The sequence below is a fragment of the Salinadaptatus halalkaliphilus genome (genome assembly GCF_006543045.1).
Classification (GTDB): Archaea; Halobacteriota; Halobacteria; order Halobacteriales; family Natrialbaceae; genus Salinadaptatus; species Salinadaptatus halalkaliphilus.
In genome coordinates, this window is record NZ_RBZW01000011.1 from 111,537 (window position 1) to 163,218 (window position 51,682).

Annotated in this window: 44 protein-coding genes and 1 pseudogene (1 of these 45 running past the window's edge); 25 read left to right on the forward strand and 20 right to left on the reverse strand. The window is 63.7% G+C overall.

Annotated features, from left to right (window positions below):
• Both D8Y22_RS03340 and D8Y22_RS03345 read left to right on the forward strand, forming a co-directional pair.
• Positions 1–1,101: the 3' portion of a TRAP transporter permease gene (locus tag D8Y22_RS03340; protein WP_174811739.1), read on the forward strand. It extends 936 nt beyond the left edge of the window; 1,101 of the gene's 2,037 nt are visible here — the last part of the coding sequence; its start codon lies off the left edge, out of view; it ends in the stop codon at positions 1,099–1,101.
• An 80-nt stretch (positions 1,102–1,181) separates the two neighbouring features.
• Entirely contained in the window at positions 1,182–1,952 is a 771-nt protein-coding gene (locus tag D8Y22_RS03345; RefSeq protein ID WP_141463301.1) for an SDR family NAD(P)-dependent oxidoreductase, read from the forward strand.
• A 111-nt stretch (positions 1,953–2,063) separates the two neighbouring features.
• Here the strand turns inward: D8Y22_RS03345 and D8Y22_RS03350 are convergent, their stop codons facing one another.
• Positions 2,064–3,071, reverse strand: coding sequence for a TAXI family TRAP transporter solute-binding subunit (locus D8Y22_RS03350; protein WP_141463302.1), 1,008 nt, complete (start codon positions 3,069–3,071; stop codon positions 2,064–2,066).
• A 98-nt stretch (positions 3,072–3,169) separates the two neighbouring features.
• Positions 3,170–4,375 (reverse strand): CaiB/BaiF CoA transferase family protein, encoded by a 1,206-nt coding sequence (locus tag D8Y22_RS03355; protein WP_141463303.1) that lies wholly within the window; start codon positions 4,373–4,375, stop codon positions 3,170–3,172.
• A gap of 122 nt (positions 4,376–4,497) precedes the next feature.
• Between D8Y22_RS03355 and D8Y22_RS03360 the strand changes: the two genes are divergently transcribed.
• Positions 4,498–5,280, forward strand: a complete 783-nt coding sequence (locus tag D8Y22_RS03360; RefSeq protein WP_141463304.1) for an enoyl-CoA hydratase/isomerase family protein — start codon at positions 4,498–4,500, stop codon at positions 5,278–5,280.
• Between the two features lie 68 nt (positions 5,281–5,348).
• On the opposite strand, the gene D8Y22_RS03365 is transcribed toward D8Y22_RS03360, so the two are convergent.
• Positions 5,349–6,482: an acyl-CoA dehydrogenase family protein gene (locus D8Y22_RS03365; RefSeq protein WP_141463305.1), complete on the reverse strand. Its 1,134-nt coding sequence runs from the start codon at positions 6,480–6,482 to the stop codon at positions 5,349–5,351.
• 110 nt (positions 6,483–6,592) lie between these two features.
• Between D8Y22_RS03365 and D8Y22_RS03370 the strand changes: the two genes are divergently transcribed.
• Positions 6,593–7,753 (forward strand): thiolase domain-containing protein, encoded by a 1,161-nt coding sequence (locus D8Y22_RS03370; protein ID WP_141463306.1) that lies wholly within the window; start codon positions 6,593–6,595, stop codon positions 7,751–7,753.
• Positions 7,750–8,169 carry a Zn-ribbon domain-containing OB-fold protein gene (locus D8Y22_RS03375; RefSeq protein WP_246084343.1) on the forward strand — a complete coding sequence of 140 codons (420 nt, stop codon included), beginning with the start codon at positions 7,750–7,752 and terminating at the stop codon, positions 8,167–8,169. Before D8Y22_RS03370 ends, D8Y22_RS03375 begins: the two co-directional genes overlap by 4 nt.
• Before the next feature lie 679 nt (positions 8,170–8,848).
• Here D8Y22_RS03375 and D8Y22_RS03380 read toward each other — a convergent pair.
• Positions 8,849–10,570: an AMP-binding protein gene (locus D8Y22_RS03380; protein ID WP_141463307.1), complete on the reverse strand. Its 1,722-nt coding sequence runs from the start codon at positions 10,568–10,570 to the stop codon at positions 8,849–8,851.
• Positions 10,567–11,232, reverse strand: a complete 666-nt coding sequence (locus D8Y22_RS03385) for an enoyl-CoA hydratase/isomerase family protein (protein ID WP_141463308.1) — start codon at positions 11,230–11,232, stop codon at positions 10,567–10,569. Before D8Y22_RS03385 ends, D8Y22_RS03380 begins: the two co-directional genes overlap by 4 nt.
• Positions 11,233–11,393: 161 nt before the next feature.
• Between D8Y22_RS03385 and D8Y22_RS03390 the strand changes: the two are divergent.
• The 3 genes and pseudogenes from D8Y22_RS03390 to D8Y22_RS03400 form a co-directional block, all read left to right on the forward strand.
• Positions 11,394–12,563, forward strand: a pseudogene (locus D8Y22_RS03390) (3-hydroxyacyl-CoA dehydrogenase); the annotation flags it as partial.
• A gap of 117 nt (positions 12,564–12,680) precedes the next feature.
• Positions 12,681–13,895, forward strand: a complete 1,215-nt coding sequence (locus tag D8Y22_RS03395) for a CaiB/BaiF CoA transferase family protein (RefSeq protein WP_141463310.1) — start codon at positions 12,681–12,683, stop codon at positions 13,893–13,895.
• Positions 13,896–14,070: 175 nt separating this feature from the next.
• Positions 14,071–14,565, forward strand: a complete 495-nt coding sequence (locus D8Y22_RS03400; RefSeq protein ID WP_141463311.1) for an Lrp/AsnC family transcriptional regulator — start codon at positions 14,071–14,073, stop codon at positions 14,563–14,565.
• A 22-nt stretch (positions 14,566–14,587) separates the two neighbouring features.
• Here the strand turns inward: D8Y22_RS03400 and D8Y22_RS03405 are convergent, their stop codons facing one another.
• The gene (locus D8Y22_RS03405; RefSeq protein WP_174811740.1) at positions 14,588–15,355 is read right to left on the reverse strand and encodes an enoyl-CoA hydratase/isomerase family protein; all 768 of its coding nucleotides are present in this window, start codon (positions 15,353–15,355) and stop codon (positions 14,588–14,590) included.
• A gap of 51 nt (positions 15,356–15,406) precedes the next feature.
• Entirely contained in the window at positions 15,407–16,564 is a 1,158-nt protein-coding gene (locus D8Y22_RS03410) for an MFS transporter (RefSeq protein ID WP_246084344.1), read from the reverse strand.
• Positions 16,565–16,726: 162 nt separating this feature from the next.
• On the opposite strand from D8Y22_RS03410, the gene D8Y22_RS03415 reads away from it, so the two are divergent.
• Together D8Y22_RS03415 and D8Y22_RS03420 are read left to right on the forward strand one after the other, a co-directional pair.
• Positions 16,727–18,415, forward strand: coding sequence for an AMP-binding protein (locus D8Y22_RS03415; RefSeq protein WP_141463312.1), 1,689 nt, complete (start codon positions 16,727–16,729; stop codon positions 18,413–18,415).
• An 82-nt stretch (positions 18,416–18,497) separates the two neighbouring features.
• Positions 18,498–19,289: an enoyl-CoA hydratase/isomerase family protein gene (locus D8Y22_RS03420; protein WP_141463313.1), complete on the forward strand. Its 792-nt coding sequence runs from the start codon at positions 18,498–18,500 to the stop codon at positions 19,287–19,289.
• 24 nt (positions 19,290–19,313) lie between these two features.
• Here D8Y22_RS03420 and D8Y22_RS03425 read toward each other — a convergent pair whose 3' ends face one another.
• The 3 genes from D8Y22_RS03425 to D8Y22_RS03435 form a co-directional block, all read right to left on the reverse strand.
• Positions 19,314–20,111: an enoyl-CoA hydratase/isomerase family protein gene (locus tag D8Y22_RS03425; RefSeq protein WP_141463314.1), complete on the reverse strand. Its 798-nt coding sequence runs from the start codon at positions 20,109–20,111 to the stop codon at positions 19,314–19,316.
• A 63-nt stretch (positions 20,112–20,174) separates the two neighbouring features.
• On the reverse strand, positions 20,175–20,945 hold the full coding sequence (locus tag D8Y22_RS03430) for an IclR family transcriptional regulator (protein ID WP_141463315.1): 771 nt from the start codon (positions 20,943–20,945) through the stop codon (positions 20,175–20,177).
• Positions 20,946–21,266: 321 nt separating this feature from the next.
• Entirely contained in the window at positions 21,267–22,061 is a 795-nt protein-coding gene (locus D8Y22_RS03435) for an enoyl-CoA hydratase/isomerase family protein (RefSeq protein WP_141463316.1), read from the reverse strand.
• A gap of 579 nt (positions 22,062–22,640) precedes the next feature.
• Between D8Y22_RS03435 and D8Y22_RS03440 the strand changes: the two genes are divergently transcribed.
• Together D8Y22_RS03440 and D8Y22_RS03445 are read left to right on the forward strand one after the other, a co-directional pair.
• Entirely contained in the window at positions 22,641–23,450 is an 810-nt protein-coding gene (locus D8Y22_RS03440; protein ID WP_141463317.1) for a DUF7847 domain-containing protein, read from the forward strand.
• A gap of 209 nt (positions 23,451–23,659) precedes the next feature.
• A complete protein-coding gene (locus D8Y22_RS03445) occupies positions 23,660–24,370 on the forward strand; it encodes a DUF5806 family protein (RefSeq protein WP_141463318.1) in 711 nt (236 codons plus the stop codon).
• Between the two features lie 97 nt (positions 24,371–24,467).
• Here the strand turns inward: D8Y22_RS03445 and D8Y22_RS03450 are convergent, their stop codons facing one another.
• On the reverse strand, positions 24,468–24,737 hold the full coding sequence (locus D8Y22_RS03450; RefSeq protein ID WP_174811741.1) for a HalOD1 output domain-containing protein: 270 nt from the start codon (positions 24,735–24,737) through the stop codon (positions 24,468–24,470).
• Between the two features lie 156 nt (positions 24,738–24,893).
• Complete coding sequence (locus D8Y22_RS03455) at positions 24,894–25,457, reverse strand: hypothetical protein (RefSeq protein ID WP_141463319.1); 564 nt, start codon at positions 25,455–25,457, stop codon at positions 24,894–24,896.
• A 133-nt stretch (positions 25,458–25,590) separates the two neighbouring features.
• Between D8Y22_RS03455 and D8Y22_RS03460 the strand changes: the two genes are divergently transcribed.
• Complete coding sequence (locus D8Y22_RS03460; protein ID WP_246084345.1) at positions 25,591–26,196, forward strand: GNAT family N-acetyltransferase; 606 nt, start codon at positions 25,591–25,593, stop codon at positions 26,194–26,196.
• 13 nt (positions 26,197–26,209) lie between these two features.
• On the opposite strand, the gene D8Y22_RS03465 is transcribed toward D8Y22_RS03460, so the two are convergent.
• Together D8Y22_RS03465 and D8Y22_RS03470 are read right to left on the reverse strand one after the other, a co-directional pair.
• The gene (locus tag D8Y22_RS03465; RefSeq protein WP_141463321.1) at positions 26,210–27,043 is read right to left on the reverse strand and encodes a hypothetical protein; all 834 of its coding nucleotides are present in this window, start codon (positions 27,041–27,043) and stop codon (positions 26,210–26,212) included.
• A gap of 2 nt (positions 27,044–27,045) precedes the next feature.
• On the reverse strand, positions 27,046–28,455 hold the full coding sequence (locus D8Y22_RS03470; protein WP_141463322.1) for an outer membrane protein assembly factor BamB family protein: 1,410 nt from the start codon (positions 28,453–28,455) through the stop codon (positions 27,046–27,048).
• A 147-nt stretch (positions 28,456–28,602) separates the two neighbouring features.
• On the opposite strand from D8Y22_RS03470, the gene fen reads away from it, so the two are divergent.
• From fen to D8Y22_RS03495, 5 genes are all read left to right on the forward strand, one after another.
• Positions 28,603–29,580, forward strand: a complete 978-nt coding sequence (gene fen, locus D8Y22_RS03475; protein ID WP_141463323.1) for a flap endonuclease-1 — start codon at positions 28,603–28,605, stop codon at positions 29,578–29,580.
• Positions 29,581–29,676: 96 nt separating this feature from the next.
• Positions 29,677–30,231: a DUF1802 family protein gene (locus D8Y22_RS03480; RefSeq protein WP_141463324.1), complete on the forward strand. Its 555-nt coding sequence runs from the start codon at positions 29,677–29,679 to the stop codon at positions 30,229–30,231.
• Positions 30,232–30,335: 104 nt separating this feature from the next.
• Positions 30,336–32,606, forward strand: a complete 2,271-nt coding sequence (locus tag D8Y22_RS03485) for a catalase (RefSeq protein WP_141463325.1) — start codon at positions 30,336–30,338, stop codon at positions 32,604–32,606.
• 448 nt (positions 32,607–33,054) lie between these two features.
• Positions 33,055–33,510 (forward strand): response regulator, encoded by a 456-nt coding sequence (locus D8Y22_RS03490; RefSeq protein ID WP_141463326.1) that lies wholly within the window; start codon positions 33,055–33,057, stop codon positions 33,508–33,510.
• A complete protein-coding gene (locus D8Y22_RS03495; RefSeq protein ID WP_141463327.1) occupies positions 33,507–35,204 on the forward strand; it encodes a bacterio-opsin activator domain-containing protein in 1,698 nt (565 codons plus the stop codon). Before D8Y22_RS03490 ends, D8Y22_RS03495 begins: the two co-directional genes overlap by 4 nt.
• Before the next feature lie 54 nt (positions 35,205–35,258).
• On the opposite strand, the gene D8Y22_RS03500 is transcribed toward D8Y22_RS03495, so the two are convergent.
• The gene (locus D8Y22_RS03500; RefSeq protein WP_141463328.1) at positions 35,259–35,855 is read right to left on the reverse strand and encodes an HdeD family acid-resistance protein; all 597 of its coding nucleotides are present in this window, start codon (positions 35,853–35,855) and stop codon (positions 35,259–35,261) included.
• Between the two features lie 137 nt (positions 35,856–35,992).
• Here D8Y22_RS03500 and D8Y22_RS22780 point away from each other — a divergent pair, with 137 nt between their 5' ends.
• Entirely contained in the window at positions 35,993–36,175 is a 183-nt protein-coding gene (locus D8Y22_RS22780) for a hypothetical protein (protein WP_141463329.1), read from the forward strand.
• Between the two features lie 181 nt (positions 36,176–36,356).
• On the opposite strand, the gene arcS is transcribed toward D8Y22_RS22780, so the two are convergent.
• Positions 36,357–38,114: an archaeosine synthase subunit alpha gene (gene arcS, locus D8Y22_RS03510; RefSeq protein ID WP_141463330.1), complete on the reverse strand. Its 1,758-nt coding sequence runs from the start codon at positions 38,112–38,114 to the stop codon at positions 36,357–36,359.
• Positions 38,115–38,217: 103 nt separating this feature from the next.
• Between arcS and D8Y22_RS03515 the strand changes: the two genes are divergently transcribed.
• Together D8Y22_RS03515 and D8Y22_RS03520 are read left to right on the forward strand one after the other, a co-directional pair.
• On the forward strand, positions 38,218–39,354 hold the full coding sequence (locus D8Y22_RS03515) for a thiolase family protein (protein WP_141463331.1): 1,137 nt from the start codon (positions 38,218–38,220) through the stop codon (positions 39,352–39,354).
• 71 nt (positions 39,355–39,425) lie between these two features.
• Complete coding sequence (locus tag D8Y22_RS03520) at positions 39,426–39,809, forward strand: hypothetical protein (protein WP_141463332.1); 384 nt, start codon at positions 39,426–39,428, stop codon at positions 39,807–39,809.
• Between the two features lie 14 nt (positions 39,810–39,823).
• Here the strand turns inward: D8Y22_RS03520 and D8Y22_RS03525 are convergent, their stop codons facing one another.
• On the reverse strand, positions 39,824–40,156 hold the full coding sequence (locus D8Y22_RS03525; RefSeq protein ID WP_217350856.1) for a DUF7521 family protein: 333 nt from the start codon (positions 40,154–40,156) through the stop codon (positions 39,824–39,826).
• Position 40,157: 1 nt separating this feature from the next.
• Positions 40,158–40,502, reverse strand: a complete 345-nt coding sequence (locus D8Y22_RS03530) for a winged helix-turn-helix domain-containing protein (protein WP_141463333.1) — start codon at positions 40,500–40,502, stop codon at positions 40,158–40,160.
• Between the two features lie 105 nt (positions 40,503–40,607).
• On the opposite strand from D8Y22_RS03530, the gene D8Y22_RS03535 reads away from it, so the two are divergent.
• Entirely contained in the window at positions 40,608–42,722 is a 2,115-nt protein-coding gene (locus D8Y22_RS03535) for a serine hydrolase domain-containing protein (protein ID WP_141463334.1), read from the forward strand.
• Between the two features lie 32 nt (positions 42,723–42,754).
• Here the strand turns inward: D8Y22_RS03535 and D8Y22_RS03540 are convergent, their stop codons facing one another.
• Complete coding sequence (locus D8Y22_RS03540; protein WP_141463335.1) at positions 42,755–44,437, reverse strand: aldehyde ferredoxin oxidoreductase family protein; 1,683 nt, start codon at positions 44,435–44,437, stop codon at positions 42,755–42,757.
• Between the two features lie 177 nt (positions 44,438–44,614).
• On the opposite strand from D8Y22_RS03540, the gene D8Y22_RS03545 reads away from it, so the two are divergent.
• From D8Y22_RS03545 to D8Y22_RS03555, 3 genes are all read left to right on the forward strand, one after another.
• Positions 44,615–45,037, forward strand: a complete 423-nt coding sequence (locus D8Y22_RS03545) for a universal stress protein (RefSeq protein WP_141463336.1) — start codon at positions 44,615–44,617, stop codon at positions 45,035–45,037.
• 144 nt (positions 45,038–45,181) lie between these two features.
• Complete coding sequence (locus D8Y22_RS03550; RefSeq protein WP_141463337.1) at positions 45,182–48,412, forward strand: bacterio-opsin activator domain-containing protein; 3,231 nt, start codon at positions 45,182–45,184, stop codon at positions 48,410–48,412.
• Between the two features lie 231 nt (positions 48,413–48,643).
• Positions 48,644–49,339, forward strand: coding sequence for a helix-turn-helix domain-containing protein (locus D8Y22_RS03555; protein WP_141463338.1), 696 nt, complete (start codon positions 48,644–48,646; stop codon positions 49,337–49,339).
• A 16-nt stretch (positions 49,340–49,355) separates the two neighbouring features.
• Here the strand turns inward: D8Y22_RS03555 and D8Y22_RS03560 are convergent, their stop codons facing one another.
• Positions 49,356–51,437, reverse strand: coding sequence for a cation:proton antiporter (locus D8Y22_RS03560; protein ID WP_246084346.1), 2,082 nt, complete (start codon positions 51,435–51,437; stop codon positions 49,356–49,358).
• Between the last annotated feature and the right edge of the window lie 245 nt (positions 51,438–51,682).

Sequence of the window (51,682 nt, forward strand, 5' to 3'; positions counted from 1 at the left end):
TTCCTGATGGCCGACATCATCGGCGTCGCCTTCGCCGACATCATCGTCGCTGCGTTACTCCCTGCCCTCCTGTTCTACGTCGGGATGGCCTTTATCGTCCACCTCTCGGCCCACCGATACGGGTGGCTGATGGACGAGGACGAGTTCGACGCGATTCCCGAAGAGGAGCGGATGGGCGTCCTCGAGACCCTCATCAGCACCGCGCCGTACACGATCCCGCTGGTGATCTTGATCTACACGCTGGTCGCACTCCGGTGGGACCCGATGACCGCCGGGATGTGGGCGATCCTCTCGCTGATCCCAGCCGCGCTGGTTCGAGATCTGATCCTCGATCGGCCGTCGACACACACCGTCAAAATCTGGGGGCGGCGGACGATCGAGGGCTGTAAGATCGGCGTCGTCAATATGGCACCGCTGACGGCCGTGCTGGCGTCACTCGGTATCGTCATCCAGATCATCACCCAGACCGGCTTCGCGCTCGACTTCTCACTGCGGATGGTTTCGATCGCCGGCGGCGTCTTCATCGCCGTCCTCTTTCTGGCGATGGTCGCGAGCATCCTCTTCGGACTCGGGATGCCAACGCCGGCGGCCTACGTCGTGGTCGCCGTGTTGACCGCACCCGGGTTGATCCAACTCGGCGTCGGCGAGATCACGGCGCATATGTTCGTGTTCTACTTCGCGTTGCTCTCGACGATTACGCCGCCGGTCGCACTCTCGTGTGCGGTTGCCTGTGGGATCGCCGGAGCATCGTTCTGGGACGTCTGTAAGGAGACGGTTCGGCTGGGGCTGTTTGCCTTCCTGATCCCGTGGGTCTTCATCATCAACGAACCGCTGATCTACTGGGAGGGGACGACAACCGCACTGTTGTTCGTGACCACGTCGGTCGGTATGCTCGCCGTCGTCATCGCACTCGTCGGCTACGACCTCCAGGCGAAACTCAACGCCATCTCTCGAGGGTTATACATGGTTGTCGGACTCGGCATCTGGTTCGTGCCGAACATGGCAGCCAAGATCGGTCTTAGCGTCTTCCTCGTCGTCTGGGTGATCGCCGTCTTCAGCGAGACGATTCCGAGTATCGAGCAGTTCATGGCCTCTCGGTAACCGGGCCGCTGCCCACCTGGTCGCTCCAGCGATCTCTGGTATCGGAACGTCTTTACCCCTCGTTTGTGAACTTGTGACGTATGCTAGACGGCAAAACAGCGTTCGTCACTGGCGCCAGTCAGGGGATCGGCAAACACATCGCACTCGAGTTGGCTGACCGCGGCGCATCGGTCGCCCTCGCTGCCCGAGGCGACGGGATCTACGATACGGCCGACCAGATCGACGACGACCGGGCGCTCCCGGTCGAAACGGACGTCACCGAGGTCGATTCGATCGTCGACTCGCTCGAGCGAACGGCCGAGGAGTTCGGTGGCATCGACTGCGTCGTCAACAACGCCGGTATCGGCGGCCCCCACAAAACCCTCGCGGAGATGCCACTCGAGGAGTGGGAGCACACGCTCGACGTCAACCTCACCGGTGCTTTCCTCGTCTGTAAACACGCATTTCCCTACCTCGAGGAGAGCGAGCAGGCGAGTCTGATCAACATCTCCTCGATCGCCGCCAAGGACCCGTACCCGACGCGAACACCGTACTCCGCGTCGAAGGCCGGCATGATCGGCTTTTCGCGCGACCTGGCCTACGAGTGGGGCGAACACGACATCACGGTAAACACGATCTGTCCCGGTGCGGTCGAAGGAGAGCGCATCGAGCGAATGATCGAAAAGCAAGCCGAGAAACGCGGCGTCTCCTACGAGGAAGCCAAGGCGGCCCGAATCACGGACAAACTGCCCCTCGATAGCATCGTCAGCCCCGAAGATATCGGTGCGTACGTCGCCTTCCTGGCGAGCGAACACGCACGAAACATCACCGCACAGGATATTAACATCGACTCCGGCGCGAGACAGGATTAGGCCCGGCAGTGCAGGGGTCGACCGGTACTCGAGCGGGTGACACCGCTCGAGTCGGCGCGACCGCCATCTTTGTCAGAATATCGATAAAAACAGTTGTGCGAGCGGGCTGCGTTACAGAACGCCCTGGTCCTCGAAGAAGTTCTGTGCACCCGCGTGCATCTCGACGTCCGGAATGTTGGCCGCCGGGGTAGCGAGGTTGTCCATGTCAGCCCAGTCTCCGGCCAGGGCCTGGTAGTCGGCGAGTTCCCCGCTGTTGTCGTTGATCAGTTCGAGGATCGAGTACATCAGATCGTCGTCGAAGTCGGGGGTGACGAACACGTTGTAGATCGTCGAGACCCACCACTCTTCGTCGCGGTCGCCGACCTCGGGACCGGGCGTGTCCTCGGTCGGGATGTATTCGCCGGTGACCGGCGCCTCCTCGCTCTCGATGCTCTCGACGACCTCGTCGGGCCAGTGGACGAGCCACGCGTCCTCGTTGATCGAGTACTGCTCCTCGACGTAGCTTGGTTGGAGATCGACGTTGATCCGAATGTCACTGACGACGTCTGCAGTGCCGTCGTTGAGCGCTGCACCCTCCTCGCCGTAGCTGACCGCCAGTTCGTCGATCTCGTCTAGATCGACGGCGTGTTCCATGTGGCGTTCGGTCATCGTCCGCATCGCCGTCCCGACCGGGTTCGCGTTGACCGACAGCCCCTCGAGATCTTCGGCCGTTTCACAGGTCTCCTGATCGACGGCGGCGAGCCCGCCCTGGATGTCGTAGTACCAGAACGCCGACTGAATCTCGTTGTCGAAGGGTTCGTTCTCGTACTCGCCGATTTCGTTAGCGATTTCGTAGGCGTTTAGCGAGTCGGTGTACGCCATATCGGTCTGCCCTGAGTCTAGCTGGCGCATGCTCTGTAGCGCGCCGTCGGACGGCCGCGCGTCGATCGAGAAGTCCGCCTCCTCGTCCGCGACTGCGGCCAGTCCGGCCGAGAGCTGATACGCGGACGTATCCTCGGTCGAGGTACGCATCTGAATCTCTTCCCCACCGTTGTCTCCCATACAGCCGGCAATTCCCACAGCGCTTGCCGCACCGATCGCTGCAAGTGCTTGCCGTCGGGTGGTCTTCTGGCAACCCATACCATACCACAGTGATTAATAGGGTAAATATGTGTCGGTGAGCGTCGGTTCGACGCGGTTTCGCCCCGTCCGACGCCTCGGGTTCCCAGTCGGGGAGCTTATTCGACGATATCGTCGTTTCGCAACCGTTCGATTTCGTCGTCGTCGTAGCCGTATTCGCTCAAAACGTCGTCCGTACTCCCGCCGAGACGCTGTGGCGGGACCTCGAGGGTCGTCGTTAGTTCCGAGAAGTGCACCGGACTGTCGACGACCTCGGCATCCTGGCGATTCTCCCGTGGCATCGACTGACGAAGTTGTCGGTGCTCGACGTGTTCGTCGTCCCAGACCGACCGCGTGTCGTTGATCGGCCCGGCCGGCACGCCCTCGTCCCGGAGTCGCTCGAGCCATTCGGCTGCGGGTCGGCTATCGAAGATCGGCTCGACTTCGGCGAGGAGCGCCTCGCGATTCGCGACGCGGTCGTCGAGCGTCTCGAAACGCTCGTCGGCGAGCAGTTCCGGCGCCTCGAGCGCACGGCAAAATCCGTTCCACAGGGAGTCGGTCCCCGCGGGGACGACGATGCTGTCGTCGGCACACTCGAAGACGCCGAAGGGGGCGATCGAGGGATGGCGAGTCCCCAATCGCGGGAACGGTTCGTCGGTACCGAAACTGTGGCCCGCGCGGGCGGTGAGCCACGAAATCGCCGCGTCGAACATCGGGACCTCGACCCACTCGCCGTCGATCTCCCCGTTTTCTCGAGCGTAGAGCGCGGCCAGGACGCTCTGGACGGCGTACGAGCCGGCGATGAGGTCACCGACCGGAAGCCCGGACCACAGCGGCGGGCCGTCTTCGGTGCCCGTGATCGACATGATTCCGCTCATTCCCTGGACGAGCATGTCCCAGGCAGGCATCTCCTCGTAGGGACTGTCACGACCGAACCCCGAGATTGAACAGTAGACGAGTTCGGGATTCAACGCCGAAACCGTCTCGTATCCTAGCCCGTACGACTCCGCGCGGCCTGGCTTCGTACTCTCGATGAAGACGTCGGCGTCGGCAAGCAGCGTCTGTGCGACCTCCTGGCCCTCCTCGGACTTGAGATCGACCGCGACGCTTCGTTTGTTCCGGTTGATCGAGTCGAAGTACGCCGGGCTCGGCTGAAGACTCCGGCTTCGATCCCCGCGACCGACCGCCTCGAGTTTGATCACCGTCGCTCCGAGGTCGCCGAGTTGCATCGACGCAAACGGGCCAGCGATAACCTGCGTCAGATCGACGACCGTGATATCCGACAGTGGTAGTGCTGTCTCGTCTCCTGTGCCCGTAGTTGGCATACTGCAGTGTTCGCTCGCGAGATGGTAAGCGTTTGGATACACTCAAGTGGTCGCTGCCCGTCGAGTGTACACGTTCGCCAGCGAACCACACGCACGTGCGACAAGATACCAACTCCGCACTCATGTACGACGACATTCGATACGAAACCGACGGTGGAATCGCGACGATAACGATCGACCGACCGGACGTCTACAACGCCTTCCGCGAGCAGACGATCGCCGAACTCAACGTTGCACTCCGGGAGGCGTTCGACGACGACGGCGTCTACGTGATCGTCCTCACCGGCGCCGAAGACGGCTTCTGTGCCGGCGCGGACGTCACGGAGATGCCCGACTGGCACGAAGAGATGAGCAAGGAAGACTATGCCGGCTACCTTCGGGGCGTCCAGAACGTCGTCCGCCAGCTTCGAGCCGGCGAAAAGCCCTCGATCGCCGCCGTCTCCGGACCGGCGATCGGCGCCGGCTGTGACTTCGCACTTGCCTGTGATCTCCGGATCGTCGACGAGGACGCAAGGCTCCGGGAAGGGTTCGTCCGCGTCGGCCTCGTCCCCGGCGACGGCGGCGGCTGGCTGCTCCCGCGACTCATCGGCGAGTCGAAAGCCAAGGAGTACCTGTTGACGGGCAAGGACATCGACGCCGACGACGCGGTCGATCTCGGCCTCGCCGTCGAGATCGCCGACGACTCCCTCGAGGCGGCGACCGACCTCGCCGCGGAGATCCTCGATCTGCCCGCGCTTGCGGTCAGGCGAACGAACGCCCTCACCGACTGGGAACAGACCTTCGAGGACTACTCCGCCGACGCGATCGACTACCAGTGGGAGTGTGTCAACGACGCGGAACACCACGAGGCGATCGCCGCGTTCACCGAGAAGCGAGAGCCGGAGTACGAACGACAGTACAGTTAGCCCCGCAGGGGCAGTTTTGGCGTGATCGAAACCGCGTCGAACCGCCGCGGTCGACGCGGTAGACCCGATCAGACCAGATCCGGCAGCCCGTCCCGTTTGATGACGGCCGCGATCTGATTCTTCTGGATCTCGTCGGTACCGGCCGCGAGCCGACGGCCGCGAGCCAACCGGTAGAGATACTCGAGGGGGTGGCCCTGCTGGTAGCCGTTGGCGCCGTGGACCTGCAGAGAGTTGCTGGTGACCTCCTCGACCATCTGGCTGGCGTACAGTTTCGCCAGCGAGGAGTCGAGACGGTCGGGAGCCTCGCCGCGGTCGTGAGCCCGGACCGCCGCCCGGTGGGTCAGCGCCCGCGACGCCTCGAGTTCCTTGGTCATCTCGGCGAGCATCCACTCGATGCCCTGGAACTCCTCGATGGGCTGGTCGAACTGTTCGCGCGTGCCCGCGTACTCGATGGCCTTGTCGAGCGCACACCGCGCCCAGGCGTTGGCGACCGTTGCACTACCCAGTCGTTCCCAATTCAGCGCCTCGAGTTGCTGCTTGAACCCGTCTTTGCCGCGCGTGAGGACGTTCTTCTCGGGGACGGTGACATCGTTCATCCGGAAATGGGTCTGGTGCTGACCGGCCATGTTGGTGTAGTGTTGGTCGACCGAGACACCGTCCCAGTCGAACTCGACGATCACCGAGCCAAGCCCCTCGGGGAATTTCGTCCAGACGACGGCCGCGCCGGACTGTTCGACGTGGCTTACCCAGATCTTCTCGCCGTTGAGCACGAGCGTCCCATCGTCGTCCTCGATGTGGGTGTTCATCGAGCCGACGTCCGAACCGGCTTCCGGTTCCGAAATCGCGATCGCGATGGCGTCCTCGCCGGCGGTCACCGGCGGCAGATACTGCTCTTTGGCCGCTTCGGTGCCGAACATCTCGATCGCGCGCGGCGCGACCATCTGCTGGTTGTAGAGGAACTCGGCGGTGTCCGGACAGACGCGGCCGACGGCTTCGATCGTCAACACTGCGTCGAATTCGGTCATCCCGCCGCCGCCATAGTCTTCGTCGATGTTGATGCCTAGGAACCCCTGCTCGGCGAGCAACTCGACGTTGTCCCACGGCGGGCCGTCCCACTCGAAGGCCTTGTCGGTAAATTCGCGCTCGGCGAGGTCCTCGAGCGACGATACGAGCATCTCCTGCTCGGGGGAAAGCGAGATCATCAGCCGTCGATTCCGTTCGAACGATATTAAACCTGTGTATCGGTACCGTCTGTCGTGTCTCCTGTTCCTCGATACCAATGTTTACATGGGAGTGACGAGATTCCCCGCGCATGGCAGCCGACGAATCAGTGTACATTGCTGGTGCCTTCGAGCACCCGACGAGAGACGCCCCTGACAAATCGACGATGCAGCTACACGCCGAGGTCGCCCGCGGCGCCCTCGAGGACGCCGGCCTCGAGAAGGACGACGTCGACGGCCTCCTCACCGCGGGCGTCCCGTGGGGCGGAAGCGGTCTCCCGCCGCTTATCATGGCGGATTATCTGGGACTGGACGTCTCCTTTGCGGATACCACCGACTGGGGTGGCTCCTCCTACGTCGGCCACGTCGGCCACGCGCGAGACGCCATCCGAAACGGCCGCTGTGACGTGGCCCTCGTGACGCTCGCGGGTCGACCGCGGTCGGATCCACGCTCGGACGACTTTCAATCCTATCAGGACGAGTTCGAACGCCCCTACGGCTCGGTGACGCTCGGACGGTACGCCGTCGCCGCCCAGCGACACATGCACGAGTACGGCACGACGCCCGAACAGCTGGCCGAAATCCGGGTCGCCGCCTCCCAGCACGCCCAGCACAACGAGGACGCGCTCTTTCAGGACCCCGTCACCGTCGAGGACGTCGTCGAGTCACGCATGGTCGCCGATCCGCTCCACCTGATGGACTGCTGTGTCGTCACCGACGGCGGCGGCGCGCTGTTGCTCGTCTCCGAGGACGTTCGCGCCGACCTCGAGCGCGAGTGCGTCGAAGTGCTGGGCTACGGCGAGGCGATCGGCCACCTCGATGGCGGCCGGATCGATCTGACCCACACCGCGGCCGTCGACTCCGGGCCGATGGCCTTCGACGACGCCGGCATCGACCACGACGACATCGACTACGCCTCGATCTACGACTCCTTTACCATCACCGTCCTGCAGACGCTCGAGGACCTGGGCTTTTGCGAGAAGGGCGAAGGCGGCGAGTTCGTCGAGGGAGGCACCTTACAGGCCCCCCACGGCGACCTGCCGTTCAACACCGACGGCGGCGGGCTCTGTAACAACCACCCGGCCAACCGCGGCGGGATGACGAAGGTCATCGAGGCGGTCAGACAGCTCCGCGGCGAGGCCAACGATCCCGTCCAGGTCGACGCGGATATCGCGATCGCCCACGGCACCGGCGGCAGCCTCGGGACGAGACACGGCTCGATCACCGCGGTGCTCGGAGGTGAGGACCGATGAGCCTGCCCGAGACCTGGGAGCCACGTCCGGTCCCGCCCGCGAACCCCGAAACCGAACGCTTCTGGAGCGCCGCCGCCGACGGCACCCTGCTCCTCCGCGAGTGTCCCGACTGTGGGCTCGTCTATCACTACCCGAGCGCGCTCTGTCCGGACTGCTTTACCGAGGCCGAGTGGCGCGAAGCCTCGGGCGATGGCACCGTCTACTCCTTTTCGCTGCTTCGCAACCACGGCGACTGGCCCGAGGACGATCTCCCGGTCGTCTTCGCCTACGTCGAACTCGAGGAGGGGCCGCGCGTGATCACGAACATCCTCGACTGTCCGCCCCAGGACGTCGAGGTCGGCATGGACGTGACGGTCGCGTTCGTTCCCACCGACACCGAGGACGTCGCGATTCCGGTCTTCGTTCCGGCCGAGTAACCGTCCGCGACCGTCTTCTCGAGGAGTGACGATACCTGCGCGTGCACTACGCTTAGTGGCGTCCCAACCCTGCACTGATGAGTGAAACCGGCGGCAGTTGTCCGGTTTCACTCAGCAGTCGACGCTTGGAACGGTACCTCGTCCACGGACTGCAACCGATGGTCCGCGATGATCCAACTTCCCAATTGAATTTTTTCTCGTCGGGATGTCGATTGGCCGACCCGAGTTATTGGAACTTATCATCTTTAACCAACAATTGGTACCTACACATACACTGGGTGGTCCGTTACCTTTTGAAGTTCAACCCTACCCTGCGATTCGAGCGATACTCCGAAACAGGGGAAATACCGGCCGTATATAAACACCCTTAGTGCGTTATCTATTGAGTCGGAGGACGAACGATATCCACCCCATATCTTTTAGAAGGGTTACTAGCGCGTGCCCATCAACTATCGACGGCAGTTCGCTCGACTATCGCTCCGCTGCTCATCCGATCGGGTCACCCACCCGCGCGTCGGCTGTACAGTCGACTCGACCGACACCGCTGGATTCGACCCCGTAGTGCAGGCGTGGATGTCACTCCCGGTTACGCTCGAGACGCGTCGCCCGGAAAACGTATCCATCCGGTAGATCGTCTCTACCGGCGGTCACTGCGAGCTCACCGCTCGCAGTCACTCGCTCACTCGTAGCCGTCGGGAAGCGTCTCCCGATACGCGACGCGATCGACCTTTCCGACATCAGTGCGGGGGAACGACTCGCGAACGACGATATCCTTCGGGACCTTGTACTCCGCCAGGTTCCCCTCCGCGAACGATAACAGCGCTTCCTCGAGGTCGTCACCATCTGTGCCGGCCGCAGGGATAACGTGGGCCTCGAGCACCGAGCCTCGGCGCTCGTGGGGGGCACCGACGACGATGACGTCCTCGAGCGATTCGTGTTCGGCGAGGACGAGTTCGACCTCGCGAGGGGAGACGGTGTGACCCGACACTTTGAGCGTATCCTTGCGCCGGCCGAGGAAGTAGAGGTAGCCTTCGTCGGTCTTTCGGCCGACATCGCCGGTGTGCAGAAAGCCGTCGTCCTCCAGGACCTCGTCGGTCGCGTCGGGGCGGTTCAGGTACGCCGACATCGTGGCCGGACTTCGGAGGACGATCTCGCCCGGTTCGCCGGGCGGCAGTGTCTCGTTCGTCTCGAAGTCGCGGATCTCGATTTCGACGCCGTAACACGCCTGGCCGACGAATCCCGGCTCGATGCGCTCCTCACCGTAGGTGTGAGTGTCGGTGGTGTGGGTCTCGGTCAGGCCATATCCCGACTCCTGGACGCCCGCGCCGGTGTGTTCGCGCCAGGCCTCGCTGATCTCGCGGGTGAGCGTCGTCCCGAAACTCGAGCAGTTGGTGAACTCGCGTCGAGCCGACAGCGAGGTGAGATCGTAGTCGTCGACGGCGGGATGGTCGACGATCTCCTCGATCGAGGGAACCGCGAGCCAGGTCGAGGTGACGCCGTAGCTGTCGATGGCGTCCATCACTGTCTCGGGGTCGTAGCGGGTGAGCAAGACGGCGTGATTGCCCACGATGCCGAGTGCGTCGCAGTAGCGTTGTTTCCCGGCGACGTGAAACATCGGCATGGTTCCGAGCGAGACGTCCTCGGGCCCCATCGCACGCACCGCCGCCGTCGTCGTCCCCTTGAACAGGACGTTCCAGTGGGTGTGGACACAGCCTTTCGGCAGGCCGGTCGTCCCGCCCGTGTACTGCAGCAGTGCGGGATCGGCCAGCCCAACCGACGGCAGGTCGACATCGGCGTCGTTCGAGACGGCCGTGGAGAGGGCAGTCTCGTCCTCGAGAACGTCTGCGACGGCGGGTTCTGCGGTGAGTTCGTCGGGGTACGGGCCGTCGTCGCCGGCGTAGTCGCTGTAGGCGGTGACGATCACGTCCTCGGCTGCGAGGTCGACGCCGTCGTCCTCGCGCGCCTCGCGCACGACATCGATCGTGTCCGTCGCCGTGACGACGACGCTGGCACCGCTGTCACGACACTGTCTGGCGACCGCGGGCGCTTTGAACTGCGGGTTCAGCGGCGTAACCGCGAGGCCGGCCCGCTGGGCGCCGTAGTAGGCGACCAGAAACTGCGGCGCGTTCTGCAGGTAGATGCCACAGACGTCGCCGAGTCCGTGGCCGCGCTCGGAAAGCGTCGCAGCGAAGGCATCGGCCCGGGCGTCGAGTTCGGCCCAAGTTAGGGTGTTTCCGTAGTAGGTGACCGCCGGCGCGTCGGGACGGTCGCGGCCGTGGTCGGCGACGATCTCGTGGATCGGCTTGCGACCACCAGGAAACGGCAGCGTCCGTGGGAGGTCGTCGGGCCAAATCTCGCGGTCGACGGAAAACTCGGCCGACTCCGGGGGGACCTCGCTCATGTGTCACCCCAGTCCGGCGCGAGGCCGTCGATCAGTTCGGCGACGATCTCGTCGTCGTGCTCGGCGATCGTCGCCAGCACGTCCCGCGTGTGATCTTCGACCTCGTCGTCGGGGACGACATCGTTCGCGATACCGAGATCCCGCGCCCGCTCGGGCTCGAGTTCGTCGCCTGTCAACAGCAGTTCGGCCGCGACGTGGCGGCCGACGAGGTCGGGTAACTGCTGGGTCGCCCGCGTCGCGGTGATGCCGTACTTGACTTCGGGGATCGCGAACGTCGTCTCCTCACCGAGATACGTGAGTTCACACGAGAAAGCGAGCAACGACGCCGCACCGACGACCGCCCCCTTCCCGGCCATCGCGACGGGGCCCGGGTGGGTCTCGATCAGGTCGTAGACCTCCTGCAGAACATCGTTGAGGTCGCCGTGTTCGCCCTGGTAATCGCCCGAGACGATGTCGGTGTCCATCCCCGCACAGGTCACCCGGCCGTTACCGGCGAGCATCACCGGCGTTCCACGCTCGTCCGAGAGTGCGGAAAAAGCGTCGTGCAGTCCCTGCACCATCTCGGGGTTCAAGGCGTTGAGTTTGTCCGGTTGATTTAGCCGGACTTCGGCGACGTCGCTCGAGCGGTCGAGTTCGATAAGGCTCGTGTCAACAGCTGCCATATTCGGTGGTTGTCAGGCGCCACATTATCTTTTTTGGTCCGAACTGAGCGAGCTCACGGCGCCAGCCCCGATCGTCGGTTGCGTTGTGCTGGCGGTCGGCGTCGATCGACGGCCCGGGGCGACCGGTGGTATTAAGAGTCGAGACGAAGGGATTCCTACCAATGGTTCGTGAGAACATTCACCAGGTGACGGTACTCGGATCGGGAAGCATGGGTCACGGCATCACCGAAGTCGCCGCGATGGCCGGCTACGACGTCACGATGCGGGATATCGAATCGGACATCGTCGAGGAAGGCTACGAGAACATCCGGTGGTCCCTCGAGAAGCTCGCCGACAGCGACCGCCTCGACGAGTCGGTCGATGAGATCATGGCGCGCATCGAGACGGCGGTCGACCTGGGGGAAAGCGTCGCGGACGCGGACATCGTCATCGAAGCGGTGCCCGAAGAGATGGCGCTCAAACAGGACGTCTTCGACGAACTCGACGACCACGCGTCCGAGGGGGCGATTCTGGCGTCGAACACGTCTTCGCTGTCGATCACCGACATCGCGAGCGTGACCGATCGACCGGCCGACGTCGTTGGGCTGCACTTTTTCAATCCGCCGGTGAAGATGGAACTGGTCGAAGTCATCTACGGCGCGGAGACGGCCGACGAGACGGCCGAGCGCGCCTACGAGTTCGTCGAAGACATCGGGAAGACGCCGATCTACGTCCGCAAGGATGTCCACCGGTTCGTCGTCAACAACGTGCTGGGGCCGTTCGTCGACGAGTCACACTGGATGGTCTCGCGCGACGAGGCGTCGATTCGCGAGATCGACGCCGCGATGGTCCACCAGCGGGGGTACCCGATGGGGCCGTTCGAACTCATGGACATGACCGGGCTCGACGTCACCTACCACGTCCGAAAGGCCGGCGACATCGAGATTCCACCCCTGATGGAACAGCGCGTCGAAAACGAGAACTACGGTCGCAAGACCGGCAAGGGCCACTACGACTACGAGAACGGTGACGGCCCCGACTACGAGGAGGGCGACGGCGAGGGCTTCGAGACCCTGCGTATCGACGCGATGATCGTCAACGCGGCCGCCTGGCTGATCGGCAACGACGTCGCGACGGCCGACGCCGTCGACACCGGCGCCAAACTCGGACTCGGGTTCCCCGAAGGCCCGTGTACCTTCGGCGACGAAACCGGCCTCGAGACGATCCTCGAGACGCTCGAGGGACTTCACGAGGAGTACGGCGACGAGCGATACGAACCCGAGCCCTACCTGCGCGAACTCGTCGCGGACGGTCGCACCGGCAAAGCAGCGGGAGCCGGCTTCTACGAGTACTGACGCTGTCGGTTCGGCTGCGTTCGCGCGACAACAATTGTCTTGCAATCGGCCCGAATCCCGTGCAGGATCATCGGCGAACCGAACGTTGATTATCGATGGGGCAGACGGTAGCGTATGCCACTCTCTGGGTTCAACGTCGTCGACTGTGGACAAGCTATCGCCGGCCCGCTGTGTGGGACCTACCTCGCAGACCTCGGTGCCGATGTCGTGAAAATCGAGTCGCCGGACGGCGACGTCTATCGTGCGAACCGCCGGGAGAAAAACGGGACTCAGTTCAATCCCGCCTTCGAGCAGTACAACCGGTCCAAACGGTCGCTCTGTCTCGATCTGAAGGTCGACGAGGGCCGAGCACTGATCCACGACCTCCTCAAGGAGGCGGACGTCTTCGTCCAGAACTGGCCGCCGGGCGTCGCCGAGCGCCTCGAGTTGGACTACGAGACGGTCAGCGAGCTCAACGAGGACATCGTCTACGTCCACGTCACCGGCTACGGTGAAACCGGGCCGATGGCGACCAAGCCGGCGATGGACACGATCGTCCAGCACGTCTCCGGGCTCTCGAATCTCATGGGCTACGACGACGACCGACCGCCGATCCGAAGCCAGTCGTCGGTCGCAGACTACTACGCCGCCTGCCACGCCACGATCAGCGCCCTGGGTGCACTACTCGAGCGCGAGCGCAACGACAGCGGCGGGCAGAAGATCGACGTCTCCCTGCTCGAGTCGCTGATGCACAACATGGACGGCGCCTTCGGCTACTACCACAACGCCGACGAGCTACCCCGACACGGCGGTCGAAACGCTTTCTTCAACGACGACATGCTCTACGGCGCGGCCGAAGCGAGCGACGGCTGGATCTGTGTCGCGTTGCTGTTGTACTCCGATCGCATGTGGGAAGCCTGCTGTGAACTGATCGGCCGCGAGGACCTCCTCGAGAACCCCAAATACGAGACCGACGACGGCCGTCTCGAGGACGCCGCCGAACTCTCCGCGCTGTTCGAGTCGTGGCTCGCCGATGTGCCGGCCGACGAGGCGGTCGACCGGCTCAACGAGGTCGGCATTCCGGCGGCCCACCACAACACGGTCGAGGACGCCGCAAACCTGGAGCACGTCGCCGAGCGCGAGGTGTTTACCGATCTCTCGCATCCGCAACTGGGCGAGCTTACTGTCACCGACACGCCGCTATCGCTCTCGGAAACGCCGACTCGAGCGCCCGAGCACGCGCCGGTTCTGGGCGAACACAACCGCCAGATCCTCGCCGAACTCGGCGTCGAGGACGAGCGCATCGACGAACTGGCCGCCGAATCGGTCCTCTCCGGCGAAGAGAGCTAACCCGTCGCTACCGATCGGCGGCCGGCTGTGGCTGTGCTCGAGTCGCCGGAACCCATCACGATTTGACGGGCGCTTTTGCCGAGGCGTGACGTATCTTGCGTGTGCGAGACGGCCGGACTCGACCGGTGCCCGTATCGATCGATAGATGTATTCAGGTCGGCACCACTCTTCGTGTATGGTCAGTCAGGTCACGGACGGGGTCGACGAAATCGATCGGGCGATCCTCAAGGTGCTCGCACAGGATCCGCGAACGCCCTACGCCGACATCGCCGACCGACTCGTCGACGAGGGGTACGAACTGTCGGCCGAGGGCGTCCGTAACCGCGTCTCGAAACTCCTCCAGAAGACATCGCCGTTCTTCCTGCTCGAGCCGGAAGAACACGACTGGGAGATCCTTCGGCTCGCGGTCTCGGTTGCCGATGCCTCGGGTGCTCGGGACGATGTCATGGAACGGATCGCCGACATGCCGTTCTGGCTCGTCTGCAAGGGGATCGGCACCTACGACGTCTACGCGGTCGCGACGGCCGCCTCGAACGCGGACGTCGACGCGCTCGTCCAGCAGGTCAAGACGATGGAGACCGTCACCAACGTCGAGTTTTCGATCGAGACCGGCAGAGATACGAACGTCGACGACTACCTCTCGCCGAAGTCGATCGAAGAAGAAACGTGACGGGAAGGCGGCGTATCGCCGTTTACTCGCCGGTAAACGTCGGTTCGCGATCCTCGAGGAACGCGGTCATCCCTTCGTACTGGTCGGCGGTGTCGAAACAGGCCGCGATCGTCTCGAGGGTCGAGTCGATGCCTCGTTCGATGCCGGCCGATCGCCACGCGGCGAACACCTCGGACTGGTACTGGAGGACGAGCGGGCTCTTGTCGGCGACCCGATCGACCAACTGGGTGACCGCCTCGTCGTGCTCGTCGGCCCCCACTGCGCGGTTGACGAGTCCGATCTCGGCGGCGTGTTCCCCGGTGATCGTCTCGCCGGTGTAGACGAGTTCCTTGGCTCGCTGGAGGCCGACGAGACGAATCAAGAGCCCACCGTGAATGCCGGTGACGAGGCCGACGTCGATCTCTGGCAATCCGAGCGCGGCGTCGCTCGTCGCGACCCGAAAGTCACACGCCATCGCCAGCTCGAGGCCGGCACCCAGCGCGTAGCCGCCACAGCCACAGATCGTGACGGCGCTGAGATCGCGAAGCGCATCCATCGCGCCGTAGAGGTCGGAGAGAACGGCTCGCGCCTCGGTGGTCGAACACTCTCGGACCGCGTCGAGTTTCAGCCCCGCGGTGAGTCCGTCGTCGGCGCCGGCGATCGTGAGAACGGCGACATCGTCGGGGACCGAGCGGATCGTCTCGTGGAGCTCCTCGAGGACCGCCGGCGACAGAAGGTTCAATTGGCCCGCGTCGAGTCGGAGGTGTGCCAGGTGATCGATCTCGTCATCTCGCGTGAGTGTCACTGCCATAGGGCTACTCGAGCGGCCAGGGTATTGATACTGCCGGAGCCGGATGGCCGATCAGTCGTCGGCGAGACACAGCGTCACGAGGACAACGATGCCAGCGACGGCGGCGAGTGCGAGGAAGGCCTCGTCGAAGAGGCCGCGATCGCCGGCCGCGCCGAAGGCGACCGGGCTGAGTGCACCGATGAGAAACGCCGTCGTTCGCACGACGCCGAAGCCGGTTCCCTGGAGGCGATCGGGAATGATCGTCAACAGAAACGCCTCGACGATCGTGCTCACGCCCAGCAGTGCGCTGATCAGTGCTGTTACGATCACGAGCGGCCAGAACCCCTCCACCGATGGCAGCGCCGCGAGTGCGGCCCCCGAGACGAGGCCGACGACCAGCAGCGACCGCCGAGCGCCGACCCGGTCGTATGCGCCGCCAGCGACCGGTTTGATGGCGATTCCGAGCACGAAAAAGAGCCCGAACAGGCCGCTGGCGAGCGTCGAGGAGAGACCCTTGATCTCGATCAGGTACGTCGGGTAGAAGCCGGTAAAGGCCTGCCAGATACAGAGCCCGAGCGCGTAGATAGCCGTCCCCTGTACGACCGCAGGCCGACGGACGACCTCGAGGACGGTCGACCAGCTGTCCCCACCGCTTTCCTGTTCGGGCCTGTTGTCGGCGCTCGGGACGACCACCAGGACTGCGATCCCGACCCCCAGAAACACCGGGACGAGGTAGCCGAAGCCGAGTTGCCAGGCGACGCTGGCGCCGAGGATCCCGGCGAGGGGTGGCAGGACGGATTGACCCGCGTCGGCGGAGGCCGCCGTCACGCCGTTTGCCGTTCCGAGTTGGTCGGAATAGAGGCTGCTGAGGACGGTGTAGCGCGAAACGGCGTAGAGTGCGATGGCGGCACCGAACAGCGCCGTGGCCCCGAACAGCACGATGGCCGATCGGGCAGTGATGACGAGCACGAGCATCCCCGCGGCGAGAAACGTGCTCGCGACCAGCGTGCGTCGCTCGCCGACCCGATCGGCGAGCATCCCACCCGGAAGCTGACAGATCGCGTAGGCCAGAAACAACACGGTCACGAGCAGCCCCGCGGTCGTCAGATCGAGATCGTACGCCTCCCTGAGGCTCGGCAACAGGACGGGGTAGACCATCCGCGCGCCCATCGTGAGTGCCCAGCCGGCTGCGACGGCAAGCAGGATCTTTCCGCGGCCGTCGCTACGCAACTCTCGAACGTTGCGTTCGATCGCGTCGAGATACGTCGATGCTATCGTGTGTCACCTACGTGGACGTTTCCGGGACAGCGTGATGAACATTCCGCCGTCGCGACCCGCCTTCGACGAACGAAAATTTCAAGCCCTGGTGGGAAGATTGGTACCGTATACCACATGCTTACGACCGATTACGACGAGGGCCCACTCCGCGAGCAGACGATGTCGACGATCCTCGAGAACAGAGCCACACGGTTCGGGAGCGATCCGTTCGTACAGTACGGACCGGAATCCCGGACCATCTCCTTTCGCGAACTCGACGACACTGCGAACTCGATCGCCAACGCACTGGGTGCGTTGGGCATCGAGACGGGTGACCACGTCTCGGTCATGGTTCGAGACCCGCTGCGAACGCTGTTCGCGATGTGTGGGATCAACACGGCCGGCGCCGTCTACTCGCCGATCAACTACGACTACTCGGGCGAACCCCTCCGCTACCAGCTAGACGACACCGACCCATCGGTACTCGTCGTCGAGGACCGGTATCTCGAGCGCCTCGCGGCCATCGAGGACGACCTCGAGTGCTCGCCGCGACTCGTCGTCTATCGCTCCGGCGAGGCAACCGTCGACGAACAGCCGTCGATCGGCCCCGACGACGCGACCGACTTCGCGGATATGCTGACGGCCGACACCGCCCCGCCCGACGTCTCGCTGTCGTGGGACGACGAGGCAAGCATCGTCTACACCTCGGGGACGACGGGCCGTCCCAAAGGGGTCGTGTTGCCCTACCGCTGGATCTTTGCGAACTACGCCGGGAAACGGACCGCCTTCCTTTCGCCGGAAGACACCATGCACACGTCGTTACCGCTGTATCACGTTGCTGGGCTCTACTGGGACGTGACGGCCGCGCTGATCGCCGGCGCGTCGGTTTCCCTCTGGGATCGGTTCAGCGCGACCGACTTCTGGGATCGCATCGATCGCTACGATGCGACGACGGTGACGCTGCTGTCGGTGATGATCCCGTGGCTCGACGACCGCAGCCCCTCCGCGGCCGACCGGCACAACACGCTAAACAAGGTTCACATGCAGCCGTTGCCCGAGAATTACGGGGAACTCGCACAGCGGTACGGCTTCGACTTCATCACCGTCGGCTTCGGCCAGACGGAGTGTGGCGGCCCCTTCGGTGCGCTCGTCCACGCCGCTCGAGGCGACGACGCTACGCCACCCGAATATCGCCGCGGGCTGGACACCCAGGACGTGATCGACGCGGCCGAGAGGGTCGGACTGCCAGTCGTCTCGGAGGTTCCCGGCGACCGTTACATGGGCAAACCGCGAACGGAGATCATGGAGGCGACGGTCCTCGACGAGAACGACGAGCAACTCCCGCCGGGCGAGGTCGGCGAACTCGCCGTCCGACCCCAGCTGCCGGGTCTCATCCTCGATCGCTATCTGGGGAAACCCGAGGAGACGGTACGGGCCTTTCGCAACCTCTGGTTTCACACCGGCGACGCCGTCTACCGCGACGAGGCCGACAATTTCTACTTCGTCGATCGGATCGGCGACGTGATCCGCCGCCGCGGCGAAAATATCTCCTCGGTCCAGATTCAGGACGCGATCAACAGCCACGACGACGTCGCGCAGGCAGCCGTCTTCCCCGTCTCGGCTCCCGAAGGTGGCGAGGATCAGATCGGAGCGGCGGTCGTCGTCGAGAACGATCTCTCTCGAGGGACCCTCGAGGCGTTCCTCGACGATCAACTGCCGTCGTTTATGACGCCGGATCGACTGCAACTCGTGGCGGACCTGCCGACGACCGAGACGAACAAGATCGAGAAGTACAAACTCCGGGAACGGTTTCTCGAGGACTGATCGAACCGAAGGACCGACCGACAGCCGACTACTGTGTGAATATGCACCAAGATTTATACTCGAGTACGTGCCTGTCTCTGCCATGTCAGATCGAATCCGAACGGCCGAAACCGACGGTGTAGTCACGATCACGATGGACGACCCGGAGCGAATGAACCCGCTCTCGCGCGAAGACTATCTCGGAATCTACGACGCGCTGCGGGCGGCCCGGACGACGGACGCGACCTGCGTCGTCCTCGAGGGTGCCGGTGAGGCGTTTTCGGCCGGCTTCGACGTCGAGTCGATGGGCGAAGGTGCCGGCGGCGACGAGCCGCTTCACGAGAACGTCGGGGAGATCAGGCGCCACGAGCACTCCGTGGTTCAGGAGATCATCACGCATCCCCTGCCCGTGATCGGGAAGATCGACGGGCCGGCGGTCGGCGACGCCGCCGGCTTCGCCATCGCCTGTGACATTCCACTCGCGAGCGAGCGGACGAAGATCGGCTTCTCGCACGTCCGGTTCGGCCTCAGCATGGACTGTGGCATCTCTTATGTCCTGCCGCGACTCGTCGGGCGGGGACTCGCGATGGAACTGGCGATGACCGGACGGATCGTCGACGGCGAGCGCGCGAACGAACTCGGTCTCGTCAACCACGTCTTCCCAACCGACGAGTTCGAGACACGCGCCGACGAGATCGTCGAGACGATCGCCAGCGGCCCGCCGATCGCTCTCGAGCACATCAAGTACCTGATCAGAACCGGCCAGACGGCCTCCCTCGAGGCGGCTCTCGAGAACGAGGCAGCGAGACAGACGATCGTCTTCGACACCGAGGATTACGAACACGCCGTCGAGGCGCTGCAAAACGACGAGAAGCCCACGTTTGAGGGCCGATAACGACCGACGCGAGTCGCCCGTCGCTTACCGCCCTTCGAACGATGGGTCGCGGTCCGCTCCGAACGCCTCGATACCTTCCTGGTGGTCGCGCGTGCTCGAGGCGAGGTTCTGGGATTTGGCTTCGCGTTCGACGACCTCGCGGATGGTGCTGTTGTACGAGCGATCGATGTTGGTCACCGACTCGTGGAGCGCGACCGTCGGCCCGGTCGCGACCTGCTCGATGAGATCGCCGGCTTGCGCTTCGAACTCGTCCGCGTCGTAGGCGTGGTTGATCAGACCGAGCGACGCGGCGTGCTCGCCGTCGATCATCTCGCCGGTCAGCGCCAGTTCCTTGGCGACGTAGGGGCCGACGGCTCGCGTGACGAAAAGCGATGTCGCCAAGTCGAGTGTGAGACCAATATTTCGGAAGGCGAGGCCAAACGTGGCGTCCTCGCTGGCGAGAACGAGGTCACATGCCATGGCGACGCCGACACCCGCTCCGACACAGTAGCCGTCGACTTTCGCGATCGTCGGCAGTTCGTAGTTGTAGAGTTTGACCGGCACCGCCTCCGCGAGGTCGACGATCGATTGGGTCCGCTCGTGATCCGGCACGCCGCCCTCGCTTTTCTCGCCCATCCCTTTGACGTCGCCGCCGGCACAGAACGCGCCCCCGCTGCCCTCGAGGACGACGACCCGCGCATCGTCGCGGTCGCTGACTTCGTCGAGTCTGGCCTCGATACCGGTTCTGATGCCCTCCGACAGGGCGTTCATCCGGTCTGGCTGGTTCAGCGTGATGGTGGCGATCCCGTCTTCGACCTCGAGCAGCACGTCATTTGCTGACATACCATTGGGAACGGAACCCAATTAAATAATCATTGTGGAACACCACCGACAGACCCGCCTGCGTTACCGATAGGTCAACGAGAGTTCGATCTGGTTCGTCGTATCCAGGAGCGCCTCGACCAACGGCTCGCGAACTGTGGGCTTGGACAGTCGGTAGGACGGACCGGAGATGGTTACCGCCCCGAGTACCGCCCCGTCGAGAACGAACGGCGAGCCGATCGCGTAAATGCCTTCGGCGTGTTCCTCGTCGTTGATCGCGTACCCCTGCTCGCGAATGGTCTCGAGTTCGGCGTCGAGTTCGGCCCTCGTCGTGATCGTCTGGGGCGTCTGTTCGGGGAGTCCGCGGTGATCGACGATCCGATCGATCCGGTCGTCGGAAAGGTGAGCCAGAATTGCTTTTCCTGCTGCCGTACAGTGAAGCGGCGGCCGCCATCCCAGACGCGCGAGGTCGTATCCCGAACCTTGCTCGCGGTTGGCGTCGTCGATGACGACGCTCTGACCGTACTCCTCGGTGTAGAGCCAGATGACCTCGTCGATGTCGTCGGCCAGCGCGTGCATCTCTTCGCTGGCGGTGTCGAAAAACGAGAGGCGATTTCTGGCGGTGACACCGTGATCGAGCCCCTTCAGTCCGAGTCGATACTCCGTCCCCTCCTGGACGACGTACTCGAGTGCAACGAGCGTCGAGAGGTGATCGTGGACGGTGCTCTGTGCCAGGTCCAACGCCTCCGCGAGTTCGACCACACCGGCCCCGTTCCGTTCACTGATCGCTTCGACGATACCGAACGCAGTCTCGACGGATCGAATCGGGCGATTTGGCGTGGATCGTGGCGTCATGCGTGATACCACGATTCAGTCAGATATAATAATTCCTGCGACTGACCGAACGCAGCCACGTATCGTCGCCTCGAATTCGGACCTCCCGAATCATGGACTCGGTTTCTCGGCGAAGGTACGGAGTGGGCGGAATTAAATTACAAGCATACGCCAGTAATCAATGGTATGGGGACGAGTACCAATAGTACTGTTTATTCGGGAGTGACGAATTTCTGACCCGTCTGCTTGGTTTCCAGCAGGAGCAGCATCGACGGCAGTCGATCGCTGCCAGCGCCGAACACTCCTCACGACGACGCGAAAAATCGACGGACCGAATTGACCTTATCGGCCCTTGAACTCGGGTTCGTAATCGTCTTCGGCGAACCCGCGGGCGCCCTCTTTGTGATCTTCGGTCGCGAGCAGCGGTTCGAAAACCTTGTTGTCGTAGGCGATGCCTTCCTCGAGGTTCGTCTGGGCGGCAGTCCGGGCGGAGTCTTTGATCGCCTGAATCGAGAGCGGTGGCTTCGCGGCGATCGTCTCGGCAAATTCGTCGACGGCGTCGTCCAAATCGTCGCCGTAGACGCGGTTGACGAGACCCAGATCGTCCGCTCGTTCGGCGCCGATGTGGTCGCCCGTCATGGCGATTTCCATCGCCGCGGCGGGATTGGCCAGTTCGCTGATCAACTGGACGCCACCCGCACCCGGGATGATGCCGAGATCGACTTCCGGCAGCCCCACTCGAGCGTCTTCGTGAGCGATCCGAATGTCACAGGACATCGCTGTCTCGAGGCCGCCGCCGAGACAGTAGCCCTCGATTTTCGCGATGACCGGCACCGGGAACTCCCGAATGAACTTGTAGTGATCGCGCTCGGAGTTCGCACCGGCCGATTCGTCGCTGAACTCGTTGATGTCCGCGCCAGCACAGAAGTTCCCCTCGGCACCCTCGACGACGACCGCCCGCAGCGCAATGCCGTCGACCTCCTCGTTCTGGGCCTCGAGTTGCCGCAGCCCGGCGATAATGTCGTCCCGGAGCTGACTGCTCAGTGCGTTCAGTGCATCCGGACGGTTCAGCGTCAGATAGCCGACGCCCGTTTCCGAATCGAACTCGACGACCGTCGTTTCCAATTCTTCGTGCATCGTTGCTGACTAACTCGGTGAAGACCTATAACTTTGCGTGGTTTGAGCCCATACGACACAGTGTAGACAGTCCGTCGTCGCCGTGTTCCGGCCACAGTTGCCGGCTTCGCGACTGGAGTAGCCACACACCTAATTACAGATACCTTCTCAATTTCAGTCAATGAGATAAAACCAAATATACCAGACCAACATTATATATTCCGAGTGCTCGTTCGAGAGAGTTTATCGATCTGTGAATCGATAACGTCTAGGACTGGCTCGAGACTGTCAAACAGTATACGGCCAGAGATAGCCCATCGATTGCCGTATAATCGGCATATAGTGAACTGTGTTCGTCGTCTTTCCCGATTCAATAGCGCAAAGAGTATTACAGCGAACGTCGGATAGCGGTCGATTTCATGCCAAAGCATCATATTCATATACATCTATTTTAGTAAATAGTTTCGATAGCCTCAACGAACCGCGATCGTTGCTTTTGTACGACAGTTATGCGCTGATTTCGCCCACAACAGCCATTATTTATTTTCCATTCCTTCTTAATCAGTAAGATATATTGCTCTGATACAGAGATGAGGTAGTATGGGATATGCAATACGATCGCTGCAGGAAGCGCTCGGGACGATTCTCGAGACGCCGAAACTACTCATCGGCATCGGTGTGACATCGTTGTTCGGCACACTACTGTACCTGTTCGTCTCCTATATTCCGTTGATCGGCATGTTCGTCGCGTGGACGATTCCGGCGTTAACACTCGCTGCCGTGTTGACGATGGCATACGAGGGACTGCACGGGACAGCGGGATTCGACGATTTGATAACCGGCCTCGAGGAGTATGCGGTTTCGATGTTAGGTGCGTTTTTCGCGCTTTTTGCGGTCTCTACCGTAGCTTCGTTCGCGTTCGTGTTTCTCGTGGTGGCGCTCGTCTTCGCCGGCGCGTTCAGTATGGAGACGACAGCGGATGCGGGCCCCGATCCGGCGATGCTCGACGCGCTTGGAATCGGTATCATCGCGTTGATCGTCCTCGCGGTGCTCCTCTGGACCGTCGTCTGGATCGTCGTCCAGTTTTTCGACGCGGCAATCGTCGTCGATGGCGTCGGTGTCATCGACGCGTTCAAATCGTCATGGGGGGTCGTTCGATCGAATCCGCTGAGTGTCATCGGCTACTCCCTCATTCGGGGCACGCTGATGTGGATTCCTGTTATCATCGCCGCTATCGTCGCCGCCGCTGCCAGTATGGCAGCACCTGCTGATCAGGCGTTTCTGTACGCACTGCTTGGCGGTGGCTCCGTTTTCATCGTTCTTAGTCCACTCGTCAGTTCGTTGCTCATCGTCTATCACACCAGCTACTTCGATCATGCGAGTGGCAACAGATCTCGACGGTCATATTGAGGACTATCCGACAATAATCTCGAGCAGACGAGTTGCCAACGAACGACCGTCCGCACCCGAGCCCTCGGTGGCCGCTGTAGCCACCCACGTCACTGCACACCTGGTCGAACGACGGCAGTGGGATCAGTATCTACCGAGTTGCAGTTGTTACGATAGGGCCGACGCCGTCGAGAACAATCCTTATCCCGAGGCTCTGGGAATAGACGGGCATGGACGAGGACGGACTGAACGCGCCCGACCGCGAATCCCCCGATGGGTCCCCGGCGACTGCTCGAGGGGACGCCGACGACACGGACCGTGACGACGGCGATCGATCCGTGGAGAAACCAGCGGCCGAGGTCGACGACGCTGCGGGCGAGCAGCAAGCCGCCACGAGCACCAACGGATCGATGCCGGGCGTTCCGGATCCGGAGCCCCAGGACTCCGACATCCCCGAAGACGTCCGAAAGTACGCTCGATTCAAGAAGATGGACGGCGCACAGTACGACCGGGTCAACGAGTTCCTGCGCGATCGGACCTACGTGACGGCTCGCGAGTGGGCGATCGCCCGCCTCTGTGCGGACTTTCGAACCGAGACGGGCGTCGAAATGACCAAGATCGGCGAGAACCTACCCGAACTGGTCCCGTTCATGACCGACACCTACACGCCACAGGCGGTCAACCAGGCGCGGTCGTCGTTCGAGGAGAAAGTCAGGAAAGCCGGGGCGACGTTTCTCTACGGCGCGATGTGTGATTTCTTCACCGCCGAGGAACTCGACGACGTGATGTACGAATCGACCGAGGTCGCGAAGTTCCTGCTCGAGGTCGAGGGCGTCGATCTCTCCGTCGAAGCGGAGCTCGAGGCCGAGGAGCAGATCTCGAGCGTGATGCGCGAAGTGCGTGAAGCCAGCGAGGAGTTACGGGATCGCGACGACGAGTAGCGGTTTCGGAGATCGGGTCCGCTGCTATCGGTCACAGCCACACAGCGTATCCAGACGACGGCGGTTCGTTGTCGCGAGGAAGGACGAGCCAGCGAGCCTATCGTTTCGTGAGGTCGACCGAGCCGTCGGCGGTGACGTCGATACGGTAGCCTTGCCACTCGAACGTGAGACGACCATCGACGGTATCCTGTTTGAAGAGGGCATCGAGTGACTCGGGATTGATCGCGTCGTACAGCGGTGGCTCGAGGTCGAGCGGATCACGCCCTTCGTGGCTTGCGACGGCTCGTATCACCCGTTCGGAGATCGGTCGCGTCGTCGTATGGCTCTGGGATTCCGTCGGGTCCGACAGCGAGGTATTACAGTTCATGCGAGTCTCTCTACCTGTCACGTCGCTCCACAAACTACGATTAAAGTCTGTTGATTTCTTCGCGACCGACCGAAATCTGAGTCACGATCTAATTGAGAAATACAACGTCTCGGACTCCTCGAGATAGGCGGTACGGGAAGCCGATCGGCCGTCGCATCACCGGCCGTCTTCCTCCTCGAGCGGCGAGTGCGCCGGGCGCGTCTCGAGATCCATCAGGACGGCAAAGACGAGCCCGAGGACGATACCGAACAGGACGTGTCCGGCGAGGCTTTCGACGGCGGCAGCCGGGAAGTCGGCGGCGGCTTGGGTGCCGATCGCCTCGATCCAGACCGGGAGGACGATCAGCGGGAGGAGTGCCCAGATCGCCAGCCCAAAGACGAAGCCGGCAGCGATGACGCGAAGCGCGACGCTGGTCTGAGAGAGGGCATCGGTTTCGGCCGAGGTTCTGATGATGCCGTGGATCCGACTGCGAGTGACCAGGAAGCCAAAGATGAGCCCGAGGACGATACCGTGAGCGATGTGGATCCCCCAGCCGACGACACCGACCGGGTCGAGACCGTAGACTGCCGGAATCGCGACCGCGACGATATCGGGGTCGGCGAACCAGACGACGAGCCCGAACGCGGCGGCACCGAGCGCGCCGCCGAGTGCACCGCCGATCGGCCATCCCCACGTGCTGTCGATGCCGAACGCGGACGTGTTCTCCGTATCGGTTCCCATAGTACTCCGGCCTATCACGAACGGTGCCAAAAGGGTTTGTCCGGCAACAGACTGGTCCCGTCCCATCACCACTAGCTCCGCGGACGAGACCGGGGTCGACAATCTATTGACGGTCGCGACCGACAGCCGACCCGTGGATCTCGAGTTCGAACTCCTCGGATGGCCCCCGGACGGACCGAAACTCCAACTCGACTATCGTCGATTCAGCTACGCCGGCAAGTTCGTGATGACAAACACCGGCAAAGCCGTCGCTCGAGACGGCGACGAACTCGTCGCTGCAGTCGCGTTCAACGAAGACCGGACCGACGCGGACCAACTCTGGCTACGATACGTCACCGTCGACCGGGAGCGCCGCGGCGACGGTATCGGCCCCGAACTGCTTCGATTCGCTCGTGACCGCGCCGTAGAACGCGGTTACAACCGATTGCGAATCGCCGTCAACAACCCCTTCGCCTACGAAGCGCTCTATCGCTCGGGGTTTGCCTATACAGGCGAGACGACGGGAATCGCCGAACTCGTCCTCGAGTACCCCCGTCCCGACGATGGGGGAGACGGCGTCGATTTCGGCGACGAGACCGACGGCGAGGGCCGATCCGCTCGAGCGCGGTACCAGGCCGGCCTCGCGGAATTTCGCGATCGGGAGCTCTCCGATGCGGAACTCGATTTTCTCGACGCTCGTCGCGACAGTGATCCGCCGGCTCCCGACTCGTCGGGCGCTCGCTCGAGCGAGGGGATCTGAACGGGACTGCCGGTCAGGACGGGCGGTCGATGTCTCGGTGCGCAGCGACGACGACCGCAGCGTGTACCGTCCCCGCAATCCCGACGCTGACGACGGTGCCGACGGCGACGGCGAGCGACGAGGAGGGAACGATCTGCCCCACCCCCGTCAGGACGTATCCGAGAGAGCCAAGTCCCAACAGCAAGCCGGCGATCGAGACCGGTCGACCGCCGGTCGCCGCGAGGCTACACCGCGACGCGGTGAGCGGTCCGGCCCCCTCGAGGACGATATAGGCGGGCGCCAGAAACAGCGCGACGCCGGCTGGGACGACGACGAAGCCGAAGACGAGGAGTACGGCGCCGAATTCGCCACGAGCCCACACCGCTACCGCGGCGGTAACCGCGAATACTCCCAGCTGGACGACCACCGTGTACGCGAACAGCCAGCCGATCCGCGAGAGCGGCGGCACGATTCCGCCTGGCTCGCGAGCGAGCGTCCAGACGGCGATCGCAAAGGCGACGGCGGTTAGCAGCGCTATCGAGAGTTGCCAGCCGACGAGGAACGCGAAGAACCGGGATTTGAGTCCCAGCAGGGCGGCCGGCCCGATTTCGACCACCGGCTCGAGGACGGGGACGACCGGCACGGAAACGTGGACGAGCCCGTCGTCGGGAAACGGTGCGACGCCGACGGGGTAGGCCGACTCGAGCCGGGCAACGGTACTCGCCCCGCCGAGGCAACCGGCGAGGACGAACGGCACCGCGGCGATCGGACGCCGGCGGAGCAACGCGAACGCAGCGACCAGTATCGCCACGAATCCGTCGCTCGAGTCGGGCGTCCCGGTGCCGGATAGGGAGTCGTCATCAGCCACGGTTACTCGAGGCCGTACAGCACGAGCGTCGTTCCGAGGACGATACGATCGCCGGAGACGACCGCCGGCGTTTTCCCCCCTCGTTCCATCTCGCTGCCACCGGAGGTGCTGACCATCTCGGTGAACGTCCACAGGTGGTCGCCCGTCGATCGATCGAGGGCGTGGAGTCCATCGTCGCCGGGAACGAGTACCTGATCACCGGCAACCGTCGGCGGCGGGGTCGTCGGCCCGGCCATCGGCGCCGGTAAATCGTCGATCCTCACGTCCCAGCGCAGGTCGCCGCCGTCGCGATCGATGGCGACGATCGCGAACCGATCGGATTCGTCGTCGACCGCCTGTACGCCGACGTGATAGACGGTCGTGTCGTCGGCTGCGAGCCCGACGTGGTCGGTTCGCTCGAGTATCCGCTCCCAGTTCGTCTCGCCGTGTTCGGTCTCGAGTTCGCGGAGTCGCAGCTCGTCGTACTGGTCCGTCTCGTCGAGGGTGTAGCCGTCGCCGCCGCTGGCGACCAGACTATCCTGACTCTGGCGAGATTGCTGAATCGGTGACAGTTCGTCGTTGGTCCACGCGAGCGTGCCCTCAACGAGATCGATACCGACGAGTACTGTCTCGCTCGTGACCATGCCGTCCGCTCGCAGGAACAGTTTGACGACGACGGTGTCGCTCGCAGTGTCGACGACGTGGCCGGCCGGCGTGACGTAGTGGTCGTCCGGGGCGATCTCCTCGAGGTCGAATCGCCACCGTGAGCCGCCGTCGTCGGTTTCGCCCGCGGCGACGACGTTCGCGGTCGGGTGAAGCGAAACGACCGTGCCGTCGACGATCAGCGGCGACGCGAGCCACCCGCCACCCGGCGACCGCCCGAGCCGGGGCGGGGACATCCCGACGCCATCGCCGTCGAGCCACCAGCGAGCCCGGCTCTCGCCCAGTCCCGAAACGCTGGTCGGCCAGCCGTCAGGATCGGCAGCGTAACCGCCGATCGAATCGCCGTACGGAACCACCAAGACGCCGTCCTCGTATAGTCTCGTCGAGCCGAAGGCCATCGGCCCGGTTCCGCGACCGAACCCGCCCGACGTCCGTACTCTCGGCCCTTCGCCGGTCGCTCGATCCACGACGAACAGTCCGTTCGAGTACTGACAGTAGACGGTGCCGGAAGCGACGACGGGCGGTCGCCAGTTCGAGGCGCCGACGGACCGTTCCCAGGCGACCGAGACGCCGTCGCGAGGGAGGTCGGCATCCGGGACGAATCGCGTGCGGCCTGGGTCACGGCCGTAGAGCCGCCAGTCGTCCTCGCGGCGGGCCGGCGTCGCGTCGTTTCCGGCGCCGAGACAGCCGGCTCCGAGGGCGGTCGCGCCGAGAACAGCGCTAACGCTTGCGAGTATCGAGCGGCGGGAGGGGGCAACGGGGGCGGGCATCGAACCGTATTGTTCTCCGACACTCTCCCGATAGAATATATAGTTTCCCGTCGCAATCGAGTGCGGTTGGTACGCGCCCCGGCCGATCCACTCTGGACCGATCACGATGCCAACGATTGAAATCCCAGCCGTCCCTACGACCGTGCAATGGGAAACGCTGCACTACGGGATATCGCCGTCATCGAGGAGATTCCCTTCGACGACGTCGAGGGTGTCGTCGCTGTCGACGCCCACAACTGGCTCTACCGGTACCTGACGACGACAGTCAAGTGGACCTCGAGCGAGAAATATACCACCGCCGCCGACACCGAAGTCGCGAATTTGATCGGGATCGTCCAGGGCCTGCCGAAGTTCTTCGAGCACGACATCACGCCGGTGCTGGTCTTCGACGGCGGCCCCTCGGAACTCAAAGCAGACGAGATCGAATCCCGCCGCGAACAGCGCGAGACCTACGAGGAGCAACTCGCGGTCGCCCGCGAGGAAGGCGACGAACTCGCCATCGCCCAACTCGAGTCCCGCACCCAGCGCCTGACCGAGACGATTCAAGAGACCAGCCGCGAACTCCTCCGGCTGCTCGACGTGCCGATCGTCGAGGCGCCCGCCGAGGGCGAAGCGCAGGCGGCCCACATGGTTCGACGCGGCGACGCCGACTACGTCGGGTCGGAAGACTACGACGCGTTGCTCTTTGGCGCGCCGCTGACCCTGCGCCAGCTGACGAGCAAGGGCGATCCCGAACTGATGGACCTCGAGGCGACACTGGCCCACCACGAGTTGACCCTCGAACAGCTGATCGACGCGGCCATCCTCATCGGGACCGACTTCAACGACGGCGTCTCGGGCATCGGGCCGAAGACGGCGATCACCGAAATTACCGAGCATGGCGATCTCTGGAGCGTCCTCGAGGCTCGCGGCGACAGCATCGAGTACGGCGATCGCGTCCGCCAGCTCTTTCGCGACCCCGACGTGACCGACGACTACAGCTTCGAGACGTCACTCGATCCGGATCTCGAGGCTGCGCGTGCCTACGTCACCGACCAGTGGGGGGTCGACGCTGACGAGGTCGAACGCGGCTTCGAGCGGATCGAGGAGAGCGTCACGCAGACGGGACTGGATCGCTGGACCTGACGTTCTCGGTGCGCAAACAGCGTTCCTCGTACTGGCATCGTCTACCAGCCGTCGTCGAAACGCAGTTAGGGATCCCGAACGTTCACTCGAGCGATCATGGCTACTGTGGAGACGTCGTCGATTCCAGCGCTCAAAGAGCGAGCCGGCGTCGTATCGGCCTTGCTCGCGGGCGCCCAGACCGTCCTCGTTCGCCATCCGACGCTCGATCCCGGGGCGATCGACGACCCCTTCGTCTGTTATCCGGCCTACAGCCACCAAGAGCCGGCGCGATACCAGGATCGGTACGAGCACTACTACCACCGTTCGAGCGCCAAGCCCGAGGCCGGCATCCCGATTCGCGCGGTCGCGTCCGTCGCCGACGAGTTCGCCGTTCCGGCGACGGCCCTCGAGTCGCTCGCTCGCCACTACGTCTACACCGCCGACGGACTCAGAAACAAGTACGATCCCGACGACGAACTCCGGGTACTGTTGTGTCGCGTCGCCGAACTCGAGTCGCCCCAACTCGTTGCAGAAGACTCGGCGTATCGAGGCTGTCGAGCCTGGATCGAGCTTTCCGGGGCCGTCGATATCGACCTCGAGGCGGCGACGCCGGTGCTCGACGACGCGACGTTCGCCCAGCGACGGGCCGCGATCCGCGAGACGCTCGCTTGAGAGCGACCCGTCCCGTCCACTGCTTGCAGTGCAAGGCACCACAGCCAGTGAGTGGGATGGGGTAGGTCGTTCGAGCCACCGCCGACAGGCTCGTGCCCATATCTATGACGACCGACGATACTCGAGACACCGAGCCGGAGCAAGCGGAATCGACCACGCCAGAACCGCCCGACGAGGGGGAGTTGCCGACTCGAGCCGACGGATCGGGTTCCGGCGCCGGGACGAGTGACGATCACGGCGAGGGGTTCGACGAATCGAGCAAACAGGACCAACTCGACGAGGTTCGTGAACGTGCCGAGGGTGAGGAGCTGACCAGCGATCACGGCGTGAAGATCAGCGAGACGGACAACTCGCTGAAAGCCGGCGAGCGCGGGCCGACGATCATGGAGGACTTCCACTTCCGGGAGAAGATGACGCAGTTCGACCACGAGTCGATCCCGGAGCGAGTCGTCCACGCCCGCGGGACCGGCGCTCACGGGTACTTCCAGCCCTACGAGGACCCGGAGTTAGGCGACGAGTACGACGGTCTCGAGGACCTAACGAAGGCAAAGGTGCTGACCAATCCGGACCAGAAGACGCCGGTCTTCGTCCGATTTTCGACGGTCGTCGGTTCGCGTGGGTCGTCCGATACCGTCCGGGACGTCCGCGGCTTTGCGACGAAGTTCTACACGGAGGAAGGCAACTGGGACCTCGTCGGGAACAACATGCCGCCCTTTTTCATCCAGGACGCGATGGAATTTCCCGATCTGGTGCACGCGATCAAGCCCGAACCCGACGACGCGATGCCGCAGGCGTCGGCGGCCCACGACACGTTCTGGGACTTTGCCTCCCTCAAGCCGGAGATCACTCATATGATCATGTGGGTCCTCTCGGGACGGGCGCTGCCGCGGGCGTATCGGATGATGCAGGGCTTCGGCGTCCACACCTTCCGACTGGTCAACGACGAGGGCGAGTCGGTGTTCGTCAAGTTCCACTGGACACCGAAACTCGGCACCCACCAGCTCGTCTGGGACGAGACGACGAAACTCTGGGGCAAGGACTCGGATTTCAATCGGAAAGGGCTCTACGACGTCATCGAGGAGGGGTACGATCCCGAGTGGGAACTCGGCGTCCAGATCTTCGACGAGGAACAGGCCGAGGCGTTCGACTTCGACATCCTCGACCCGACGAAGATCGTCCCGGAGACCGAGGTGCCGGTGCGACCGATCGGCAAGATGGTCTTGAACGAGACGCCGGACAACTTCTTCGCCGAAACCGAGCAGGTCGCGTTCCACCCCGGCAACGTCGTCCCCGGCATCGACTTCTCGAACGATCCCCTGCTACAGGGACGGCTGTTCTCCTACCAGGACACCCAGCTCAACCGCTTCGGCAGCGCCAACTGGGACGAGATCCCGATCAACCAGCCGATCGCCGAACGGCACAACAACCAGCGCGCCGGCTTCATGCGCCAGGAGATCAACGAGGGCAAAGCCTCCTACAAGCCGAATTCTATCGACGACGACGATCCCCAAGAGGTCCCCGAGGCGGAAGGCGGCTACGAGCACTACGCCGAAAAGATCGACGGGAAGAAAATCCGCAACAGAAGCGAGAGCTTCGAGAACCACTTCACCCAGGCGCGGCTGTTCTGGAACAGCATGTCCGAGCCCGAGAAGGACAACATCGTCGACGCCGCCCACTTCGAACTCGGGAAGGTCGATCGGATAGAGATCCGCGAGCGGATGGTCTACGACCTCTTCAACAACGTCGACCACGAGTTCGCCACGCGCGTCGCCGAGGGAATCGGCGTCGACCCCCCGGAAGAACCCGGTAACGAGATGCCGGACCACGACCGGGAGGATCCCTCGCTTAGCATGGAGAATCGGACCCCGGACACGATCGAGACCCGCAAGATCGCAATGTTGGTCGATGACGGATTCGACGACGAACATGTCTCGGCAATTCGATCGGCCCTCGAAGAGGAGGGTGCCCGCGTCAAGATCATCTCGAGAGTCCTCGGTGAGAAGTCGGGAGTCGACGGCGAGACGGTCGAGCCCGACCAACACCACGTCGCGGCGGCCTCGGTATCCTTCGACGCGGTTGTCGTCCCCGGTGGGAGCGAGAGCGTCGACGCCATGCACCAGCAGGGCGATCCGAAGCACTTCGTCGCCGAGGCGTTCAAACACTACAAACCGATCGCCGCCATCGGCGAGGGAGCAGAACTGTTCGAGACGGTCGACTTACCGGAGACCGAAATCGCCGACGACGGCGACCTCGTCTCGGATACCGGCGTCGTTACCTGTCGGAACGATAATATCGACGACTTCGTCGAACAGTTTCGCGACGCGATCGCGGCTCATCGCCACTGGGACCGGAGTCCGGAAGCGGTGCCTGCTTGAGATGGCCTGGACGACCGATATCCCGGCGAGATCACAGACGGGTCGAGGGTTCGTCGGGACCGATGCCAGCAGTTCGTCCGAAGACTTGTCTGGACTCGCCGTCCGCTGGTAGCCACTGCACGTCACTGCACAGTTGATCGCACGACGAACGCGGTTCGGAGCGGGCGCGGTTCGGAGCGAACGGAGGAAGAGAACCGCGGCAAAGCGAACGGGGAACGAGGTGACCCGTGAGCGAGCTGTGCGATCAGTGTGTGAACCGTTGCAGTTGTTACGATAACGGCTCCCCGATTCGTCTGTCAGAATAGCTGGCTGTGCAGACGGGATGTGCCCGACACTCATTTTTTGTGAACGTCCCGAAATCCATCAGTTGAGCACTAGGTTTATCTCCAGCGGTCGACTTGTGGTTGATATCTCCAACCAACTCGAGGGGGAGGGGCAGAACACACATATGCAAGACTCTCGACCATTATCGGCCCAAATTCTGTTAGTCGAGGACAATCCGGGAGACATCCGGTTGACCCAGGAGGCGTTCGAGCAGGGGCGGATCGAGAACGATCTCCACGTGGTCTCGGATGGAGCGGCAGCGATCGACTTCCTCCGCCAGGAGGGCGAATACGAAGACGCGCCGCGCCCGGACATCATCCTGTTGGATCTCAACCTCCCGCGAATGGACGGCCAGGACGTGCTCGAAGCACTCAAATCCGATCCACAGATGCGATCGATCCCGGTCATCGTGTTGACGAGTTCGCAGGCCGAAGAGGACATCGTCCAATCGTACGAACTACACGCAAACGCCTACCTCACGAAACCCGTCAACCCGGACGAGTTCATCGATACGGTTCGTGCGTTCGAAAAATTCTGGTTTTCGGTGGTACGGCTCCCGCCGGAGGACGACCAGGTATGAGCGATACGGAATACGACACGGATACGACGCTGCGGACCGAGGCCGGCGACAACGACGCGCTCCGCATACTGCTCATCGAGGACAACCCCGGCGACGCGAGGCTCATCGAGGAGATGCTCGGCGATTCGGCCGAACTTGCTCAGCGGGTCAACGCCGACGAATCTGCGGCTCAGACGCCTGATATAACACGGGAGACGCGACTCGAGGACGGACTCGACGTCCTCCGAGACGAGCAGACCGACATCGTGTTGCTCGACTTGAACCTGCCGGACAGTACCGGGATCGAAACGCTCGAACTCGTCCACGAACAAACCGGGGCGACGCCGATCGTCGTGCTGACCGGCGTCCGCGATCAGCAGATCGGCGTGCAAGCGATCCAACAGGGAGCGGAGGACTTCTTGGTCAAAGACGAGGTTACGAGCGAGTTGCTCGTTCGAACGATCTACCACGCGATCGAGCGAGCGCGCCAGCAACGAGAGCGACAACGCCAACGCGAGCAACTCGAGACCTACAACCGACTCAATCGGATCGCACACGACATTACGCACGCGGTAATTACGACCGAAACCCGAACGGAACTCGAGCAGCGCGTCTGTGATCGACTGGTCGACGACGACGCCTATCGCTTTGCGTGGATCGGCGAGGTCAACCCGGGGAGCGACCGCGTCGTTCCGAAAGCGATGGCCGGTATCGGCGAGGACTACGCCCAGGAGATCGAAGTCACGGTCGACGAGGACGAGCCGACGGGACAGGGGCCCTCCGGAACGGCGATTCGGACCGAGTCGGTCCAGGTGATGAACGATATTCACACCAATCCCGCGTTCGAACCCTGGCATGAGCAAGCGGCCGAGCGAGGATATCAGTCCTCTGCGGCGATTCCGATCGTCCACGAGGATCTGGTGTATGGTGTGTTGAACATCTATTCCGAACAGCCCCGGGCATTTACCGATCCCGAGACTACCGTCTTCGCTCGGATGGGCGACGTCATCGCTCACGCGATTACAGCCATCGAACGGCGGGATGCACTCGTCAGCGACGCCGTCGTCGAACTCGAGTTTCAGGCCAGCGATATCGCCCGACCGCTGACGTCGCTGACCGAAACGGAATCCTGTCGGATCGAAATCGGGCAGCTGGTCCACGGCGACGAGTCGTTGCTGACCTACGGGACCGGGTACGACATCGATCCGGAGCGATTCGAATCGGCGGTCACGGAGACCGACGGCATCGACGACGTTCGTCTTCTCGCGACGCGACGGGACGAGTTCGAGTTCGAACTCGTCACCTCGACGGCGATGTCGATGTTCGAGACGATCGCCACCCACGGCGGCCGCGTCGAATCGGTGACGATCGCCGACGGCGAGTTCCGGTTCGTCATCGAACTGCCACGCGGACGGGATACCCGCCAGATGATCGAACTCATCGCGAACGACCGCGACGACGTGACCCACCTCGCCCAGCGAACCACCGACCGCAGCGGTCGGGAGGGCGTCGCCTCGATCTCCGTACTCAAAGAGGAACTTACGGAGAAACAGAAAGCCGCCCTCGAGACGGCGTTTTACGCCGGCTACTTCGACTGGCCGCGCGGAAGTACAGGCGAAGAGATCGCCGAGCGACTCGGCATCGCTCCCGCGACGTTCAACCAGCACCTCCGGACAGCCGAACGGAAGTTCTTCGAGTCGGTACTTGGCGAGTGACGACGCTACGCTCGAGGCAGGCGCCTGACCACAAAATAGCGAGTGTGTCGCCGATCACGCGCCACGGGTATCGGCTGTGGCCGCGGCCGATTCGATGTCTTTCCGGCCAGTGATCGCGACGATGCTCATCGAGAGCCCGGTCACGAAGATGCCGATGCCAACGAGGACGCCGACTGCCCAGGCCGCGTCGGCTGGGAATCCGCTCCAGAGGAGCCCAGCCAACACGAGCGAGAGCACGCCGCTTGCCGCGACGGCACCGCGACTCGCCTGACCGGCCATCCGCATCGACATCCAGAGTTCCGTCACGCCGTCGACGAGCAGGTACGCGATGGCGAGTACCGTCAGCGTCACCAGCCCAACGACGGGGTTTGCGACCAAGAGAAGGCCAGCAACGATCGAAATGACGCCGAGTGCGCCCTGCCATAACGAGCCGCGCCAGCCACGCGCGCTCACGGCGTGGACGCCGTGGACGATCCCGCCCACGACGAGCAATGCACCGAGCCCGATCGTTACCGAGAGGCCGGTCACGAACGGGAACGCGATTGCGACGAGGCCGATCAGTCCGATGACGCCGCCAGCGATAGCGAGCGTCCGCCAGCCGTGTTCGAGTGTGTCTGCTTGTGGTTCGCCGGTTGTAGTTACGTCGGTCATGAGAACGTCGACAGTTAATACGCCTCCAGAGGTGTTAAAACAATCTTATAATTATGCAGTATATCGCGCTCTCGGACCGGTCCAGTGCTTGCTACCGCTCCACAATAGTTATGTGATCCAACACGAACGCTCTTTGTATGGTCCCGCTGTTCGTTCCCGGCGCACCCGGTGGTCCCGAGTTGCTCATCATCCTCTTTATCTTCGGGCTGTTCGTGATCGCCCCGCTGGCCATCCTCCTGTACGTCGTGACCAACCGATCGAACGACGACCGGATCGACAACCTCGAGCGCCGCGTCGAGAAACTCGAGGACGAACGGTAAAACGTGTTCGACGGGCGCGAGACGGTGGCGACACACCGATGACTGATACGGATTACTGTACCGATGTACCGGCGGTGAGTCGAACTGTGTGATACGGATTGCTGTAACGATTTACCGGCGTAACCGCGACCCGGACGGCGGTTGCGCCGGAAATGACTTCCAGTAAACCGTATGATACGGATTACTTCTCTTCGACGTGGCGAATCTCGCAGGCGATACCGCGCGTGCCCTCGACCATCTCGCGGCCGAACATCTCGGCCCGACCCACGCCGAAGGCCTTCGGTCCCTCGACGACGACCTCGTCGCCCACACGAATGTCCTCGTCGGCGTCGACAACCCCCGGCGCGAGCACGCTCCCGTGGGGGACGAAACCGTCGATTTCGACGCGTTTCGTGGGGGCGTCGCTCTCGAGCCAGCGTTTCGCGCCCTCGAGGGTAAAGGAGAGCGTCCCGTAGTTCGGCACCATCGTCGCGAGTTGGGTGTCCGCCTGATCTCGGACCTGGATCTTGGGGTAGCGACTCGTCGTCTGGATGTCGGGAAAGAGGTCGTCGCCGGCCCCGTCGCCGAGCACGTAGTCCGCGATGGCCCGGACGGTGTTGTGCTCGCGCTCGCGTTTGGAGTACTTGAGTTCGCCAGAGAGGGCGTCGGAGAGTTTGGCGAGCGACTCCTCGTCGGTCGGATGGCCGCCCTCGGGAACGGTGTAGGTGATCTCGAGGTCGAGCGCGTCCTCGACACGACCGACGATGTCGCGATAGCCCTCGTCGGGGACGTGGGCGACGATATGGGGGTAGTCGTTGCGCTCGAGGTATCGCCGAAGCACGGCCGCGACGAACTCCTTTTCGTCTTCGGACCAGCGCCCTGTGACGACGGTATCGTAGTGTTGGGCCGGATAGGTCGTCTCGAGTTCCTGGGGGACGACGCCGATGGGGCTGGTCATCGAGACCGTGTGGGCGCGCCACTGGATGGCGTCGTGGAACTGCCGGTGGCTCTGGGACTCGCTGTAGGGTTTCGTCGCCGAACACGGCACGAGCACGAGCGGGTTCTTGAAGCGATTCCGGTAGCGCGTCGTCACGCGGTCGGCGAAGCGCTGGATCTCGACCCGGCGCAGCGTGTCCTCGGTCGCGGCGTCGATCTGGGCGTCACGCAGAATCGGCGTCCGTTCCTCGAGGTAGCCCCACTGGGCATCGAGTTCACGCATCGCGGCGGTGAGCCACTGGTCCTGGCGGGCCTGGCCCTCGACGTAATCCCGCAAGCGGCCGTCCCGAATTCGTCGGCGGACGATCCCGAGTTCGGCCTCGAGGGCGTTTCGGTTGTGCTCGGCGCAATCCTCGCGGGTGAACTCCTCGCGGGGCTTTTCGCAGGCCCGACAGGAGCAGGGTAATTCCTCCAAGTCCTCGAGGAAGTAGGCCTCGTCCGTCGTCAGATACCGACCCTCGGTGCCCTTCACGACGGCTGCGGTCTCGTCGAACAGATCGACGCCGGCGTAGGCGAGCACGGCGACGTTTCGGGGCGTGGCGACGCCGGAGAAGTAGACGGCGGTGTCGGTCGGCACCGTCTCGCGGACGTTCACGATCGCCTCGACCAGCGCCGCGCCGTGGCCCGTGATCGACTGGACGTCCGAGACGGCGTAGGCATCGGTCCCCTGGTCGTCGACGGACTCGCTCGAGACGACGGCGACGCTCGGGTAGTCAACGTCTGGATAGTCGACGCCGAACGATTCCTGGACCTCCGCAGCGGTGCCCCCGGGGAACGCCCGGTGTGGCAGGACGGTCAACTGCGAGTCGTCGCCCGCGGGGACCTCGCGGTTGCCGGCCCACAGCGATCCCGCGTCCGCGAGAATATCGTCGACGAGCGCCGGAGTCGTTACCGGCGACTCGAGGCGAAGTTCGCCCACTCGAGCGGCCCCGTCACGCTCGTGGACTTCGAAGTACTCGGTCATACACACACTCGGTCGGGGAGGGCGAAAGAGGCTGTCGATAAACAGTTCACTCGTCCCTGGGAGTTCGACCGGATTTAAGTCCATCAGGGTGATTCGCTAGTCTATGTCACAGACGCCAGTCGTGGTGAAGGCAGTACGGACTCCACAGGGGAAAGAAGACGGCGCGTTCGCAGACGTCCGCAGCGAAGACCTCTCGGTGCCGCTGATCGACGAGATCCTCGCCGAGACCGGCCTCTCGGGCGAGGAAATCGACGACCTGATGTGGGGCTGTGCCCAGCAACGCGGCGAGCAGGACAACAACCTCGCTCGCGTCATCGCGTTGCTTTCCGAACTCGGCGAATCGGTGCCGGCGACGACGATCAACCGCTGGTGTGCCTCCTCCATGCAGTCGGTCATCTCCGCTTCCGACGCCATCGCGGCGGGCAACCGCGACGTCATCATCGCCGGCGGCGTCGAGAGCATGTCCCGCGTCCCGATGGGCGACGGGATGTCCGACATCCACCCGCGGCTGGCCGAACTCTACAACGTCGGCGAACTCCAGATGGGGATGACCGCCGAGGCCGTCGCCGAGCGCTACGACGTCAGCCGCGAGGCACAAGACGAGTACGCCGCCCGCAGCCAGCAACGCGCCGAGAAAGCCACCGAGGAAGGGCGCTTCGACGACGAGATCGTTCCGATCGAAACCGAGGACGGCACCATCGCCGAAGACGAAGGTATCCGTCCCGGCACGACAGCCGAGAAACTCGCCGAGTTGCCGACCGTCTTCAAATCCGACGGTACCGTCACGCCCGGCAACGCGTCCCAGATTTCCGACGGCGCCGCCGCGCTGTTGATCACGAGCGAGGCCTTCGCCGAGGAACACGACCTCGAGATCCTCGCGGAAGTCGGCATGAACAACGTCGCCGGCGTCGACCCGACCGTCATGGGGATCGGCCCGGTGCCCGCGACCGAAGGCTTGCTCGAGCGTAACGGTCGCGATATCGACGACTACGATCTGGTGGAACTCAACGAAGCCTTCGCCAGCCAGTCGATCTACTCGCGTGACGAACTCGGCATCGATCCCGATATCTTCAACGTCAACGGCGGCGCCATCGCCATCGGCCACCCGCTTGGTGCTTCGGGCGCACGCCTCCCCGTGACGCTGATCCACGAACTCCAGAAACGTGGCGGTGGCCTCGGACTGGCGACGTTGTGTGTCGGCTTCGGCCAAGGTGCGGCAATCGAGTTCGACATCAACTGAGTCGCTCGTCGCCGGCCCGGTCAGCAGTCCGAGCGTGGCCCATTTTAGTAGCTTCGGGCCCTAACTCCGGTATGAGCACCGTACTGCTCGCGGTCATTATCGGCATTCCGCTGGCCTGGCATCTCGGGTTGACCGCCCTCGCGTACTACGACGCCGGCCGTGTCGGCCTCAAGCCGCCGCGAAAGTGGGCCGCGATCACGTTCTGTATTCCGTTGTTCGGGTTCTTCATCTACCTGTTCGAACGCAGTGAACTCTCCTACGACCCCGAGAGCGATCCGTACAAGGGGAACAATTTCAACATCCACCCTTCGCGTGCGGACGACGCGCCGCTACGATCGCGAGGTGACGACCGACTCGCGGTCGACGAGGAAAGTGAGGGATACCAGCCGCCGACGAATGTCGATAGTGACCGGAAGCAGACGCCGACCGACGAGCAGAGCGACGAGAACCGGTGACGGTAATCGCTCCGTCACATTCGGAGCGCGTAGACGATTATCAACAGCCCGATCACCTGGCTGAGTTCCGACGCCGCCACGATTGCCTGTTCTGCAACGGATGGTACCGCGACGAGCGCAACCAGTGGGAGACCGCCCAGAAAGAGCACGAACGGCACACCGAGAACGAGGACGAACCCGACGGCGAGATACAGCATCGGTCGACTCTCGTTGCGTCGATACCCCCGGTACGCGATGTAGGCGATGGCGATGCCGACGAGTGCCTTGGCGACGTTGATTACCATCATCGCCGCCTCGAACCGGGTCGGCTCGAGCGCTTCGCTCACTTGTAGCGGGAGTTCGATCATCTTACATCTCCTCGATCAGCTTGGTGAAGCGGTCGGCCATCGGTTCCCGTCGGTCGATACGAAACTCGATCCCCTCGTCGTCCAGTTCGACGACAATCCGTTCTAAATTCGTCGCGTACACCGTGTGGTGGTGCCCGTGGTCCGGATCCGGTCGCGTCTGCTCGACCAGGAGTTCACAGCGTCGCATGTCCTCGAGTCGACGATACACCGTGGGTTTCGAGGCGTCACATCGCTCGCTCAGGGCGCTTGCTGACATGGGCGTGCGGTAGATTTCGGTGAGGATGCGACGCGCCGTCTCGTCTTCTAACAGCGCCGCGAGGTCCTCGAGTGGACGCTCCTCACTCACAGTAGCTCCGTTGTGGTGGAGTACGTATAAAGTCGTGACGGCGACTTCACCGGCTGAAGCCGTGCTCGAGGGGCTATTGAAACCGGTCTCGAGGGAACGAACGAGATGGGACCGACAACACACGACGCGACCCGAGTGGCCGACTCGCGGCCACGGGTCGAAGAACGCAACCGCGTTCGGTCGACGGTCAGGGCGGTCGTTCTCGTAATCGTCGTCAGTTCGCTGTTGGTTACGGCGATTTCGGGGCCCGCTGTTGCTGCGGCTGGGATACCCAACGACGACAGGGCCGAAACCGACGACGTGACCGACGAACGCGTGGTCGCCGACGATCCCGAGGAGCTCGAGGCGTTCGTCGACGACGTGATCGCCGAACAGCGAGACGAGCACGACGTTCCAGGGGCGACCGTCGCCGTCGTCGAGGGTGACGACGTGGTGCTCACGAAGGGATACGGCGAGGCCGACGTGAAAACGGGAACGCCCGTCCGGGCGAACGAGACCGCCTTCATGGTCGGTTCTGTCGGCAAACTCGTCACCTGGACCGCCGTGATGCAGGGCGTCGAGGACGGCGTCCTCGATCTCGATGCAGATGTCAATACCTATCTCGAGGACTCCGACGTCGACGTGCCTGATACGTACGACGAGCCAGTGACGCTTCGACACCTCGGGACGCACACGGACGGCTTCGACGCGACCCCCACGGCTGGAATGGTCACGGAGGCCGAGGACGTAACGTCGCTCGAGACGGCGCTCGTCGAGAACCGGCCCGAGCGAGTCAGACCGCCGGGCGAGACGGCCGGTTACTCAAACTACGGCGCGATGCTCGCCGGCCACGTCGTCGCCGAAGCCTACGACACGACCTTCGAGGAGTACGTCCAGGCAGAAATTTTCGGCCCACTCGAGATGACCCACAGTACGTTCGCCCAACCCGTTCCAGCGGACCACCCCGGTGACCTCGCGTCGCCGCACGCAAACACCGGTGACGGCGTCGAGCCCGCCGAACGGACGTACATCAACTGGCTCCCCGCCGGATCGATGAGCGCGACCGGCGAGGATATGGCTGCGTTCACGAGCGCCCACCTCGAGAACGGGAGCGTCGGTGACGCCCAGATGCTCGAACCCGAAACCATCGAGACGATGCACGAGACCCACTACGAACGTCATCCGGCGATCAACGATTGGCGCTACGGCTTCTACGAGTACGGTTCCGCCGACGACGATCTGCTCGCACACTCCGGCGGGACGATGCACGAGACGAGCAAACTCGTCCTGGCTCCGGCCGATGACGTCGGAATCTTCGTGAGCTACAACGTGCGCAACGAGGGCGCACCACCCAGCGACGTCGTCGACGAGATACTCGCCGAATACGACCTGGCGTCCGATCCGGGCGAGCCAGACGAGGCCGACGACGCCACGGCCCAGCGGGCCGACGACGTCGCCGGCGAGTACCGGACGACGATGCTGCCGGAAAACGGGCCAATGCAGGCGCTCGAACCGATGACACGACTGTCGATCGAGGCCATCGGCGACGGACGACTCGAGAGCGACACACTCGGGATGGATCGCCAGGAGTGGGTCGAAACGGAGCCCTACGTCTTCGAGGAAGTCGACGGCACGGACGTGCTCGTGGCCGAGGTCGACGACGGTGACATCGAGGCCCTCCACACGAATCTCGCCCCGATGATGACCTACGAACCGGTGGTCGGTCACGAGCGAACGCTCGTCGTCGGTGCGACCGTCGGGGGTGCACTCCTCGGATTCGCGCTGTCGCTGCTCGGCTGGACCGGGCTCGCGCTGTGGCGCGTCGGCAGACGGTGGCGGGCGCGTTCGGCAGTCGCCGAGGGATCCTCACGAACGGACGTGCAACCTGTTCGACAACGAGTTCTCACGACGAGTCGTGCTCGGCTCGGCGATCCAGCGTGGCTCGCACGCGCCGCAGGGAGAGCCCTCTGTGTCGTGTCCCTGGGGTTCGGTGTCGCGTTCCTGTCGGCTATCGGTATCGACGGCGAGCTCGCGTTCGTCACTATGGCGCTGCCGATGCAGTTCGCGTTCGTCCTCGCCCCGCTTGCGGCGCTGCTTGCGGTCGCGACGGCGATCGGAGCCGCTCTCGCGTGGCACGGGGGCTACTGGTCGCGACGTGCTCGCATCCACCAGACAGTACTCGCGACTCTCGGACTCGCGTTCGCGTGGTACCTGGTCCAGTTCGGGCTGGTCGGCGGCTAAGCGACCGAAAGCGGAACGCGATCGGGTGGCGATCAGTCGTCGGCAGGCGCGCCGCTCGAGCCGTCGAAGGCGTCGGGGACGGTGCCGTCGTCTGTCCAGCCGCGTTCGTCGTAGTATTCGGAAAGCCCGTCCTCGAAGTCGGGAATCTCGTAGGGCAGCGTGTCGTCGTCGCGGTCGAAACCGCGCTGGTTGTTGAAGTGCCGTTCGAGGGTGACGACCTCGTCGCCGAGTTCGAGCAGTTCGTCGTAGTCGGCATCGAGCAAGGTCTCCATGCGCTCGTCGGTCATGAAGTCCCGGGAGAACTTACAGAGGACGGCGCTGTCCTTGATCGCGTTGATGTTCTCGAGTTCGACGAGCTTCGGCGGTTTGCCCTCGAGACCCTCTTTCTCGAATGCGTCGTCGGCGTCGACGAGGGGGTACTCGTAGGGGTAGAACTCGGCGTACATGTGATCGGCGCCGCGGTTCGAGGTGGCGAAGGCCAACCCCTGACCGTTCAGGGTGCGGCCGTCGTGGGCGGCGAACTCCATGCCCTTGACCGACCAGTTCTCGACGCCGAGGTCCTCGTGGACGCGGTCGACGCCTTCCGCGAGGTCGTCGCCGATATCCTCGCGGTAGGCGATCTTCTCGACGAGGTCGTGGATCAGGTCGACGTTGCCGAACTCGTCTTCGCTCGCGAGATACGCCGAGACGACATCGCCCGCAGAGATCGTGTCGAGGCCGAGTTCGTCACAGAGCTTGTTCGACTTCATCACGTCGACGACGTCGTCGACGCCCGCGTTCGAGCCGAAGGCCATCACGGTCTCGTACTCGGGACCTTCGGTCTCGAGGCCCGTCTCCTCGTCTTTCGTCGGCAGTTTGCAGGCGAAGGCACAGGCCGAGCAGGTCCCTTTCTTGTACTTCTTCTCGGCGACGGCGTCGCCGCCGATGTCGTCGGCGCCTTCGAACGAGAGTTCCGAAAAGTACCGGGTCGGCAACGCCTCGACCATGTTCGCATACCCCGTGACCGAGGTCGTTCCGGATTCTTTCATCGGGTGGTCGGCTTGGGCGGCTTCGCCGTGGATCTCCATCTGGACCGGCGGAATCTCGACCTCGTGGGTGGAATCGCCGTCGAAGGTGACCGCCTTGACGTTCTTCGATCCGAGGACGGCACCCAGCCCGCCGCGACCGAACGCGCGTTCCTTCGAAGTCATGAGCGAGGCGAACCGAACCTCGTTCTCGCCGGCCGGGCCGACGACGACCGTGTGTTCCGACTCGAGGCCGTGTTCGTCTTCGATGTACTCACAGGTTTCCGAGACGGTCGCTTCCGCGAGGTCGGGGACGGCTTCGAACTCGACGCCCTCGTCGGTGACGTGGACGACGACGAGGGCGTCGCTCTCGCCGGTGATCTCGACGGCGCTGTAGCCCGTGCCGGTGAAGTTCCGCGAGAGGAATCCGCCGGCGTTCGAGGACAGCAGGCCGTCGGTCAGCGGCGAGAGGCCGGTCGCCGACATTCGGCCGGTAAAGCTCATCGTCGAGTGCTGGAGCGGCCCCGTCGCGAGAAAGAGGCTGTTGTCGGCCCCGAACGGCTCCGCGTCGAACGGAATTCGATCGTGGGCCAGTTTCGTTCCGAGCGCTCGCCCGCCGAGATACGACTCGACGATGTCGTCGATCGATTCGGTCTCGAACGACTGCTCGCCGACGTCGATCGTACACAGTGGTCCTCGTACGTGTTTCATATGACATAGTCTGACACCGCCGACTGCAAAATGGTACCGGTTCCGGCGGCCCGTTCGTCGTCGATCCTCGGACCGCTTTCGTCCGGCCCGGTGACGATCGACCCACGACAGCAGCGGTGGGCGTAACCGGCAACCGCAGGTCTGTAATCTATCCGACTGACTGCACAACTCGGTCACATGTATCAGGATCTCCTACTTGCGACGGACGGTAGCGACGGTGCCAGGCAGGCAACCCAGCACGCGATCGAACTGGCGACCCGCCTCGAGTCGAGGCTTCACGTCGTCTCGGTCGCCGAGGAAGGCCCGCACAGTTCGTCGAAACGCGACGAGATGCGGGCCGACGAAGAAGGCGACGCCGAAGCCGCCGTCGCGGAGACCGAACGCCTCGCCGAGGACCACGGCATAGCGACCACGACGACGGTACTCGAGGGCGTTCCGCAGGAAGAGATCGTCGCGTTCGCACAGCGAGGGTCAATCGACATGATCGTCGTCGGGACGGTCGGTCGGACCGGCGTCGATCACCTGCTACTTGGCAGCGTCGCCGAGGAGGTCGTCCGCAACGCCCCAGTTCCGGTCGTCACCGTTCGAGCCGACGAGTAAGACGACGTTACTCGCCAATACGCGAGCGATAATTTTCCCGTCGCATCCGGTACCGGCGGTCGTGACGACCGCGTTCGCGTCGACGATCGCTCGAGCGATGACGCTACAGTCCCGGCTGACAGCCGATCCGGTGGTGATCGACCAGTGAGCGATAGCGTCTCGACCGCTACCGGCGACGTCAGACGGGTCCTCGTCGTCGGCGATAGCACGGCGCTTGCAGCGACGGTCGAGGCGTTGGCGAACGCGTTCGATCCCACCGCGGTCGTGCGAGCCCCGACGGTCGAGGACGCCCGGGATCGCCTCGCGGAGTCCACGGTCGACTGTCTCGTCTGCCCGTTCGATTCCGAGTCGGAGGATTCGCCGCTGCGAACGCTCGCAGCCGAGTTCGACGCCATCCCGATCGTCGCGCTGACGGATCCCGCGGCCCAGGAAAGCGCACTCGACGCCGGTGCGACGGACGTTCTCGAGCCTGCTGCATCCAGTCGCGTCGTCGCGACGCGGGTCAGCAACGCGATGGCTCGAGCCCACCGACAGGACAGCGAGGACCAGCGCTACCGATCGATCCTCGCGAGTACGACGGCGATCGTGTGGGTACTCGAGTCCGACGGTACGATCGCCTACGCGAGCCCGTCGATCGAACGCCGACTCGGTCAGACGCCCCACGAACTCGAGGGGGCGTCGTTCACGCAGGTCGTGCATCCGGAGGATCGGACCGCGATCCGAGAGACGATCTCGACCGTCTCGTCCGCCCAACTCGGCGAACACGTCAGTACGACCGTTCGACTGGGTCGCGGAGACGGCACGTGGATCGCCGTCGACCTGACGGCCGTCAATCGCCTCGGGGATCCGGCAGTCGGTGGCATCGTCGCGACGACGACCGTTCCGGCGGTCGATGATCGGGGCGCTCTCGACCGGCTCGAGGAGGCCGCGTTCACGCTCGGCCCACATTCGGAACTGCGATACTACAACGATCGGGCGCGGCAGCTCTTCGACGGCGATCCGGTGCCGGGAACGGTCGTCTGGAACCTCCTCGACGAGTCGCTTCGCGAGATGCTGTACGAGTACACCCAGGAGGCCAGGGCGACGGCGTCGACTGTCGAATTCGGACTGCCGGCACCCGACGGAGACGGACGTCTCCTCGTCACCGTCGCCCCCGGTGACGACGGCGTTACCGTCCTCGCACGCGAGCTACCGGAGGACGAATCGATCGACGACGAACGGTTACGGGCCGTCGATTACGAGCGTCTCGAGCTGCTCGAGGCGATCGTCGATACCATCGCGGACGGCATCGCGATCGTCGAGGATTCGACGCTATCGTTCGCGAACGCGACGCTGACGGAGTGGAGCGGCGGCGAATCCCCCGTTGGGCTCGAGATAGACGACGTCTTCGACGCCGATCTCGCTGCGACCGTCGGCGAGCGTGCGGCGTCGGCGCTCGTCAGATGGATGGAGCCGATCGAAGGCCGACTCACGGTCGATCCCGAGTCGCGACCGATCGACGTCTACGTCGCGCCGCTGCCAGAAGACGACCGGACACTCTGTGTGATTCGCGATCGTCGGCGGTCAGGGAGCGAGACGCTGTCGGCCCTCCACCGGACGGGGGCCGCTCTCCGACGGGCGAGCACCCGTCGCTCGGTTCGCCAACACGCTCTCGAGGGAATCGTCGACGCAACCGACGCCGACTACGTCGGCTGGTATCGCCTCGAGGACGGGCTGCTCAGGCCCGCCGCGACTGCGACCGAAACTGCGGGTGAGGTCGTCGAACCACCGGCGATCGCCTACGACGGAACGCCGATCGCGGACGTTCTCGACGGCACCGACGGCGTCGTCGAGCGCGCGGATCTCGGGCCGGTGCTGTCGCGTGCCGGCATTCGAGCCGAACGCGTCCTCGCGATCGCGACCGAGACGGACGGGATCGTGCTGGCGGCGAGTACCGATCCGTTCCCCGACCACCGGTTCGAGACGGTCGCGATCGAGACGATCGTCGATGCGGCGACGGGAACCCTCGAGACTCTCGCGGCTCGCGACCGCGTTCGTGCGTGTCAGCGCGACCGGACACGTCTCGAAGGTCGCGTCTCGCAGGCGCGGCAGTTGCAGGCGATCGAACGGGATCTACTGACGGCGGAGACGCGCACTGCCGTTGAACAGTGTCTCTGTGACGGCGTGGGATCGCTCACTGGTGACGACTCGGAGTCATCGGGTGCGATCGAGTTGGCCTGGGTCGGACGCGTCGACGCAGGGTCCGAACGGATTACCCCCCAGACCTGGGCCGGGTCAGCCGTCGACGCTGCAGCCGAGACAGGCGAGGGGTCGACCGCCGACGGTGGCTCGCTGCCGTCGCTGCTCGAGTCGCTGTCGATTCCGGTCGATCCCGACTCGCCGGCGCCTGCAGGGCAAGCGGCGGCGACCCACGAGGTGACGGCGACCGACGACCTCGAGACGGTAGCAACCGACGCATCCGGCACCCTCGCGGACTGGTATCGGGCGCTCACGTCCCGGGGCGTCGGCCACGTAGTGAGCCTGCCGATCGAACACGACGGCTTTCGGTACGGCGTGCTCACGCTGTATGCGAAGCGACCCGAGGACGTCGACGAGCACCGCCACAACCTGTGTCTGCACCTGGCGGCCGTCGCCGGACATGCCATCAGTTCGATCCAGCGAACGCAGGCGTTGCTCGCCGATACCGTCACCGAACTCGAGGTCGGCCTCGAGAACGACCACGAGCCGCTGTCTGCGGTCGCCACGGCCCTCGAGCGACGCGTCGACGTTCGATCGGTCGTCCCGCGTTCGTCGGGCGGATCGACGGTGTACTGTACCATAGCGAATACCGATCCGACCGAGCTTCGCTCGATGAGCGACGCGGTCGACGGACTCGAATCGGTTCGCCACGTCGGCGAGGAGATCGACGGCTCGCCGATCGAACTCGTCTTCGAGCGCGAGACCGTCGCGGAGACGGTCGCCGAGCACGGCGGTCGCGTTCGATCGATCGCACCCGACGGCGACCGGACGCGGCTCGTGATCGACCTGTCGACGACCATCGAGGTTCGATCGTTTCTCGACGTGCTCGAGCGATCGTTTCCGAACGCGACGTTGCTCGCTCGCCGCGAGCACGACCGGTCGGCTCGGCCCCGCCGAGCGTTCGACGCGGAGCTGCGTGACCAACTGTCGGAACGCCAGCTCCGAACCCTCGAGACGGCCTACTACAGCGGCTTTTTCGAGTGGCCACGCGAGAGTACGGGCGAGGAGGTCGCCGAGTCGTTAGGCGTCTCCCAGCCGACGTTTAGCCGTCACTTTAGGACCGCCCAGCGAAAACTGTTCGAACTGCTCTTCGAGGACCGCCTCGAGTCGAACGGGAACCAACTGAACGACCACTGATGACACCTCAAGTACTATTACTCGACGTGTAGCGCTGGTAACTCCCAATTTATTCACACCGGAAATATTCAGCAAAGACGACGCATGAATAGATATTGATGACTGCTTTCTGATCGGTTTCGTATATAGCTGCTACGACCATGTACGTCCGGTCGAATCGAAATAGGTGATGACTGCAGATCCGGTAACGAGTACTTACGTGGGTCGTTCACATGGACGGCGGATGTCGCCGTGAGTATCGACGTCGCCGATGGCGAAGCCGAGCCGACGACGCTTCGCTCGCAGGCCGATGGCGGGATCGTCGCACAACTTCGACTCGACCACGACGATCTCGTCTTGCGGCCGACGCTTCGGCAAACGCTCGACGTGACCGTCGAACCGGAGTACTGGACGACGCTCGAGACCGGAGAGACGTTGCTGTTCGTGACCGCCTACGGAGACACGTTCGGCGGATTCGAAGCCGCACTCGAGCGGGATACGACCGTTCGCGATCCGGTGTTGGTCGATCGCTACCCCGACAGACGGGTCTATCGCGTCGGTGTCGCCGATCGAGCGATCCGATTTACCGCCGGCACTGCGGCCGTCGGCGGTCGGCTGCTCGAGATCACGAGCTCTCGGGATGGCTGGCTCGTCCAACTGCGGTTCCCGAGTCGGGACGATCTGGTCGCGTTCAACGAATTCTGTCGCGAGCGAGATATTTCGGTCACCGTCGAGCACCTGCGCGTCTCCGACGACGGCGACGACGGCGTCGTCGCGCTCACGGAGAAACAGCAGGATCTCCTCGCTGTCGCCCACGAGGAAGGCTACTTCGACGTCCCCCGCGGTATCTCTCAGGACGAACTCGCGACACGACTCGGCGTCTCGAAGTCGGCGATCTCCCAGCGGCTCCGGCGGGCGATCGGCGAACTCTGCGAGGCGACGCTGTAACTCGTTTTCGAACCGATCACTTGAACCGGAGATACTGCCGGTCGTACTCGGGTTCGCCCTGGCGCGGATGGATCACGATAAACGATTCCGGCGGCAACTCGACCAGCCGTGACGGCAGGTCCTCGAGTTCGCTGTGCCAGCCGACGTCGCCGCGTCGCGGGGCGATCGCGACGATGAGGTCGTCCTCGTCGGCCGCCGACTCGAGCGTGGGCAGGAGTTGCCCCCAGTCGTCGATCGCGTCGAACTCGGCCGGCACGTCTTCCTCGACGAGGTCGAACAGCTCCTCGAACTGATGAGCCGATCCCGCCACGACGACGACCTCGAGATCGGCACCCAGTCCCGCCGCGAGGCGCTTGACGAGGTGGACGGATTCGTAGAAGCCTTCGTGATGGTCGGCCCCGATGGGGACGGCGACGACGATGCGACGGGTCGTGTTGATCGGGTGGCCGAGTCGGGAGACGAGTACCGGCAGCGTCGTTCGTTCGAGCACCTGGTCGATGGTGCTCCCGAAGATCCGGTGGCGGAAGCTCTCGGCGGCGTCCCAGCCCATGATAATCTGGTCGGCCTGGACCTCGACACCGCCCTGTACGATCCCCGAAGCGACGTTGTGATTGACCCGTGTCTCGGTCGCGATCGGTACTTCGGCGGCGCTGCCGGCCGCGGCGAGCTCGTCGAGGTCGGAGCGGACCGCCGCGACCTGTGACTCCGTCGAGCCGCCGCGGTCGGGCTGGACGACCGTCATGACGGTGACCGGCTCGGTCCCGCCGTCGCCCTTGATGACGAACGCGAGCTCGAGCAGTCGTTGCTGGAGTTCGGCGTTGTGCGACAGCGGTAACAGAACGTTGGGATCTCTCGCCCGGTCGTCGCCCTCGCCGACGTCGCGCTCGAGGGCGAGTCGCGTCGCGGCGCGTTCGGTCAGCCACGGGCTAACGAGGGCGGTGACGAGCAACATCAAGACGACGGCGTTGAGGATCTCCGCGGTGAATAGCTCGGCTTCGAAGCCGACGAGCGTGATCGCCAGCGCGGCCGCGGCTTGGCCGGTCGAGAGCCCGAAGATGACATCGCGTTCGTGTCGCGTGTAGCCCTGGATCTTGGCGACGAGCCAGGCGGCTCCGCCCTTCGTCAGGAGCATGACGCCGATGATGATCCCGGCAGTGACGAGCGTCGCGGGACCGTCGAAGATCACCTGCAAGTCGACGAGGATCCCGACGTAAAAGAGGAAAAACGGGATGAAGAAGGCGTTGCCGACGAACTCGATGCGGTTCATCAGCGTGCCGCCCTCGGGGATCTGCCGGTTGATGGCGATGCCGGCGACGAACGCGCCGAGGATGGGCTCGAGGTCGAGCAGTTCGGCCAGGCTCGCGGTCGCGAAGATAGCGACCATCACGAACAGAAACTCGAAGTAACTCTCCTCGCTGAACGTCTGGAAGAACCATCGCGAGGCCGGCGGCACGACGAACCACGCACTGGCAAAGAGGATCGCAAGCGCGAGGCCGACCTGGCCAAACAGCGCGACCGAGAGCTCGCCGCCGACGGCGCCCACGACGACCGCGAGCACGACCAGCGCGATCGTATCCGTAAACAGAATCCCGCCGAAGACGGCGGTGACCGCCCGGTTTTTCGTCACGCCGAGGCGGTTGACGATCGGATAGGCAAGCAGCGTGTGGGAGGCAAAGACCGCCGCCAGCAACATCGCCGGCAGGAGCTCGAGCCCGAGCAACGAGTACATCGCCGCCGTCCCGACGCCGAAGGGCAGAAAGAAACTCGTCAGCCCGAACAGCGCCGCGTTCTCCGGTGCCTCGATGAACCCGCGAATATCGAGCTCGAGGCCGACCGTAAACAATAGATAGATCAGCCCGACTTCGCCCAGCAGTTCGATCGTCTCCGAGTGGTCGACGACGCCGAGCGCCCCTGGGCCGACCAGCGCGCCGAAGACGACGATACCGACGATGCCGGGCTGGCCGACCCGTTTGGCCAGGAGCGGCCCGCCGAGAAAGATCACCATCGCGAGCGTAAAGACGAGTACCGGTTGCTCGAGTGGCACCTCGAGAACGGCAGACGGAAGCGACGATAGCGTCGACGTATCGACTCGGAGCAATGTAGTCGTCGCGGGAAACGGCCGGGTCAGTAATAAAATATTGGATTGGAACGATACGTTTCTGATCGAACTGCGATTCCGTTCGAAAACGTATCGATACGTGTGGTTGACATCCTCCTTCGCCTGAAGGCGGAGGAATCCTGAGCGTTGGAGTTTCACCTATGGAAACGCTGCTGTCCGAACAAACCACCGCTGGCGACAAAATGATTACGCCGTCCAAGAATCTGCTACTTTCCCAGCCGATA

Coding starts and splice junctions, on each gene's coding strand:
- D8Y22_RS03545 (WP_141463336.1), top strand. CDS start 44,615: ATGTATCAGGATCTCCTACTTGCGACGGACGGTAGCGACGGTGCCAGG.
- D8Y22_RS03440 (WP_141463317.1), top strand. CDS start 22,641: ATGGGATATGCAATACGATCGCTGCAGGAAGCGCTCGGGACGATTCTC.
- D8Y22_RS03415 (WP_141463312.1), top strand. CDS start 16,727: ATGCTTACGACCGATTACGACGAGGGCCCACTCCGCGAGCAGACGATG.
- D8Y22_RS03455 (WP_141463319.1), bottom strand. CDS start 25,457: ATGGGAACCGATACGGAGAACACGTCCGCGTTCGGCATCGACAGCACG.
- D8Y22_RS03405 (WP_174811740.1), bottom strand. CDS start 15,355: ATGGCAGTGACACTCACGCGAGATGACGAGATCGATCACCTGGCACAC.
- D8Y22_RS03450 (WP_174811741.1), bottom strand. CDS start 24,737: ATGAACTGTAATACCTCGCTGTCGGACCCGACGGAATCCCAGAGCCAT.
- D8Y22_RS03365 (WP_141463305.1), bottom strand. CDS start 6,482: ATGATCTCGCTTTCCCCCGAGCAGGAGATGCTCGTATCGTCGCTCGAG.
- D8Y22_RS22780 (WP_141463329.1), top strand. CDS start 35,993: ATGGTCCCGCTGTTCGTTCCCGGCGCACCCGGTGGTCCCGAGTTGCTC.
- D8Y22_RS03485 (WP_141463325.1), top strand. CDS start 30,336: ATGACGACCGACGATACTCGAGACACCGAGCCGGAGCAAGCGGAATCG.
- D8Y22_RS03345 (WP_141463301.1), top strand. CDS start 1,182: ATGCTAGACGGCAAAACAGCGTTCGTCACTGGCGCCAGTCAGGGGATC.
- D8Y22_RS03540 (WP_141463335.1), bottom strand. CDS start 44,437: ATGAAACACGTACGAGGACCACTGTGTACGATCGACGTCGGCGAGCAG.
- D8Y22_RS03385 (WP_141463308.1), bottom strand. CDS start 11,232: ATGGCAGCTGTTGACACGAGCCTTATCGAACTCGACCGCTCGAGCGAC.
- D8Y22_RS03520 (WP_141463332.1), top strand. CDS start 39,426: ATGAGCACCGTACTGCTCGCGGTCATTATCGGCATTCCGCTGGCCTGG.
- D8Y22_RS03370 (WP_141463306.1), top strand. CDS start 6,593: ATGGCAGCCGACGAATCAGTGTACATTGCTGGTGCCTTCGAGCACCCG.
- D8Y22_RS03515 (WP_141463331.1), top strand. CDS start 38,218: ATGTCACAGACGCCAGTCGTGGTGAAGGCAGTACGGACTCCACAGGGG.
- D8Y22_RS03380 (WP_141463307.1), bottom strand. CDS start 10,570: ATGAGCGAGGTCCCCCCGGAGTCGGCCGAGTTTTCCGTCGACCGCGAG.
- D8Y22_RS03470 (WP_141463322.1), bottom strand. CDS start 28,455: ATGCCCGCCCCCGTTGCCCCCTCCCGCCGCTCGATACTCGCAAGCGTT.
- D8Y22_RS03495 (WP_141463327.1), top strand. CDS start 33,507: ATGAGCGATACGGAATACGACACGGATACGACGCTGCGGACCGAGGCC.
- D8Y22_RS03535 (WP_141463334.1), top strand. CDS start 40,608: ATGGGACCGACAACACACGACGCGACCCGAGTGGCCGACTCGCGGCCA.
- D8Y22_RS03425 (WP_141463314.1), bottom strand. CDS start 20,111: ATGTCAGCAAATGACGTGCTGCTCGAGGTCGAAGACGGGATCGCCACC.
- D8Y22_RS03375 (WP_246084343.1), top strand. CDS start 7,750: ATGAGCCTGCCCGAGACCTGGGAGCCACGTCCGGTCCCGCCCGCGAAC.
- D8Y22_RS03490 (WP_141463326.1), top strand. CDS start 33,055: ATGCAAGACTCTCGACCATTATCGGCCCAAATTCTGTTAGTCGAGGAC.
- D8Y22_RS03420 (WP_141463313.1), top strand. CDS start 18,498: ATGTCAGATCGAATCCGAACGGCCGAAACCGACGGTGTAGTCACGATC.
- D8Y22_RS03360 (WP_141463304.1), top strand. CDS start 4,498: ATGTACGACGACATTCGATACGAAACCGACGGTGGAATCGCGACGATA.
- D8Y22_RS03355 (WP_141463303.1), bottom strand. CDS start 4,375: ATGCCAACTACGGGCACAGGAGACGAGACAGCACTACCACTGTCGGAT.
- D8Y22_RS03430 (WP_141463315.1), bottom strand. CDS start 20,945: ATGACGCCACGATCCACGCCAAATCGCCCGATTCGATCCGTCGAGACT.
- D8Y22_RS03435 (WP_141463316.1), bottom strand. CDS start 22,061: ATGCACGAAGAATTGGAAACGACGGTCGTCGAGTTCGATTCGGAAACG.
- fen (WP_141463323.1), top strand. CDS start 28,603: ATGGGAAACGCTGCACTACGGGATATCGCCGTCATCGAGGAGATTCCC.
- D8Y22_RS03500 (WP_141463328.1), bottom strand. CDS start 35,855: ATGACCGACGTAACTACAACCGGCGAACCACAAGCAGACACACTCGAA.
- D8Y22_RS03395 (WP_141463310.1), top strand. CDS start 12,681: ATGCCACTCTCTGGGTTCAACGTCGTCGACTGTGGACAAGCTATCGCC.
- D8Y22_RS03525 (WP_217350856.1), bottom strand. CDS start 40,156: ATGATCGAACTCCCGCTACAAGTGAGCGAAGCGCTCGAGCCGACCCGG.
- D8Y22_RS03445 (WP_141463318.1), top strand. CDS start 23,660: ATGGACGAGGACGGACTGAACGCGCCCGACCGCGAATCCCCCGATGGG.
- D8Y22_RS03480 (WP_141463324.1), top strand. CDS start 29,677: ATGGCTACTGTGGAGACGTCGTCGATTCCAGCGCTCAAAGAGCGAGCC.
- D8Y22_RS03400 (WP_141463311.1), top strand. CDS start 14,071: ATGGTCAGTCAGGTCACGGACGGGGTCGACGAAATCGATCGGGCGATC.
- arcS (WP_141463330.1), bottom strand. CDS start 38,114: ATGACCGAGTACTTCGAAGTCCACGAGCGTGACGGGGCCGCTCGAGTG.
- D8Y22_RS03350 (WP_141463302.1), bottom strand. CDS start 3,071: ATGGGTTGCCAGAAGACCACCCGACGGCAAGCACTTGCAGCGATCGGT.